The 57,352-nt window shown below is 63.5% G+C and carries 53 protein-coding genes and 1 pseudogene (1 of these 54 cut by a window edge); 28 read left to right on the forward strand and 26 right to left on the reverse strand.

The window, feature by feature from the left end:
* The 4 genes from MTR64_RS01250 to MTR64_RS01265 form a co-directional block, all read left to right on the forward strand.
* On the forward strand, positions 1-754 hold a 754-nt coding region (locus tag MTR64_RS01250; RefSeq protein ID WP_243989963.1), incomplete at its 5' end, for an amidohydrolase family protein.
* A 227-nt stretch (positions 755-981) separates the two neighbouring features.
* Positions 982-2,685 carry a toll/interleukin-1 receptor domain-containing protein gene (locus MTR64_RS01255; RefSeq protein WP_243989965.1) on the forward strand — a complete coding sequence of 568 codons (1,704 nt, stop codon included), beginning with the start codon at positions 982-984 and terminating at the stop codon, positions 2,683-2,685.
* Positions 2,686-3,276 (forward strand): hypothetical protein, encoded by a 591-nt coding sequence (locus MTR64_RS01260; protein ID WP_243989966.1) that lies wholly within the window; start codon positions 2,686-2,688, stop codon positions 3,274-3,276.
* A gap of 43 nt (positions 3,277-3,319) precedes the next feature.
* Complete coding sequence (locus tag MTR64_RS01265) at positions 3,320-4,813, forward strand: TRAFs-binding domain-containing protein (protein WP_243989968.1); 1,494 nt, start codon at positions 3,320-3,322, stop codon at positions 4,811-4,813.
* Here MTR64_RS01265 and MTR64_RS01270 read toward each other — a convergent pair.
* The 7 genes from MTR64_RS01270 to MTR64_RS01300 all read right to left on the reverse strand — a co-directional run bounded on the left by MTR64_RS01270 (position 4,790) and on the right by MTR64_RS01300 (position 13,565).
* Positions 4,790-5,443: a Crp/Fnr family transcriptional regulator gene (locus tag MTR64_RS01270; protein ID WP_243989969.1), complete on the reverse strand. Its 654-nt coding sequence runs from the start codon at positions 5,441-5,443 to the stop codon at positions 4,790-4,792. The genes MTR64_RS01265 and MTR64_RS01270 overlap by 24 nt on opposite strands.
* Before the next feature lie 318 nt (positions 5,444-5,761).
* Complete coding sequence (locus tag MTR64_RS01275) at positions 5,762-6,748, reverse strand: aspartyl/asparaginyl beta-hydroxylase domain-containing protein (RefSeq protein WP_243989971.1); 987 nt, start codon at positions 6,746-6,748, stop codon at positions 5,762-5,764.
* A gap of 3 nt (positions 6,749-6,751) precedes the next feature.
* Positions 6,752-8,668, reverse strand: a complete 1,917-nt coding sequence (locus MTR64_RS01280; protein WP_243989973.1) for a tetratricopeptide repeat-containing sulfotransferase family protein — start codon at positions 8,666-8,668, stop codon at positions 6,752-6,754.
* Positions 8,668-9,291 (reverse strand): aspartyl/asparaginyl beta-hydroxylase domain-containing protein, encoded by a 624-nt coding sequence (locus MTR64_RS01285; protein WP_243989975.1) that lies wholly within the window; start codon positions 9,289-9,291, stop codon positions 8,668-8,670. The genes MTR64_RS01280 and MTR64_RS01285 overlap by 1 nt, the downstream gene beginning before the upstream one ends.
* Complete coding sequence (locus tag MTR64_RS01290; RefSeq protein WP_243989978.1) at positions 9,288-9,926, reverse strand: sulfotransferase family 2 domain-containing protein; 639 nt, start codon at positions 9,924-9,926, stop codon at positions 9,288-9,290. The genes MTR64_RS01285 and MTR64_RS01290 overlap by 4 nt, the downstream gene beginning before the upstream one ends.
* Before the next feature lie 73 nt (positions 9,927-9,999).
* Entirely contained in the window at positions 10,000-12,750 is a 2,751-nt protein-coding gene (locus MTR64_RS01295) for a TonB-dependent receptor (RefSeq protein ID WP_243989979.1), read from the reverse strand.
* Between the two features lie 263 nt (positions 12,751-13,013).
* Positions 13,014-13,565 (reverse strand): HD domain-containing protein, encoded by a 552-nt coding sequence (locus tag MTR64_RS01300; protein WP_243989981.1) that lies wholly within the window; start codon positions 13,563-13,565, stop codon positions 13,014-13,016.
* A gap of 379 nt (positions 13,566-13,944) precedes the next feature.
* Between MTR64_RS01300 and MTR64_RS01305 the strand changes: the two genes are divergently transcribed.
* The 3 genes from MTR64_RS01305 to MTR64_RS01315 all read left to right on the forward strand — a co-directional run bounded on the left by MTR64_RS01305 (position 13,945) and on the right by MTR64_RS01315 (position 18,100).
* Positions 13,945-15,177 carry a cytochrome P450 gene (locus MTR64_RS01305; RefSeq protein WP_243989983.1) on the forward strand — a complete coding sequence of 411 codons (1,233 nt, stop codon included), beginning with the start codon at positions 13,945-13,947 and terminating at the stop codon, positions 15,175-15,177.
* Between the two features lie 215 nt (positions 15,178-15,392).
* Positions 15,393-17,660, forward strand: coding sequence for an NADP-dependent malic enzyme (locus tag MTR64_RS01310; RefSeq protein ID WP_243989985.1), 2,268 nt, complete (start codon positions 15,393-15,395; stop codon positions 17,658-17,660).
* Between the two features lie 170 nt (positions 17,661-17,830).
* Positions 17,831-18,100: a hypothetical protein gene (locus MTR64_RS01315; protein ID WP_243989987.1), complete on the forward strand. Its 270-nt coding sequence runs from the start codon at positions 17,831-17,833 to the stop codon at positions 18,098-18,100.
* A gap of 58 nt (positions 18,101-18,158) precedes the next feature.
* On the opposite strand, the gene MTR64_RS01320 is transcribed toward MTR64_RS01315, so the two are convergent.
* Positions 18,159-19,601 (reverse strand): globin-coupled sensor protein, encoded by a 1,443-nt coding sequence (locus tag MTR64_RS01320; RefSeq protein WP_243989990.1) that lies wholly within the window; start codon positions 19,599-19,601, stop codon positions 18,159-18,161.
* 46 nt (positions 19,602-19,647) lie between these two features.
* Positions 19,648-22,122 (reverse strand): putative bifunctional diguanylate cyclase/phosphodiesterase, encoded by a 2,475-nt coding sequence (locus MTR64_RS01325; protein WP_243990258.1) that lies wholly within the window; start codon positions 22,120-22,122, stop codon positions 19,648-19,650.
* Between MTR64_RS01325 and MTR64_RS01330 the strand changes: the two genes are divergently transcribed.
* Complete coding sequence (locus tag MTR64_RS01330) at positions 22,110-22,808, forward strand: Crp/Fnr family transcriptional regulator (protein WP_243989992.1); 699 nt, start codon at positions 22,110-22,112, stop codon at positions 22,806-22,808. The genes MTR64_RS01325 and MTR64_RS01330 overlap by 13 nt on opposite strands.
* 60 nt (positions 22,809-22,868) lie before the next feature.
* Here the strand turns inward: MTR64_RS01330 and ligD are convergent.
* A pseudogene (ligD, locus tag MTR64_RS01335) lies at positions 22,869-23,726 on the reverse strand (non-homologous end-joining DNA ligase); the annotation flags it as partial.
* A gap of 183 nt (positions 23,727-23,909) precedes the next feature.
* On the opposite strand from ligD, the gene MTR64_RS01340 reads away from it, so the two are divergent.
* The gene (locus MTR64_RS01340) at positions 23,910-24,524 is read left to right on the forward strand and encodes a TetR/AcrR family transcriptional regulator (RefSeq protein ID WP_243989993.1); all 615 of its coding nucleotides are present in this window, start codon (positions 23,910-23,912) and stop codon (positions 24,522-24,524) included.
* A gap of 338 nt (positions 24,525-24,862) precedes the next feature.
* The gene (locus MTR64_RS01345) at positions 24,863-25,270 is read left to right on the forward strand and encodes a hypothetical protein (protein WP_243989996.1); all 408 of its coding nucleotides are present in this window, start codon (positions 24,863-24,865) and stop codon (positions 25,268-25,270) included.
* A 9-nt stretch (positions 25,271-25,279) separates the two neighbouring features.
* Here MTR64_RS01345 and MTR64_RS01350 read toward each other — a convergent pair whose 3' ends face one another.
* The 5 genes from MTR64_RS01350 to MTR64_RS01370 all read right to left on the reverse strand — a co-directional run bounded on the left by MTR64_RS01350 (position 25,280) and on the right by MTR64_RS01370 (position 33,817).
* On the reverse strand, positions 25,280-26,029 hold the full coding sequence (locus MTR64_RS01350; protein ID WP_243989998.1) for an SDR family NAD(P)-dependent oxidoreductase: 750 nt from the start codon (positions 26,027-26,029) through the stop codon (positions 25,280-25,282).
* A 182-nt stretch (positions 26,030-26,211) separates the two neighbouring features.
* A complete protein-coding gene (locus MTR64_RS01355) occupies positions 26,212-28,098 on the reverse strand; it encodes a CocE/NonD family hydrolase (protein ID WP_243990000.1) in 1,887 nt (628 codons plus the stop codon).
* A 302-nt stretch (positions 28,099-28,400) separates the two neighbouring features.
* The gene (locus tag MTR64_RS01360) at positions 28,401-29,210 is read right to left on the reverse strand and encodes a DUF2189 domain-containing protein (RefSeq protein WP_243990002.1); all 810 of its coding nucleotides are present in this window, start codon (positions 29,208-29,210) and stop codon (positions 28,401-28,403) included.
* A gap of 140 nt (positions 29,211-29,350) precedes the next feature.
* On the reverse strand, positions 29,351-30,724 hold the full coding sequence (locus tag MTR64_RS01365) for a class II 3-deoxy-7-phosphoheptulonate synthase (protein WP_243990005.1): 1,374 nt from the start codon (positions 30,722-30,724) through the stop codon (positions 29,351-29,353).
* A gap of 165 nt (positions 30,725-30,889) precedes the next feature.
* The gene (locus tag MTR64_RS01370; RefSeq protein ID WP_243990007.1) at positions 30,890-33,817 is read right to left on the reverse strand and encodes a M16 family metallopeptidase; all 2,928 of its coding nucleotides are present in this window, start codon (positions 33,815-33,817) and stop codon (positions 30,890-30,892) included.
* A 90-nt stretch (positions 33,818-33,907) separates the two neighbouring features.
* Between MTR64_RS01370 and MTR64_RS01375 the strand changes: the two genes are divergently transcribed.
* From MTR64_RS01375 to MTR64_RS01400, 6 genes are all read left to right on the forward strand, one after another.
* Positions 33,908-34,486 carry a NifU family protein gene (locus MTR64_RS01375; RefSeq protein WP_243990009.1) on the forward strand — a complete coding sequence of 193 codons (579 nt, stop codon included), beginning with the start codon at positions 33,908-33,910 and terminating at the stop codon, positions 34,484-34,486.
* Between the two features lie 76 nt (positions 34,487-34,562).
* Positions 34,563-35,186: a tRNA (adenosine(37)-N6)-threonylcarbamoyltransferase complex dimerization subunit type 1 TsaB gene (gene tsaB / locus MTR64_RS01380; protein ID WP_243990011.1), complete on the forward strand. Its 624-nt coding sequence runs from the start codon at positions 34,563-34,565 to the stop codon at positions 35,184-35,186.
* Positions 35,183-35,641 (forward strand): GNAT family N-acetyltransferase, encoded by a 459-nt coding sequence (locus MTR64_RS01385; protein ID WP_243990013.1) that lies wholly within the window; start codon positions 35,183-35,185, stop codon positions 35,639-35,641. The genes tsaB and MTR64_RS01385 overlap by 4 nt, the downstream gene beginning before the upstream one ends.
* Positions 35,642-35,804: 163 nt before the next feature.
* Positions 35,805-36,254, forward strand: a complete 450-nt coding sequence (locus MTR64_RS01390; RefSeq protein WP_327194234.1) for a MucR family transcriptional regulator — start codon at positions 35,805-35,807, stop codon at positions 36,252-36,254.
* Positions 36,255-36,402: 148 nt separating this feature from the next.
* Positions 36,403-36,849, forward strand: a complete 447-nt coding sequence (locus tag MTR64_RS01395) for a Fur family transcriptional regulator (RefSeq protein ID WP_243990015.1) — start codon at positions 36,403-36,405, stop codon at positions 36,847-36,849.
* Positions 36,850-37,004: 155 nt separating this feature from the next.
* Positions 37,005-37,628, forward strand: coding sequence for a lysophospholipid acyltransferase family protein (locus tag MTR64_RS01400; RefSeq protein WP_243990016.1), 624 nt, complete (start codon positions 37,005-37,007; stop codon positions 37,626-37,628).
* Positions 37,629-37,631: 3 nt separating this feature from the next.
* Here MTR64_RS01400 and MTR64_RS01405 read toward each other — a convergent pair whose 3' ends face one another.
* Positions 37,632-38,294 (reverse strand): hypothetical protein, encoded by a 663-nt coding sequence (locus MTR64_RS01405; protein ID WP_243990018.1) that lies wholly within the window; start codon positions 38,292-38,294, stop codon positions 37,632-37,634.
* A 68-nt stretch (positions 38,295-38,362) separates the two neighbouring features.
* Here MTR64_RS01405 and ispH point away from each other — a divergent pair, with 68 nt between their 5' ends.
* The 4 genes from ispH (at position 38,363) to MTR64_RS01425 (ending at position 41,999) form a co-directional block, all read left to right on the forward strand.
* Positions 38,363-39,325 carry a 4-hydroxy-3-methylbut-2-enyl diphosphate reductase gene (gene ispH / locus MTR64_RS01410; RefSeq protein WP_243990019.1) on the forward strand — a complete coding sequence of 321 codons (963 nt, stop codon included), beginning with the start codon at positions 38,363-38,365 and terminating at the stop codon, positions 39,323-39,325.
* 13 nt (positions 39,326-39,338) lie between these two features.
* The gene (gene thrB / locus MTR64_RS01415; RefSeq protein WP_243990020.1) at positions 39,339-40,319 is read left to right on the forward strand and encodes a homoserine kinase; all 981 of its coding nucleotides are present in this window, start codon (positions 39,339-39,341) and stop codon (positions 40,317-40,319) included.
* Positions 40,316-40,750, forward strand: a complete 435-nt coding sequence (gene rnhA / locus MTR64_RS01420) for a ribonuclease HI (protein WP_243990021.1) — start codon at positions 40,316-40,318, stop codon at positions 40,748-40,750. Before thrB ends, rnhA begins: the two co-directional genes overlap by 4 nt.
* Positions 40,751-40,892: 142 nt before the next feature.
* A complete protein-coding gene (locus tag MTR64_RS01425) occupies positions 40,893-41,999 on the forward strand; it encodes an FUSC family protein (protein WP_243990022.1) in 1,107 nt (368 codons plus the stop codon).
* 5 nt (positions 42,000-42,004) lie between these two features.
* Here MTR64_RS01425 and MTR64_RS01430 read toward each other — a convergent pair whose 3' ends face one another.
* The 3 genes from MTR64_RS01430 to MTR64_RS01440 all read right to left on the reverse strand — a co-directional run bounded on the left by MTR64_RS01430 (position 42,005) and on the right by MTR64_RS01440 (position 44,257).
* Positions 42,005-42,187, reverse strand: a complete 183-nt coding sequence (locus MTR64_RS01430) for a YegP family protein (RefSeq protein WP_243990023.1) — start codon at positions 42,185-42,187, stop codon at positions 42,005-42,007.
* A gap of 85 nt (positions 42,188-42,272) precedes the next feature.
* The gene (locus MTR64_RS01435; RefSeq protein WP_243990025.1) at positions 42,273-43,358 is read right to left on the reverse strand and encodes an NAD(P)/FAD-dependent oxidoreductase; all 1,086 of its coding nucleotides are present in this window, start codon (positions 43,356-43,358) and stop codon (positions 42,273-42,275) included.
* Between the two features lie 5 nt (positions 43,359-43,363).
* A complete protein-coding gene (locus tag MTR64_RS01440) occupies positions 43,364-44,257 on the reverse strand; it encodes an alpha/beta fold hydrolase (protein ID WP_243990027.1) in 894 nt (297 codons plus the stop codon).
* 182 nt (positions 44,258-44,439) lie between these two features.
* Between MTR64_RS01440 and MTR64_RS01445 the strand changes: the two genes are divergently transcribed.
* From MTR64_RS01445 to MTR64_RS01480, 8 genes are all read left to right on the forward strand, one after another.
* Complete coding sequence (locus MTR64_RS01445) at positions 44,440-45,150, forward strand: A24 family peptidase (RefSeq protein ID WP_243990029.1); 711 nt, start codon at positions 44,440-44,442, stop codon at positions 45,148-45,150.
* A 69-nt stretch (positions 45,151-45,219) separates the two neighbouring features.
* Positions 45,220-46,224 (forward strand): Flp pilus assembly protein CpaB, encoded by a 1,005-nt coding sequence (gene cpaB, locus MTR64_RS01450; RefSeq protein ID WP_243990030.1) that lies wholly within the window; start codon positions 45,220-45,222, stop codon positions 46,222-46,224.
* A 56-nt stretch (positions 46,225-46,280) separates the two neighbouring features.
* Positions 46,281-47,846: a type II and III secretion system protein family protein gene (locus MTR64_RS01455; RefSeq protein WP_243990031.1), complete on the forward strand. Its 1,566-nt coding sequence runs from the start codon at positions 46,281-46,283 to the stop codon at positions 47,844-47,846.
* Between the two features lie 14 nt (positions 47,847-47,860).
* Entirely contained in the window at positions 47,861-48,520 is a 660-nt protein-coding gene (locus MTR64_RS01460) for a CpaD family pilus assembly protein (protein ID WP_243990032.1), read from the forward strand.
* A 3-nt stretch (positions 48,521-48,523) separates the two neighbouring features.
* Entirely contained in the window at positions 48,524-49,789 is a 1,266-nt protein-coding gene (locus MTR64_RS01465) for a pilus assembly protein CpaE (protein WP_243990033.1), read from the forward strand.
* Between the two features lie 65 nt (positions 49,790-49,854).
* The gene (locus tag MTR64_RS01470) at positions 49,855-50,826 is read left to right on the forward strand and encodes a type II secretion system F family protein (RefSeq protein WP_243990034.1); all 972 of its coding nucleotides are present in this window, start codon (positions 49,855-49,857) and stop codon (positions 50,824-50,826) included.
* A gap of 20 nt (positions 50,827-50,846) precedes the next feature.
* On the forward strand, positions 50,847-51,866 hold the full coding sequence (locus MTR64_RS01475; protein WP_243990036.1) for a type II secretion system F family protein: 1,020 nt from the start codon (positions 50,847-50,849) through the stop codon (positions 51,864-51,866).
* Positions 51,867-52,056: 190 nt separating this feature from the next.
* Positions 52,057-52,410, forward strand: coding sequence for a hypothetical protein (locus tag MTR64_RS01480; protein WP_243990037.1), 354 nt, complete (start codon positions 52,057-52,059; stop codon positions 52,408-52,410).
* A gap of 82 nt (positions 52,411-52,492) precedes the next feature.
* On the opposite strand, the gene MTR64_RS01485 is transcribed toward MTR64_RS01480, so the two are convergent.
* The 7 genes from MTR64_RS01485 to MTR64_RS01515 all read right to left on the reverse strand — a co-directional run.
* A complete protein-coding gene (locus MTR64_RS01485) occupies positions 52,493-52,762 on the reverse strand; it encodes a hypothetical protein (protein ID WP_243990039.1) in 270 nt (89 codons plus the stop codon).
* Between the two features lie 16 nt (positions 52,763-52,778).
* Positions 52,779-53,669, reverse strand: a complete 891-nt coding sequence (gene mtnP / locus MTR64_RS01490; protein WP_243990041.1) for an S-methyl-5'-thioadenosine phosphorylase — start codon at positions 53,667-53,669, stop codon at positions 52,779-52,781.
* Entirely contained in the window at positions 53,659-54,300 is a 642-nt protein-coding gene (locus tag MTR64_RS01495; protein WP_243990043.1) for a TetR family transcriptional regulator, read from the reverse strand. Before MTR64_RS01495 ends, mtnP begins: the two co-directional genes overlap by 11 nt.
* A gap of 15 nt (positions 54,301-54,315) precedes the next feature.
* Entirely contained in the window at positions 54,316-55,101 is a 786-nt protein-coding gene (locus MTR64_RS01500) for an SDR family oxidoreductase (protein ID WP_243990045.1), read from the reverse strand.
* A gap of 187 nt (positions 55,102-55,288) precedes the next feature.
* Positions 55,289-55,588, reverse strand: a complete 300-nt coding sequence (locus MTR64_RS01505) for a hypothetical protein (protein WP_243990047.1) — start codon at positions 55,586-55,588, stop codon at positions 55,289-55,291.
* Between the two features lie 83 nt (positions 55,589-55,671).
* Complete coding sequence (locus MTR64_RS21435) at positions 55,672-57,138, reverse strand: 2OG-Fe(II) oxygenase family protein (protein ID WP_243990049.1); 1,467 nt, start codon at positions 57,136-57,138, stop codon at positions 55,672-55,674.
* A 7-nt stretch (positions 57,139-57,145) separates the two neighbouring features.
* Positions 57,146-57,352: the 3' portion of an aspartyl/asparaginyl beta-hydroxylase domain-containing protein gene (locus MTR64_RS01515; protein WP_243990051.1), read on the reverse strand. Its footprint extends 957 nt past the window's final position; 207 of the gene's 1,164 nt are visible here — the last part of the coding sequence; the start codon falls outside the window, past its right edge; it ends in the stop codon at positions 57,146-57,148.

The following is a 57,352-nucleotide window of genomic DNA, read 5'->3' on the forward strand; positions in this document are numbered from 1 at the left end:
TCCGCAGGACGCAGGGCCGGACAAGCTCTTTGCCCTGCGCGATCACCTCGGCTTTTCGCGCAATGTCATCGTGCAGGCCAGCTGCCACGGCACCGACAACGCCGCCACGCTGAACGCCATCGCAAAGTCCGAAGGCAAGGCTCGCGGCGTTGCCGTGGTCGATCCCGACATTTCGGACGCAGAACTGTCCGCGCTCCATGAAGGCGGCATGCGCGGCATCCGCTTCAACTTCCTGAAGCGCCTCGTCGACAATGCTCCCAAGGACAAGTTCCTCGAAGTCTCGAAACGCCTGCCCGAGGGCTGGCACGTCGTCATCTACTTCGAAGCCGACATCCTCGAGGAACTGCGCCCGTTCATGGACGCCATCCCGGTCCCCCTCGTGATCGACCACATGGGTCGCCCCGACGTGCGGCAGGGTCCGGACGGCGAGGACATGAAGGCCTTCCGCCGCCTGCTCGATTCTCGTGAGGACATCTGGTTCAAGGCAACCTGCCCCGAGCGCCTCGATGCCATCAAGGAAGGCGGCATGGGCGATCCCTGGGACAACTTCGCCTCGGCCGTGGCCCCGCTCGTTGCCGACTATCAGGACCGCGTGATCTGGGGCACCGACTGGCCGCACCCCAACATGCAGGACGAGATCGCGGACGATGGCCACATCGTCGACATGATCCCGCGGATCGCGCCGACGGTGGAGCTGCAGCAAAAGCTCCTGATCACCAACCCGATGCGCCTCTACTGGCCCGAGGAACTGTAATCTTCAACGAACCCTGCCCCTCGAAAGGGGAAGCGTCATTACGGCACGGCCCCTTGCGGATCGCCCCCTTCGCCATTTGTTGGGGAACAGGCATTTTACAGAGCCGACACAGCTATCGAGGCGTCCTTTTGCGCAAGCGTTGCGATCGGCGATGGATGTGAGAGTCCAAACTTGCTAATCACCCGGCGTTCGAGCGGCCGGACCGTAAACAACCAGTGGAAGGGCGGATGGAGACCGAGGCGTCATATCTGGCCTTTCTCAGCTACAGTCACAAGGATGTTCGCAAGGCTCGCCGTCTGCAGCGGCGGCTGGAGACTTACAGGCTGCCCAAGGGCCTGGCCCTCGAGGATGGCTCCCGCCGCTTGGGGTCCGTCTTTCGCGATCAGGACGAACTCGCTGCAGCCAGTGATCTTTCCGAAAGCGTAAAGGAGGGAATTGCGCGTTCCGGCGCGATGATCGTTCTTTGCTCGCCTTCGGCTGCGATGTCTCTCTGGGTGGACAAGGAAATCCGGTTATTCCGGGAGGTCCACCCGACACGTCCGATCCTGGCTGCCGTCATCAAGGGCGATCCGGACGACGCCTTCCCCCCGGCGCTGACCGAGGACGCCGAACCGCTCGCCGCGGACTTGCGAACCGAAGGGGACGGCGAGAAGCTGGGCACCCTCAAACTGGTCGCGGGCCTCTCCGGGGTAAGGCTGGACCGGCTTGTCCAGCGCGACGCGCAAAGACGCGTGCGACGCGTGACGGCGATCACGATCATGTCGCTTATCATAGCGTTAGGCTTCGTCACGTTGTCGCTTTTCGCTTGGCAAGCCCAGCGCGAGGCGGAGCGGCAACGTGCCGAAGCCGAAGGGATGGTCGAGTTCATGCTGACCGATTTGCGCCAGCGCCTGCGCAGCGTAGGCCGCCTGGATGTACTGACGACCGTCAACAAGCGCGCGATGAACTATTATCGGGCGCAGGGCGAGCTCGACCGGCTGCCTGACGAAAGTCTCGAACGGCGCGCGCGCATTCTCCATGCCATGGGCGAGGACGACATCGCCCTTGGTGATCTTCCGGCGGCCCTGCAGAAATTCAAGGAAGCGCACCGAACGACCGAATCGATCCTGAAAAAGGCTCCCGGCGATCCCGAGCGCATCTTCAATCATGCGCAGAGCGAGTTCTGGGTTGGCCAGGTCGACCAGTTGCAGGGACAGGCCGAAGCCGCGCTGGGCCATTACCGGGCCTATCTGAGACTGGCCGAAAGGCTGGCGGAACTGGAACCCCGCAAATCGCGCAGCCTGATGGAAGTCGGCTATGCGCTCAGCAATATCGCTGCCATTCAGTACTTGTTCCAGAAAGACGATCCCGGCGCCATCATGCACTACCAGATGTCGCTCGATTGTTTCTTGCGGGCGCAGGCGCTGGATCCCGACTCTGTCCTCATCCGCAAGGAAGTTGCCGAACGTCATGCCCGGATTTCCGATGTGCAGTTCGATCACAGGGATCTGGATGCAGCGCGCTGGCACCGGGTTCGCCAGCTTGCCCTGCTCAAGCCGCTGAGGCGTGCCGATCCGGACAATGGCGATCTCGCCTATCAGACGCTCGTCGCCACGAGGGCGCTTGCCCGCATCGCTTTCAAGAGCGGCAAACTGACCGAAGCGGCGACACTGGTGAAGGACGCGGAAACGCAGGCCCTGCGCCTGCAGGAGCGCGACCCCCGGAACCAGTACTGGTTCGAACAGCACTTGCGCGTCCTCTCCGATGCCGCCGAGGTGGCGCAGGCGCTTCGACAGCCCGCTGAAGTCGCGCGGCTGACGAAAGAGGCCGGAGAGATGATCGGCAAGGTCCACAGCGGTTCGGCCGCTGTTCCGGCATTTCGCGCCGAGTCCATCCAACGGCTTGATGCCATCGCGCGTCTGGACGCCAACACTTCAGGAATGGGGAATTAAATGATTCACGGAGACAGTGTTCGAATTGCCGGTCCCGGCAACAAGATCTCGCACGTCATGCTTCTCTACATCGGCGTGACGGACGGCAAGTGGCTGGTCAGCCGGTGGTTCGCCCCTATCGGGGCAAACGGCCTCGAAGCAACCGAAGAAGGCCTGCTGAAGCTTGCCAGGGCAGACGATTCGTCCGCCCCGGAATTCCGGGGCTATACCTTCGAGAACATCAGCTTTGTCGAGTACATGTGCTATTTCACGGTCGTCCTCGATGCGCCCGGTTACAGCTTCCACGATGGCACCGGCACCGACCCGATGCTGTTTCTGGAAAAGAAGGACAACTCCTCACTGCCGCCGCCGCCGGCACCGGTCGCGCCCAACAAGAGCTTTTACGATCTTCAGGACGTCTCGGTCGGCGGGTTCCCTGCACTCCGCTGCCGCAACTATATGCGCAACGGCAACGGTGAGCCGCTCAAGGAAGGCGAGACCATCGGGTTCATCTTCAACCTCTATATTCGCGCGAACTATGTGCATGGTGACGGCTTCGGCGTAGTGCTCGCGATCGATCCCGACGGGACGAGTACCGGTCCACGCATGTAAAACTGTTGGCGTCTCTATGGCCCATATGGAACAAACAGCAAGCATGGACAGGGCACAGCTCAACAGCATTACCCGGCTGGCACGCGCGGGTGCGCTGGAACAGGCGTGGGCGCAGTTTCTGACAGCCGGGCTTGATACGCGTCTCGACGATCCCAATGCACTCACGGTCCACGGGCGACTGCTCAAGGACCGCGCCGCGCAAGCAGACGGAGAGACGCGGGACGCCCTGCTGAACGACGCGATTGCCGCGTACGAGCGTGCCTCCCATCTGTCCCGCGCAACCTACCCCTTGATCAACGCCGCCACGCTCGCCCTGCTTGCGGGGCGGCGTGATCGCGCGCAGGCCCTCGCGCTCGAAACGCTTGCTCTGATCGACAGCGACGACTGCGCTCCGGAAACCACCTACTGGCTGGATGCGACAAGGGCTGAGGCATGCCTCCTGCTTGGACGCAAGGGAGAGGCCGAGACCATTCTCGGACGGGCCGTGGAAAACCAGCCCGAGGCATGGGAGGATCATGCCTCGACACTGCGGCAATTCGCCATGATTGCGGCGGAAATGGGGTGGTCGGCCGACTGGCTGGACCGTTATCGCCCTCCCCCTTCACTGCACTTCGATGGCATACTGGGCATTGCCGAAGACGACGCGGAAGCGCGCGACGCGATTGCATCCGCGCTGCATACCATCCGTCCCGGCAATGTGGTGGGTGCACTCGCGGCTGGGGCGGACATCATGGTCGCCGAAGAGGCCCTGCGCCTTGGCGCGCATCTTCATGTGGTTTTGCCCTGCGCTCCGGAACTTTTCCTGCAGGCGTCCGTGCTGCCGTTGGAATCAGCATGGGAAGCGCGTTTTGCGCATCTCATGGACGAGGCCGTCTCGGTCCTGATCCTCGACGATTGGCAACCGCTCAGCCTAGCTTCCATCGCGATTGCACGACAGGCTGCCATGGGGCTTGCCATCCGCGATGCCCGCCGTCTGCAATCGTCAGCCATCGCCCTGCGCGTCCAGGAACCGGACCAGGAAGGGCCATCGCATGACGATGCCGACTGGATGCGACATGGCCTTGAGCTAAGGCGCGTCGTTATCGAGCGCAGCAACCTGAGCAGTGCGGCGCTGCCATCGACGTCACAGGCCACTGCCCTGCTAACGCTGCCGACCGCGCTGGCGCGGGAATTGCCTTCAGGGAGCAAACGGCTGGCCAGCCGCGAAGGCCTGGCCCTCCACTCGTTTTCCACGATCACCGAGGGTGCACGCGCTGCGCAACATCTCGTCGCGCAGCACCCCAATGCCCGACTCGGGCTGGACTATTGCGCGGTATCCGATGCAAGTCTGTCAGTCCATTTCGATCGCGGCCTTACCCTCTCGTCGACGGACATCAAGGGCGCAATCGCGCTTAGCGAGGCCGCTGCGCTTGCACTGACCCTGCAGATACCGGCCGCCAATGTCGAACCCATGGGAAGCATTCGTGGCGCGACCGGCGAGTTGTCGATCTACGGGCTCTTTCCCGATCGCGTATCAGGCAATCAGCTCGGCAAGTAGCCGGGGCGCCGTAATCTCAAGCACGGCATCGGTACGACGAACGATGCCGCGGCGGACCAGGTTGGCAATTGCCCGCGAAGCCGTCTCGCGCGTTGTGTGCACGGTCAACGCCAGCGCGGACAATACCGGCGGCGGTTCGATCCGGTTGGAATCGCCCGCAAGCCGCAACAATTCGGCATAGACACGGCCGGTGGCGCTGAGCGTGGTTCTGGCTGCCATCCTGTCCAGCAAGGTGTCGAGCTGTCTGGCAAGCAGCACGGAGAGCCCGTGACCCACATCTGCATTGCTGCGCGCGAGATCGGCAAGCACGGTAGTCTTGATGGAAAAGAGCGTCAGCGCCCCCATCGCCACAAAATCCGTGCGAAGCGCGGCCGGCCCAGGATAGCTACCGAAAAGCTCGCCCGGCCCATAAGAGGCCAGCAAAATAAGTTGCCCGTCGGGCCCGTTGATCTGCGCCTGAGCAACACCGTCAACGACCAGCCAGCAATGATGGGCAAGATCGCCCTGACGGGCAACCACGCCCTTGGCGGGAACGCTCAATTCCCGCACCGCGGCGCCGAGTGCGGCCGCAGCGTCATCACTGCAGGAAAATACCGACTGCATCACGGCCAGCCGTTCGGCGTCGAGCAAGCTGTTCATCCCCCGTGAAGAATTGCCGGTCCACCCAATAACCGGGGATGTGCTCTGACAACAGCCTTCTCGGACGGCATCGCCGAAAAAATGGCCCGGCGAACCTGAAGCCCGCCGGGCCAAAGTTTTATCGGAAATCAGACATAACATCTGAGTTCCTCGGGTCGCGCGGCAAGCTTAGAACGATGGGCGAATCTTACGCGTGATCACCGTCACGCATGACAATTTGCGCAGCAACGGGTTCGTGGCTCTGCACACGGCAACGGACCCGCATCCGGGCCGAGACCTGCCATCCACCATCACGGCTGCCTCATCCTTTCAGCAAACCCCGGACACTTCACCGGTGCGCCCTGCCTGCGCTCCGGCATCGTCCACGACCAGATGCTGCAGCACGCGCTTTTCGAGCACCAGCAACGCGCTGGCATTGTTGGTTCGCATGACCAGACCATCCGCAAGCGGCCTCGCAGCCTCGCGTACGGCACCGGCCAGGTGCCAAAAGTCCGCTTCCGCCGGTCCGCCGACGCCATGCAGGGCGCAGAGCTGACGCCAGTCGAACACGAAGTTCTTCATCAACAAACTGAAGCGCGCGGCGCGCTCCCTGGCTTCGGCAGTATCCGTCGCGACCGTCAGTTCCGCACACAGATCCTCGACCAGAAACTGCACCTCTGCCGCCGGCATCACCGGTGACCGCTGGTTGCTCTCGGTGAGCAGCCGGGGATTTGCCGCCGGGTTCCAGCTGGCCTTGCGCCATTGCTCGCGCGGCGGAACCGGCCCGCAGGCGAACTGCCAGAACGCTGCCGTACCTGATGTATCCGCGACGAGATGGATGCGCGCGGAGGCAGCCTTGTTCTCCACATGATGCCGCCGCCAGTTGTCGAACACCCAGGCTTCACCGGCAGCCATGTGCACGGCCTGCCCGTCACAGTGAAAGCGCACCTCCGGACGGGTGAAGACCGGGATGTGCAGCCGTACGCGCGTATGCCAGTGGTAATTGATGTCGGCGTGGTCAGGCACTCCCACGCCCGGTTCAAGGCGCATCAGCCGCGAGCGGCCCCAGACGACGCCAAAGCCAGCGAGGACCTGGCGCATGTAGGGCATGCCTGCAAGCCAGCGGGTCGGCAGCATCTGCCCGTGAACAGAGTCGGTCTCGCCACCGTCGGCGCTGATCAGCCGCGCGGCGCTGTTGCCGGGTACGCCGTCAGGATGCGGCACCCAGGCGTCGTCCGGCAGGGCCGCGATTTCGGCCTGCAGACGCTCAGCATCGAAAAGAACGGGAAGCTGGAAAAAAGGGCGCGACAGCCGCATGGGTCAGCTCCTGTAGTCCGTCAGGGCATCGCCCAGCCGGTCCCGTAACGGGGCAAGCCAGGGTGCGTAGTTTCGCCATTGGTCCAGCGCCTGCCGGTCGATGGGCTGGCGAACCTGTTCGGAACTGGGCGTGCGCACACTGCGCCGGGTCTCGTGGAACACAAGGCAGGCTCTCTCGAAAGGCAGGCCGCAGTGATTCAGCATGCGGTCGACACTGCACTCCAAATCCTCGACCACGTCTTCGTAATGAAGCCGCAGCACCCTTCCCGGCAGTACCGCATCCCAATGCCGCATGAGATCGAGGTAGGCGCGGTAGTAACGGGCGATATCATCAATGCCGTACGTGAATTCCTGATTGGTGGTGCCGAACAACTGCTTCAGATTGCTGAAACAGCAAGCCATCGGCTCGCGGCGCACATCGATGATGATTGCGCTCGGGAGGATCAAATGGATCAGCCCGACGTGCCAGAAGTTGTTGGGCATCTTGTCGATGAAGAACGGCCGCCCCTCGCGGCGGTAGACCCGGGTTTCGGAAAGGAAACGCTCGCCAAGCGCGCGTGCCTCGCGGGCTGACAGGCGATGCATCGCCCTGGGATCGATTGGCAGACCGCAAACCGGATCGGCACCGCACAGATCACTCACGTACCGGCCGATCTCGGTCAGTTCCTGCGTGCCTTCGACAAGCGAATGCGACGCCAGTATTTGTTCGATCAGAGTCGAACCCGAACGCGGCAGACCCACTATAAAGACGGGTGACGGATCGTTCACGCCCCAACCAGCGCGGGTCTCGAAGAATTCCGCGGTAAAGACATGCTTCAGCCGCAGGACGCAGGTCTCCGCGGCATCGGCGCTATAACCGCTAGTGCTGCTGCGAAGCGCATTGCCGCGCTCATAGTAGCGCCATGAAGAAGCGTAATCGCCCTGATCCTCCAGCGCCTTGCCAAGCGCGAAACAGAGATAGACGCGGTCCATGTCCTGCGTCTCGGGCCGGGCCTCGGCCGCCTGCATGTGCGCGATTTCCTCGGCGGTGAAACGGTAGGTCTTGAGATTGGCAAGACTGAACCAGGCTACGCCGTAGTCCCGGCGCGCGGCCAGCGCGGCGCGGTAGCCGGCAATGGCCTCCGGCTGCCTGCCCACGGTCTTCAACGCATTCGCCCGCCACAGGTACAGGTCGGCGGCCTCCGAGCCGGACCGGGGAGCGCCAGCCAGAAGCTTCTCGCACAGATCGATCACGGGCTCGTGGTCGCCCAGCCCCACACAGGCCGCGGCGTATTGCCTCAGATATTCGCGGTTGCCGGAATCCTGGTGGACAAGTTGCGCGGACTGCTCATGTGCCTGCCAGTGCTTCTGCTGACCCAGCAGCACCGCCGCATAGTCGAAGCGAGCCTCGTGATAGTCAGGCGCCAGATCGAGTACCGCTTCCAGCAGGCTCTGCGCGTCTTCGGGTGCCTCGCGGTCCTGACGGATGCGCGCAAGCAGGCGCAGTGCCCCCACATTGCCGCTGTCCTTGCGCAGATAGCCGCGAAGGACCTCTTCCGCTTCCGCCAGATCGCCATCGGCGCAGAGGCTGTTGGCCACCACAACTTCGGACGGCAGTTGCTGCAATATGGCCAGATGCTGCGCCGCCGCGGCAGCCTGCGCAGTATCGCCCAGCATACGGTACAGCTGCTCGAGCATGTCCCAGCTTGCGGGCAGCGTGGGATTGAGCTGCACCGCCTCGCGCAGCGCTTCGATCGCCGCCGGTCCGTCGCGCAGCAAGACAAGGCAGTGGCCGCGTTCCTGATAGAGACGGCTGAACCGGGGATGCAGCGCGCGTAGCCGGGCAAGAGCGAGCAGCGCTTCGGGCACCCGGCCGGAAGCGCGCAGGCTCTGGGCTTCGTGCAACAGGGCGTCCCGCTGGCTGGCGGTGGCGGCAAGCATCAGCGCGCCCTGTCCACATGCAGCAAGGGCTCCAGCCAGTCGGGCTCCGGCTGATCGGCGTCGTAGTATTCGAGGATAAGGTGGATGCGGTCCGTCGCGCCGCCATTGTGCACCCAGTGCGGCCCCAAATTGTTGACCTCGACCGCCTCCCCAATCGGGAAGAGGTGTTCGCCGCCGCCGAAGCATGACACCACCCCGGGATTGGTTGACAAAGGCACGTGAATCTTGTGCGGCCACTTCGCCGCGGGATTGGCATCGATGTGCGGATGGATCACCCCACCTGCAGGCAACCGGGCCAGCATCACCCGCGGGAACGTCCCGTGCGCATACCCATAAGCGCGCACCGCCTGTGCCAGCACCGGCTCCAGCAGGCCGCGCCATTGCGGCCAGGCCGGGCAGTCAAAATCACCGCGCCAGTCGAGCGGACTTTCGATGAAGCGGAACACGATATGCCGCGTCGTGCCCAGCACTTCGAACTTGTTGGGTTTGCGAGCGTTTTCGGCATCCCAGACCGCTTCGGGGATCGCCATCACGGCCGCCCGCAGCGCAGCGATATCGACGGCGCCGAGCTGGCGGACAGTCGTAGTCTTGCGCGGATTGGCCGTGGGAGGCGCGAGCGTCATCGCAGCCCCTCGAATGCATAGCCGAACAGCTCCAGATCCTGCGCATAGCGTGCGGCGACGCCCTCGATCAGCGTCCTGTCGTAATAGCGACGGTAATCGGCGTGGCGGGTACCGTTGACGCGGTCAAGCGGGCGCGAGGGAATACCGATGCACGCGCAGATCGCGTCGTAGGAGCCCTGCATGTCCTCGACGCGGCCGACCATGTCGGTCAGAAGGGTCCGGCCGTCCTCGCCCGTGAGCAGCGAGGCCTGCGGCTGAGCCAAAATGTGCTGTTCGGGCGGCTCCCGGAAAAGAAAATGGTACATCACGTCCTGCGGCTGGCGCTGAAAGACATCGCCGCCTCTCAGCATGAAGGCGCAGTACGAAACGAAACGGTCAAACGGATTACGGACGAAGGCGAATTTGAAATAGTTGCCGAACGCCTCCTCGCCGAGGCAGGGGCGCACTTGCCGCAGCGAGAGGTGGCCATGCCGCACCGCCGCCAGATCCTGCCAGGGGAAGCTCTTTTCCTCGAACAGGCGGACCTGCTCGACGTCTTCCTTGCCCAGCTGCTCGCGCAGGGCCTGCCGCACGGCATGGGTGCCGGTCTTGGGCACGGCAGCGAAGATGAAACGGTGGCGGTGGGAAACGATCATGCCGTGTCACTCAATGCGGCAAAGCGCCCCCTTCCCGAAGGAAGGAGGGCGCCGCCTCGAACAGGCGTTGGGATCAGAACTTGTAAGCGAACCCGGCCATGTAGGTCGTGCCGCTCTGGTTCTGGTTGTAGAGGTAGCGGTTCTGGCCCCAGAACTGCGTGTCCTTCTCGTTCGTCAGGTTTATCGCGTTGGCCGTGAGCTGGAACGCATCGGTGACGTTGTAGAAGAACGAGGCGTCGACATAAGTGGTGCCTTCGAAGCCACGCGTACTGGCGCTCATCAGGCTGTCGCTCTTGCCGGTGTACCAGCGCGAGCGATGGCTCAGTGAACCGCGTGCCCCCCAGCGTTCGGTTTCATAGTAGAGCGTGAAGTTGTAGCTGGTGTCGGAGATCCCGGTGATTTCCTCGTCAGCATCCACGTAGGTGAAATTCGCCACTGCGCCCAGGTTGTCGAACGGTGCCGGCAGGAACGAGAACTGGCCCTGTGCGGCGAGTTCGATACCGGTCAGCGACTTCGTGCCCGCAACGTTGACGGGCATCGTGAATTCCGTGACGATCGTACTGTCGGTTGCGCCCGGAATCGTGCTGGAGGGCACGCCAGTCTCGCTGAACGGCACGTTCTCAAGCGTCTCGGAACCGATGAAGTTCTTGATCCACTTGTGGAACACGCCCACCGAGATGAGGCCTTCCTTGCCGAAATAGTATTCCAGCGACAGGTCCAGCGTGGTGTCCTTGAAGGGCTTGAGGTTGGGATTGCCGCGCGAGGCGGTGATCACGCTGTTGTCCCCCTCGAACGCGGAACCCTGCGCAGCCATCGAACCAAGGCTCGGACGATTGATGTTCTGCGTGGCGGCAAAGCGCACCAAAGCGTCCGGCGTCACTTCCAGCACGGCATTCATGGCCGGCAGCACACCCGAATAGTCGCCTTCGACGTCCGCCGTACCGAGGTAGGCGTAGTTATCTCCCTGGATCCAGCCGGTGCTGCTGGTCTTGGTCGTATAAGCGCGCGCACCGACGTTGCCGCGGAAGCGCTTGCCGAACAGTTCGCCGTCCCAGTCCGCCTGCAGGTAGCCGGAGATCGTCCGCTCAGTGACCTTGTAGACGTTCTCGATATCCTGGATCACGCCGCCCGAACCATCGGTGTTCGGTTCGAGGCGATGGTACTCGTTGTACTTCGCGAAACCGTCGCTGTAGTTGCCGATCAGCCAGGAACCCCAGCTGTTCGAGAACACATCGGTGATGCCGTCGACCGACGTGCCGCGTGTCTTGTCGCGGGTCCCGTTGACGTTGCCGTCATAGAAATAGCTGGCGCCGTCCTGCTCGAAGCGGTGATAAGCCGCACCCGCGCGGATCGTCCACACGCCGCTCGCCTTGTAATGCAGGTTCAGCACGCCTTCCTGCAGTTCCGACTGGTTGTAGAATGAACGGTAGTAGAAATCGTCCATCGCGTAGTTGGACGGGTCGGTCGGGTCCCAGTCGGGATAGCTGAACGTGGCAGAACGGCCGTCGGTGCCGTAATCCGCGATCAGATTGCCCTTCGCGCGCATGTAGAACTTGTCGTCGTAGGGCGTTTCGTACTTCGACTTCTCGTAGCCGATGTGGCCGTCGATCGTGAGGCTGTCCGACGCTTCCCAGTCGCCGGTCAGGGCAATCTGGTTGAAGCGGTTCTTGTTCAATTCGCGGCGATGCTCGCTGCCGAAAGTGGTGCCGGTCACGTCGAGGTAAGTCACGTAGCCGCTGTCGTCCCAGGCGATGTCATTGATCACCGACGAGGTCTGGAACTGCGCCGGCCAGACACCGCCAGCGGCCGTATCGAACGCGATCGAACCGCGCGAATTGAGCGGGCGGGTGGCAAGGTGCAATTCGTCGCGGTGCGTGGTGAAGCGGCCATGCAGCGCGTCGAGCGTCAGCAGCAGATTGTCTGCGGGGCGCCACTGCACGGCCGCGGTCAGGCCAAGGCGTTCCATCTTCGCATTCCACGAGGAGATGCGGTTGCCGTCCGCAAAGTAGAACGTGTTGTTCGTATCGGTAAGCGCGGCCTGCTGTGCTGCGCTCAGGTTGGAGATGTCCAGGCCCTTCGCGATCAGGTCCTGCATCTGTGTGCCGCTCACCGTGGTGTAGTTGTAGGTGTTATGGCCCTGCTCGGTGGTCTCGCGCCGGGAGTAGGCGACCGACAGTGTCACGCCGAACGTATTGTCCCAGTTCTGGCTATACATCGCGGCAATGCGCGGCTGGGCGTCCTTGGTGTACTGGTTGGTGCCCAGCTTGCCGGTGATGGCGCCCTTGGTGCCGGGCTCGTAATCGAACGGCTTGGCCGTGAACAGGCCCACGGTGCCCGCCATGCCGCCTTCGTTCTGCGCAGCCTGGAAGGTCTTTTCGACTTCCACCTTCGAGAAAAGTTCCGAAGCGAAGATATTGAAGTCGAACGCACGGTCGCGCGAGCGCTGGCCGCGGCTGTCCTGCGCCGAGTCAACGTTGCCGAGCACTTCCATGCCGTTGAGCTGCACGCGCGCGAAGTCCGAACCAAGACCACGCAGCGAAATGCGGCGCCCCTCGCCCGCTTCACGGGTGATCTGCACGCCCGGCAGACGCTGCAGCGATTCTGCCAGGTTCAGTTCCGGGAACTTCGCCATGTCCTCGGCGACGATCACATCCTTCTGGATGACCGCCTGCTTCTTGATGTCGCGGGCAATGCTCAGCGATTCCCGGTAACCGGACACGACAATGGCATCGGCTGAAACGTCAGGAGCCTGCTGGGCCAGTGCGGCTTCCGGGCGGGCGCCCGCAACCACCATCGCGACGCCGGCCAGCAAAAAGCTCTTCAAGTTCGGGTGCATGCCCCGAACGCAATCTCGACTCATCATGGAAGCTCCCCACTAATTTGGTATGGACCAATACCCCTTAAGCAGCTTCCAGAGACTCCTCTGTGACAGTTCTTGCCAAAATGAGATCATCCCAAACAGCGCGGCAAATGGGCCACAGACGCCCGTTGCAACCGCTTTACGGGGCTGGGTGCCTGCCTTTAGGCACGCATGAAAAAGGGCGCGGTCCTGCAAGAGAATCGCGCCCTTCGTCGGGGGGAACAGTATCAGGATGCGCGCTGCAATGACTGCAACATGGCGCGGTAAGTATCGAGCCCGGGCACCTGCCAGTCTGGCCGCTTGCCTGCATCGTCGAAGCTGCGCAGCAGCAGCGCCGCCTTCGCATAGCGGTTGGCCAGAAACGATTCCGCCTCTTCGTCGCTCATCGTCCCGCCCTGCAATTCGAGGCTCAGCTGTGATGCCCCGCTCAGTCCATCCCGATAATCCGGCTGCATCGTGCAAAGGTAGCGCTTGGCATCGACATGCAACCGGACCGGTTCCGTCACCTCCGGCCCGAAAACCGCAGAAAGATAGGATGCTCCGGTAGTTTCATGTTGGCCATCGGTGTGCAGCTTCACGGCAGCGTTACCCGCATCATCCAGAAACTGGCCAATGTCATGCAGCAGCGAAGCCGCGATCAGACTGTCGCTGCAACCATGCTGCCGGGCAAGCTGCGCGCACTGCAACGCGTGCTGGAGTTGCGAAGCATCCTCGCCGTAGTGTTCCGACCCGAATTTGTCGAACAGGGCGAAGACAGAATCGATGAATGTACTCGTCATGCAGCACTAAGCTCCCTGCCGGCTGGCGCACCGATCCAGCGGCCCCGGACCGTCCGAGGCATTGTTACAATTTGGTCTTATTGGACTATACCAATATCCATGACGGCCGCCCTAGCCGACAGGCGCGGTAAAGGCAAAGCGGTTTCGGAGCGGCAAGGGAGAATTCAGCTGAATGGCACGGGCTGATGCACAGACCCAAACCGACCGCCCCCAGCTGCCCGTGCACAGGTTTGCCCGCCCCGCCTTGCGGGATGTGAAGGCGCATCACGTCGCGTCTCCACGCTCCGCCATTGCCGGTTGACGACCGCGAACAGAAAAGTACTCTGTATTGCAAAGTTAAGGTGCGGCGCGAGTCCGTGCACACATGGAGAGATGACGGATGGCTACCAGCGCACAATCCTCGTTCATACCCGCACATGTCCCCGCAAACCTCGCGTGGGACCATTCGCTGGCACAATTCAACAACGAGCTGGACGATCCCTTCATGGCCGCGAGCCGGTTGCTGGATGGCCCGCCCCTGATCTGGGCGCGTGATGCCGTGCAGGGGCGCCCCGGATGGGTGATCGCGCGCCACGCGCTGCTGAAGGAAGCCTTCATCGACTGGGAGCACTTCTCCAGCGAAGGCGGCATGGACCTGACGATGCTGCTGGGCGTCGACTGGAACCTCAATCCGGTCAACATCGATCCACCGATGCACACGAAGTACCGCAAGGTGCTCACGCCGTTCTTCACGCCCAAGGCGGTAAGCCACATGGAACAGGGCGTGCATGATACGGTGCACCAGCTGATCGCCCCGTTCGAGGACAAGGGCGGCTGCGACTTCGTGAAGGACTTCGCGATCCCCTTCCCCAGCCTGATCTTCCTGAAGCTGATGGGAATGCCAGCGGACATGATGCACCAGTTCTTCGGCTGGGAGCAGAGCCTGCTGCACGGCGCGACGATGGAAGAGCGGATCGGCGCGGGACGAGAGATCCTCGAATATCTGAAATACCACCTCGAACAGCAGCGCAAGCAGCCCATGACGCCGCTGATGGAGAGCATCGTCAACGCAGAGATCGACGGCCGCAAGCTGAACGACGGCGAGATCCTGGGCATGTTCTACACGTTCTATGTCGGCGGTCTCGACACCGTCTACGCCACGCTGAGCTGGTCGATGCGCCACATCGCGACGCATCCCGAATTCCAGCAGTTCCTGCGCGACAATCCGGACAAGATGGACAAGATGGACAAGGCGGTACTCGAGCTTCTGCGTATGTTCAGCGTGGTTTCCAGCCAGCGCCGGGTGACGCAGGACTTCGTCTGGCACGGGGTGCAGATGAAGGAAAATGATCTCGTCGTGATGCCGATCTTCATCGCCTGCCGCGATCCCGAAGCCTATCCGGCCCCGCATGCGATCAACCTCGACCGGTCGGAACAGACGCTTTCCTTCGCGAGCGGCCCGCACCTGTGCCTCGGCATGCACCTTGCCCGGCGCGAACTGAAGATCGCGATCCAGAGCTTCCTCGACCGCTTCGACGACATTCACATCCCCGAAGGCAAGCACTACACGTACCACGCGGGCCCAACATTCAACGTCGACAGCCTTCCGCTGGCCTGGACACGCAAGGCCTGAACGCAGGCCCGGTCGCTGCATCCGGACAAGAGCGTCCGCGATACCCTGTTCGGCGCGGCGCAATAAGCCTGCAACGGCGAAGCGAAGATTTCCGGCACCCGACGACGGCATGACTGCATTAGATTGTGCGCACCTGTGTGAGTGCCTGTAATTCTCCCTCGGCTGCTGGTAAGGGCGTGCCCTCCGATCGCTCGAATCCGGAAATCAGGAAACTCATGGACGATACGCTTCGCCGCGCGGCACTCGACTATCACCGCCTTCCCCGCCCCGGCAAGATCACCGTCGAACCGACGAAACGCATGGTCAACCAGCGCGATCTGGCGCTGGCCTATTCGCCCGGCGTAGCGGCACCTTGCGAGGAAATTGCTGCTGATCCCGGCAAGGCGAACGACTACACCGCACGCGGCAATCTCGTGGCCGTCATCACCAACGGCACCGCCGTCCTCGGCCTCGGCGCAATCGGTGCGCTGGCATCCAAGCCGGTGATGGAAGGCAAGGGCGTACTGTTCAAGAAGTTCGCCGATATCGACGTCTTTGACATTGAGGTGGACACCACCGACCCCGAGAAGTTCGTCGAAGCCGTGGCACTGCTGGAACCGACTTTCGGCGGCATCAACCTCGAAGACATCAAGGCACCCGAATGCTTCGCGATCGAAGCGGCCCTGCGCGAGCGGATGGGCATTCCGGTCTTCCACGACGACCAGCACGGCACCGCGATCGTGGTGGCAGCCGCGGTGCGCAACGCGCTCGTGCTGCAGGGCAAGACGCTGGCCGAAGCAAAGCTCGTCACTTCAGGCGCGGGGGCGGCGGCTCTGGCTTGCGTCGATCTGCTGGTATCGATGGGCCTTAAGGTCGAAAACGTCACGCTGACCGACAAGGACGGCGTGATCCACGCCGGGCGCGAGGGCATGCTGCCCAACATGGCGCGCTATGCCCGCACCACCAATGCGCGCACCCTGCCCGACGTGCTGCCCGGCGCCAACGTCTTCCTCGGCCTGTCGGCACCCGGCGTGCTCAAGCCCGAATGGCTGCCGCTGCTGGCCGGGAACCCGCTGATCTTCGCACTGGCCAATCCCGAGCCCGAGATTCTTCCTGACGTCGCGCGCGCAGCGCGGCCCGACGCCATCGTTGCCACCGGCCGTTCGGATTTTCCGAACCAGGTCAACAACGTGTTGTGCTTCCCCTACATCTTCCGCGGCGCCCTCGACGTGGGGGCCACCGCGATCAACGAGGCAATGAAGGTGGCTGCAGCCGAGGCGATCGCGTCGCTGGCCCGGCTGCCCGCGCACGAGAGTGTCTCGCAAGCCTATGGCGGAAGCAAGCTGGTGTTCGGCCCCGAATACATCATCCCCACGCCCTTCGATCCGCGCCTGATCGTCGAGATCGCGCCCGCCGTCGCCAAAGCGGCGATGGACACGGGCGTTGCCACCCGCCCGATCGATATCGAGACGTATCGCCGCTCGCTGGAGCAGAAGAACAGCCGCTCGGCGCAAGTCATGCTGCCGGTCTTCCAGGGCGCGCGTGGCACCCGCACGCGCATCGCTTACGGAGAAGGCGAGGACGAGCGGGTGCTGCGCGCAATCCAGGACGCGCTTGATGACGGCATCGCCAGCCCCGTGATCGTCGCGCGCCGCCGCATCCTCAAGGAACGGCTACCCGCGCTGGGCCTGCGCTTCGAGCTCGACCGGGACGTCGAAGTGGTCGATCCGGAAACGGACGAAGCCCTGATGGACGAACTGCTGGAGACCTATCGCAGCGTTGCAGGACGCAAGGGCGTGCCTGCCCCCGAGGCCGTTCGCCACATCCGCCGCCGCCCCACCGTCACCGCCGCGATGCTTCTGCGCACGGGCCGCGTCGATGCGGCGCTGGTCGGCGGTAACTCGGAATACTGGGGACAGGTCAAGCATGTGCTGCGCGTCATCGACCGCCAGCCCGGCGTCGAACGCGTTTATGCGCTGTCCGGCCTGATCCTCGACGCGGGAGCACTGTTCCTCACCGACACGCACATGGTCACCGAGCCCACACCGGAACAGGTCGCAGAAATGACCTTGCTGGCCAGTCAGGAGCTGCGCCATTTCGGCCTCGATCCGCGTGTGGCACTGCTCTCGCATTCGAATTTCGGCGCGTCCCACAGCCCCAGCGCGCGCAAGATGCGCGCTGCTCTCGCAATCCTGCGCAACACCGCTCCGGACCTTGCCGTTGACGGTGAAATGCACGCCGATGCCGCCCTGGCTCAGCCGTTGCGAGAGCGTCTGGTCAGCGATGCCCGTTTCGACGGATCGGCCAACCTGCTGGTCATGCCCAACCTCGATGCTGCCAACATCACGCTGACCGCGCTTGCGGCCTCTTCGAATGCCGCGACCATCGGACCGATGCTGATGGGGCTTTCCCAGCCGATCCATGTCCTGACACCAAGTGCAACCTCGCGCACGATCCTCAATCTCAGCGCGATTGCCGCCTCCGAGGTGTTGACGAAAACCTAGGCGCGTAACTCGGGCATTCTCCGACAGACGAGCAGCACGATAAAATAATGCGCAAGTGCTTCGCAATAACCGATTATATAGTTTCCGAAGCTATGGCCAGATGCCATATCCTCAACTGGTTTGATTCGAGGACGTCACGAAGCGCAAAGGCGGGGTTTGGATAAAGCTGGATGCCGATCCATATCAGAGACAGTGGCGATAGCGCCGGCGAAGGCCATGAGCTCAAGCTGGCTTATTTCGACGACGGCAACGTCATTTTGCACTCGCACAACCCTGACACCGGCGAGGGGCAGCGCATTGTCATCATGGAAGATCAATGGAGGTCTCTCCTGCGATCTCTTCTTGATGTCTACGGCAAGGAAAAGTGCTGCTTCTACAATGGGAAAGGTCTCTGTCTGGACGAATGCCCGGACGAACCACCTGCCCCTGCACGCCAATAGCAGGACCAGTACGCTCTGGCGCTGAGCCCCTCCCCGGAAGCACAGCGCCTCCTGGGGCTTACGCAACAAGCCTGTGGTCAGTAGCGGCTCCAACCTGTGCCCGGCCGATGTTGAAGCGGCTGACCAGCACGGACACGCGATCGGCCTGATCCTGCAGACTGCGGGCAGCTGCCGAGGTTTGCTCCACCATCGCCGCATTCTGCTGGGTCATTTCATCCATGCCGGACACCGCAGCATTGACCTGCGCTATACTGTTCGCCTGGAACTGGGCCTTGTCGGCGATCTCCTGGACCTGCTCCACCACCTGTCCGACCTGCACGACGATTTGCTCGAACGCATTGCCGGTCTGCCCCACCAGATCCACGCCTGCACGCACTTGCGATGTACTCTGGCCGATCAGGGCCTTGATGTCCTTTGCAGCTTCTGCCGCCCGCTGCGCCAGCCCGCGCACTTCGGTCGCGACGACCGCGAAGCCCTTTCCAGCCTCACCGGCTCGCGCTGCCTCAACGCCCGCATTGAGCGCGAGCAGGTTCGTCTGAAAGGCAATGCCGTCGATGAGCTCGACGATCTGCCCGATCTCGCCCGAGCTCCTGTCGATGCCGGTCATGGCATCGACGGCGCCCACCACGATGCGCCCGCCCTCGCTGGCATCGTGATTGGCTTTGACCGTTGCATCCCGGGCTGAGTGGGCCGTCGCCGCCGTTTGCTGAACCGAACCGGTGAGCTCGCGCACAGCCGCTGCGGTTTCCTCGATGGAGGCAGCCTGCTGTTCGGTGCGGTTGGCCAGATCTGCGGACGCAGCGTTGATTTCCGCCGCGCCGGTGCGGATCGTGTCGAACGTCTCGGACACGGTAGCCAGCATTTCCCGCAAGGCAGCGATCGCTTCGGAGAAATCCTTGCCCACTTGCTCGTAGTCCTTGGGCAGTTCACCGATTTCCGCGCAGAGATCACCCTGGGCCACCCGCCGCAGCGCCTCGCCCAGTTGCTGGATCACGGCGCGCTGCTCACGCTCCTTGGTGGCGAAAATCGTCGTCACCGCAATATCCATATCCAGTAGCGCGATCTTGACGAACCTGCTGACGATGCCGGCAATACTTCGGATGCCGGGAAACGCCCCCCACCGCGACCCGGCGATGGCCTTGTATGTCAGCGTTCCCAATATCTGGGCATAAGCCCCAAAATAGAGGCTGGCATCAAGCCCGATGCGGGCGTGCACCTGCCCGATCTTCTCGGCCCGGCCGACATAATCGCCATCCAGCGCATTTTCGAAAATGCCGTTCCAGTGCGCCAGCTGCTTTTCACCGGCATGATCCATCATCGACCGCGACTTGAAAAACCGCTTCGCCTCAGGTGTCGTCTCCACCTTGTCGTAGAAAGCGCTGATAGCTTGAGGCGCGTGAACGCGCAGCAGCTCACTGATGAATTGAAACTCTCGGTCGCTTCGGCTTTCGAGCCCGTAAAAATCGAGCCGTTGTGCGATCGTGGCAGATGCTGTGGTCATGGCTGATCCTTCGCTGATAGAGAGAAGCAGTGGTTTCGGAAGTGGTTCAGATTGGCAGCTCGGGACTGCCGTGGTCACGGTGCAGAGAAGGCCAGCTCCCCTGCTGCTCGGCGAGATATTCGCGCGCGGAGGCCTCGTTCATAGGCTGGGCAAGCAGGTAGCCCTGAACGAAATCACACCCCAGATTGGACAGTTCGCGGTATTGAGCCGGGGTTTCCACGCCCTCGGCCACAACCGTGAATCCAAGGCTGTGGGCCAGCGAAATGATGGTTCGCACAATGATCCCATCGTTCTTTCCATCCAGCATTCCGGTGATGAACGAGCGGTCTATTTTCAATCGGTCGATGGGAAACCGCTTGAGGTGGATGAGTGAGGCGTAGCCGGTTCCGAAATCATCCAGCGCAACGGAAATTCCGGCAGCGTGAAGTTCCCGCAAGGACAGCGCGATACCGTCGGCAGACCGGTCCAGAATGACGTTTTCGGTAACTTCGATCTCGACATCGACACCTTCGACGCCGTGCCTGTGCATGAGTTCGAGAAGACGTCCTGCAAACTCCGGCTGCAGCAGCTGCGCGCTCGAGACGTTGAAAGCTATGGTTCCAGGCTGCAGGTTGTCCCGTTTCAGGCAGGCAAGTGCGGCAAGCCCCTTGTCGATCACCTGATAGCCTACCTCGCAGATCAGCCCCGCCTCTTCTGCAACCGAAATCAGCTCCGGGGGTGGGATATCCCGCCGCCCTGATTTCCAGCGCACAAGCGCCTCAAAACCGTGATGCCTGCCGAACCGGACATCGTTTTGCGGCTGCAGGGCGACTGTCAGTCCGTCGCTGGAAATGGCTTCGCGCAGCTTTTCCACAAGACGTTCGCGCCGCTGACGCTCCCGCCGCATGGAGCTGCTGTAAACGGTGCAGCGGTTCCGCCCGGCCGACTTCGCCTGATAAAGGGCAAGGTCGGCGTTCTTGAGCAATTCCTTCGGGGACTCCCCGTCACGCGGGAACAGCGATGCGCCGATGCTGCCCGAAGGCACCACGGTTCGCCGCCCGAGCCGGGCGGGCTGCCCAAGGGACTCCAGCAGCCCCTTGGCAACCTCGCTCACATCGCGCTGATGCTCCACGTCGCGCAGAAGAATGGCAAACTCGTCGCCGCCAAGGCGGGCAACCATATCGGTCTTTCTTACGGAGGACCGGATACGCTGGGCCACTATCTGCAGGAGCGTGTCGCCTCCATCGTGCCCATGACGATCGTTGACTGCCTTGAAATCATCCAGATCGACAAGCATCAGCGCGAATTTCCTGTCCTTTCCGGACCGGGACTGCGCATACCGCTTGAGGCGGCGAAGCAGCGCACTGCGGTTCGACAACCCTGTCAGGGCGTCCTTCTCGGCCTGATACTTGATCTGCAGCTCAGCGCGCTTCAGACCCGAAATATCGGTCTGTACCGATACGAAATTGCCCGATGTCGATCGCCGGTTGCTGATCTGGACCCACTGGTCGGCTCCCAGTTGCCGGATGTAGGGCTTTGTCACCCGCCGGCTGTCCTCCTTGCGCAGGCTCGGCCACATATCGTCCAGTTCGGGCAGCCGCTCGATCGGAACCGAAAGCAATCCGCGGTGGGGGGCATGCCCCTTCCCCTTTGGCGCACTCCCGTAAAACTCATGGAAGGCCCGGTTGCTGAACTGGAAATTGCCATCCGGACCGAATGTGACGATGCCCGACGGTACCGCTTCGACGATGTCCCGCAAAAGGTCTTCAGCCACTTCGCGCCGCCCGAGCTCCTTGACCAGTTCGGCCTCGGCCAGCTTGCGGTCGGTCACGTCGAAACGGATCGACAGGTAGCCCGACATTCGCCCTTCCGGCTCCCGCAAGGGAACAATGGTCGTGTCGACCCAGTAGTGACGTCCCGACTTTGCCCGATTGCAAATATCCCCGCGCCAGATTGCCCCTGCGGAAATCACCGCCCATAGATTTCGGAAGAATTCCCGGCTGTGGAACCCACTATTCACCACGCTATGCGGTCTGCCGATAAGTTCTTCGGGGTCATATTCACTGATCAGGCAGAATTGCCGGTTAACATCGACAATACGCCCGCGAAGATCCGTCTTTGCAACGATCGCAGCGTTGCTCAGCGCTTCCTTGTAGGCCCGGAACTCATCGCCACCGGTCTGCTCGTCGCCCGTATGCGGACGACCCGACACTGGCGTTGCAGCGCCTGTTTCCAGCCCATACACCGGCTCATGATCACGCCCCCGCGTCATTCGCACTTCTCCAAGCCCAACAAACCGGTTATCTCTGCGAGATGACCGGGCAGCAGCAAGCAGGCGCGCGAATGCACACTGCCAAACCGCTTCTCCTTTTTTCCGGCTGGTGATTTGCGCATGAGAGTGCCTGAAACGACACCGTTCTAACAAAAATCCCGCACCAGTATTTTGTATGTACGGTACCGTATATATGAATGGTGAATTTTTAGTTACCGAATTGCAGTAATTACGATTTCCGCCAAAGTCGGATAATGATGACCGCCACACCTTCTCCAACACAGCGCAGCAACGCGATCCTCAATGCTTTTCCTCCCGAGGCTCGCAGTTTCCTTGCGTCCCGGTTGCTGACGAAGGCGGTGATGTCGGGCGAAGTTCTTCACGAACCAGGTGCCCCCCTGATCCACGTCATCTTCCCCCACAGCGGGATCATTTCGCTTCAGGGGATACTCAGTGATGGCCGGACTGTAGAGTGCGTGTCCGTCGGCAACGACAGCCTTCTCGGGATCGAGCACTTTCTGGGAGAAAATATCTTCCTGCACCATGCGACGGTGGCCATCTCCGGATCGGCATCATGGCTGCCAGTTACTGACCTCGGGACCGCGTTGTCGCAGTTCGCGCCGGTTGCCGAAGCCATGCAGCGCTGCTCCCTCAACCGGATGCGGGATTCCATGCAGACGGCGATCTGTGCCAGCGTCCATTCGGCCAGCCAGCGGCTGGCGACATGGCTGCTGCGCGCGCGGGACCGCACCGGCGCGGACCAGTTCGAGTTGACACAGCGGACGCTGGCCAACGTCTTCGGGCTCAGGCTCGCGACCGTCAGCGATGCCTGCGGCCGCCTCAACGGCGCGGGGGCTATCGACCAGGGCAGAGGCACGCTGACGATCGTAGACGGAGGCAAACTCCTCGAAATGTCCTGCGAATGCTATGAACACCGCATGATGGCGGGCCTCTGACAGCTGCACCTTCGGCTCGGTGCCTGATGTTCAGACCATGCGGCAGGACAACCATTCCTGTTACAAGTCAGGCAGAGCCTGATCCGCCATGCCCCATCCCTGCAAGCCCAAGTTCTGGCCCCTCTCGATCAGTCCCTGCACGTCAGACATCGAATAGCTATTCGCCGCGCTAAGGCCGGCCAGTTCCGCCCATGCCACAGGTGCCGCAACCGGCGCGCCAGTCCGGGCCCGTACGGAATAGGGCGCGACGGCGGTCGCCCCACGCTGGTTGCGCAACCAGTCGATGAAGATCTTCCCCTTCCTCCGCGCCTTGGCCATCGTGGCGACGAAACGGTCCGGCTCGGCGCGGCTCAGCGCCTCTGCAAAGCCCCGGGCAAAGTCGCGGTGCGCATCCCAGCCATGCCCCTTGCGCAAGGGCACCACTACATGGACTCCTTTGCCGCCTGTGAGCATGGGAAAGCTGACAAGCCCCTTGTCGTCGAGACATCGGCGCAGATGGGCGGCCGCGCGCGCGACCTCCGCGAAGTTAAGCCCGTCATCCGGGTCGAGGTCGAAGATCAGACGGTCGGGCTGTTCGAGACGGTCTGCACGACAAGCCCACACATGGAATTCGATCGCACCCATCTGCACGCAATCGAGCACGCCTTCCCCGCTATCGAGGTAAATATAGGGCTTGGGTCCGCCAGCCTTCTCGCGAATTAGGACATGGTGCACATGCTGACCGAAGCTGCCGTTATCGTGCTTCTGGAAGAAGCACTTGCCGGCCAGCCCCTGCGGGCAGCGCAACAGGCTTGCAGGGCGTTCCGAAAGATGCGGGAGCATCAACGGCGCGATCCGGGCATAATACTCGGCCAGATCGCCCTTTGTCTGTCCGGTCTCCGGAAACACCACGCGTTCGCGGTGAGAAATGGAGGCCGCTCCCGGCGCATTGCCCTCCCCGGAGGGACCTGCCGGAACTCCGTCAGCCGTCCGATTGGTCAAGGAACGTCCCCTGTTTTGAGTCTCGGGCCAACTCCGGCAGGCTCGCCGGCCTGCCCGCCCAGGTCAATTCCCGCCACAATACTGGACGACGCAGGCGCCGCAAACTATATACCACGTGGTATGAAATGCTCCGACAACAGCACCAAGGCCCGTGGCCGCCCGCGGGAATTCGATCCCGACACGGCTCTGGCCAGCGCCCTGCGCGTGTTCTGGGAGCACGGCTACGAAAGCGCTTCGATGGCCGAACTGACCGAAGCCATGGGCATCACCAAGCCCAGCCTCTACGCCTGCTTCGGCAACAAGGAAGCGCTCTTCAAGAAGGCCCTCGACCTCTACGAGCGGGAGAAGCTCTCCTACGTCAAGACCGCGCTGGAAGCGCCAACGGCCAGGGCGGTCGCCGAGCGCCTGCTGAACGGGGCCCTCGAAACGCACTGCGGCTCCAAGGATCCGCAGGGCTGTCTGAACGTCATCGGCATGGTCAGCTGCACGGCTGAGGCTCCTGCGCTGCGCGAGCATCTCGTCACCCGCCGCGCTTCGTCGGAAGCGGCCGTCGTCGAACGACTCGTCCAGGCCAGGACAGACGGAGATCTGCCGGAGAGCATCGATCCCAAGGCACTCGCCCAGTGCCTCATGACCGTACTGCAAGGGCTCGCTGTCAAATCTCGGGGCGGCGCAAGCCGGGAAGACCTGCAGGACGTCGTCAACACTTTCCTGATCCTGTGGCCGGGACACTGAGCGACTCTTGAAATTGGCCGCGGAGCGCTAAATTACCACTCGGTACATAAATACGCTTGACGCAAGCGCGCACAGCAATATATACCACTTAGTACACAAATCTGACCCCCGTCCGGCATGGAATACCCGAAGCCCGCATTAGCTGCCCAGGTTCCCGCCACGATCACGGACGGAACCGAAGATGAACTGCCATCTGCCGCGACACGGGCTTCGCCATGTCAATGCGGCCCCAACAAATTGCTTTCCGGTGTCCCTTGCGCCGGAAAACGCTCCGGCGCGCGCCTCGTCCCCCCACCCCGCCCCGGGGCGCGCGCCGGGCACTTGAGAAAGCACGAATTATGTCCTTCATCGATTTCAGCGATGCAGCGCATATGGCGCTGCCTGTTCCTCACGCCGATCTTCCGGTGGATATCCGAACCATCGGGTTTGCCGAAGCGCTGACCGTGCAGGAGCACCGCATCGTCGAACTGGCCCGCCATGACGGCCTTGAGACCCTGCGAACGCCACGCAAGCGTGGCTGGCTCGCACGCCTGATACTGGGCCCGCAGCCTGCTTCTGCCATGCTGGCTAACGAACGGCTGGAGGCACTGCGGCGCCTGGCGGTTCAGGCATGGCACAAAGGCTACCGGTTGCCCGTATCCGCGCTGAAGGAGGCACATACCGCCGGCTTCAGCGAGGACCAGATCGGCGCTGTTATCGACACCATCGGACGGGCGCGCCCGCCCTTCCGCAAGGCTGCCGCTTAACGAACCCGTTCAGGTCACCGTAAAGCCACCGTCCACCGCCAGCACCTGATTGGTCACCAGCCGTGCCATGGGCGTGGCGAAGTAGAGCACTGCAGAGCCGACGTCACGTGGCGAGCAATAGCCCAAAGGCGGCGTGCGATTGCCCGGACCGACCGGCGGCGGCCCCTCTGCCCCGATCGCACCCGGCGTGCCGACGCCGCCGGGCAGCACTGTGTTCACGGTGATGCCATGCTCGGCCAGTTCGAAGGCCGCGCTCGTCGTCAACGCCGCCAGCGCGCCCTTGCTTGCCAGGTAGGCCGCCAGCCCCTGCACGAATTGCCCGACAAGGCCGCACGAGGCACAGTTGACGATACGGCCGCCATTGCCCTTCGCAATCATCGCCTGCGCCACTTCGCGGATCATCAGAAACGGCGCGCGGGCATTCACATCATTGATCCGCTGCCAGTGCGCGCTGGTGCCGTCGAGCAGCAGTTCGCGGTGCTGCAGCCCTGCATTGTTGACCAGAAGCCAGGGCGCGCCGTGGCGCATGACCGCTTCGGCGCATGCGCCGACAATCGACGCTTCATCGGTGAGGTCGACTGCGACGAAATCCGCGGCAACCCCGGCCTCGATCTGTTTCCTTGCCCCCGCTTCATCACGGTCGGCAATTACAACCGCAGCCCCCGCCTCGGTCAGCATTTCGCAAATGCCCACACCGATGCCGCTGGCCCCGCCGGTCACCAGCGCCACGCGCCCCGTCAGATCGAATGGTCCGCTCATGTCTGGAAAATTGCCTCCCGATATCATGCCGCAATGGTGCGGATTGCCTCTCCGCACCCACCTGCCGCGAACCTTGCCCGTTCTGTTCGACGTTGTCTTCCGCCCACGCGATTACGGCCCATGGCGGGTTCCGGCAAAGGCTCATGCCCTGCCCCACAGATGGGGGCAGGCGGACGATCCCTTCAATCCTTGGCAATCGGCAGCCAGACAGCGCTGGCCGCGTCCCCGCCATAGTGCACTGTTTCCGTCGCCTTCACGTAGTCTTTCGGCATTGCTTCCATGATCGATGGCACCCAGCTTTGCGGGTTGCGGTCATAGAGCGGAAACAGGCTGGATTGCACCTGCACCATGATCTTGTGCCCCGGCAGGAACACATGGTCGACATTGGGCAGCGCCCACTGGAAGGCATAGGTCTTGCCCGGCTCCAGCGGTGCGGGGGTAGCGAACCCATGCACATAGCGGCCCCGGAAGATCTCGATACCCAGGGCGAGCTGATAGCCCGCCATCACCGGATCGGCAGTGTTCTCCTCCGGATAGACATCGATCAGCTTGACCACGTAGTCGCTGTCCTGCCCGGTGGTGGAAGCACGAAGATCAACCTTCGGCGCGCCCTTGATGTGCACCGGCTTGTCGAGAGCACCGGTGGTATAGGTCATCACGTCCGGGCGACCATCAACGAAACGCTGGTCATGCACCAGCCAATGCCGCCACTCGTCGCCCGACATGCGGACCGGGCGCGGCAGCATCGGCACCGGCTTGGCCGGATCGGAGACATAGCTGTCACCGCCCGGCTCGGGCTTGGTGAACGACAGCCCTGCGTTCGTCCCCAGATAGAGCGGCGTATAAGCTCCGTCTGGCCACTTCTGTGAGACTTCCCAGCGATCCGCACCCGTGGCGTAGGTCAGCACCGGCGGCGTCTGGCACTTGGGCGGGTTGGTCTTGAGGTGGCAGTCGAAGAACGGCTTCATGTAGCGCGTGCGGAACTGCAGCGCCGTATCGCCCTCGAACTTGAGCGGCCCGAGTTCACGGCCTTCGTAGTTCACGCCCGAATGGCGCCAGGGACCGATCACCAGGCTGACCATGTCGTTTGCCTTGTCCTGCGGTTCCAGCGCCTTGTAGACCGCCGGAGCGCCATAACTGTCTTCCTGGTCCCACTGGCCGACGACGAGCATGGTCGGCACCGTCAGCTTGCGCGATGCCAGCAGCTTGTCGACCGCCTGCCCCTGCCACCATGCATCATAGGCGGGATGCTCCAGCACCTTGCGCACGGCGGGCAGGTCCAGCAGGCCATAGGCCTTTGCATATTCCATCGCCGAGCCGGCATTGAGGTATGCGGTATATTCGTCGCCCGTGCCCTTCGGCACCGCGCCGCCGCCCTTGTCCACCGTCTGGCCCAGATCATAGTCGAACCCGAAAGTGCGATAGGCCCCGTTGTGGAACCAGTCGTCGCCCATCCAGCCATCGACCATCGGGCTTTGCGGCACCGCGGCCTTGAGCGCGGGGTGCGGATCGATGAGTGCCATCAGCGACGTGAAACCGAGATAGGACGACCCGGTGATGCCTACCTTGCCATTACTTTCCGGCACATTCTTCACCAGCCAGTCAATCGTGTCGTAGGCGTCGGTCGCGTGATCGATCCTGGTGTTGTTCAGCGGACCGCGCAGCGGCCGGTTCATCACGTAGTCGCCTTCCGACCGGCCGAGCCCGCGCACGTCCTGATAGACGCGGATATAACCGTCATCAACGAATTCCCTGTCCATCACCGGCAGGATCTCGTCGATCTTCTGGCTGCGGTTGCGGGTGGTCGCCCGCTGCGCATCATAGGGCGTGCGGCTCAGCAGGATCGGCCCGCCCTTCGTGCTCTTGCGAAAGACGATGACGGTGTAGAGCTTGGTCCCGTCACGCATCGGGATCATCACTTCCCGCCGTACGAAATCGGCCTGCGGACGAACCCAGTCGTAGGATTCGACCTTCTCGTTCATCATGGTGTCGGTGGGAGCCGCAGCGTGAAGGACAGCGGTGGTGGAAAGAGCGAGGACAAGGCTCGCAGCGATCAGGGGGCGTGTCATGCCCCATGGGTGGCGCGGGCACGCGAACGGGTCAAGCCGCGCACGAAAAATGGCGTGAACGGCACCGCAAGGTGACACTCCGGTTGACACGTTTGACACTATCCAGAGCAAAAGGTGTCACCTTGGCCCTCAAGTGTCACCTTGCACCCTGCGGGTGTCACGCCGCCCCGGCGCAGGCACACGAAATGCCAATGCCGTACGGCAGCAGGATCAGAGGCCATTCACCATTTCAAGGAGCGCGGACGGACAGTCCCGCACGCAGGATGACAGGCACCTCTGCAGTAGGAAACCCTGTTCCTGCGCTATGCGGCCTGTACGCCCGCCCCATGTGCAATCTGCCCGCCCGGCACTGCCCGGCGATAGAGATGCCAGGTCGCGTGGCCAAAGACCGGCAGAGCCGCCAGCAATCCCAGGAACAGCGGCACCATCGCGATGAACAGTGCGATCGCGATCCACACGGCCCATGTCATCAGCACGAAGCGGTTCGACCGCACCGCGCCGAGACTGACGATGATGGCCGTCAGGAAATCCACCTCGCGGTCGACCAGCATCGGCAGGCTCATGACGGTGACCGCATAGAACGCCAGCGCCATCACCGCGCCAACGATCGTGCCCACGGCCAGCATCACCATCCCTGCAGGCGTCGTGAACAGTGCCAGCGATTCCGAACCGATCCCCGATTCCGCCATGAACACGGCGAAAATGCCATGCGCGATCATCAGCCAGAACCCGAAGGCGACGAACACGATCACGCCCATGCACAGGATCTGCTCGTCCCCACGCCCGCGCAATGCGCCAAGCACCGCAGGCCATGACATCGGCAAACCGAGTTCGCGCCGCCGGCTGACTTCGTAGAGCCCCACGGCGACGAACGGCGCGAGCAGCGGAAAACCCGCCGCCGCTGGAATCAGCCAGGCGACCGCCCCCCATTGGAACAGCGCAAAATAGAGAAACACCCCCGCGCCCACGTAGATCGCACCGAAGAACAGCCCGAACACCGGACATGCCCTGAAATCGCTCCACCCCGCCGCGAGCGCTGCCCACAGGTCCCGAACCCCGAGATCGCTGGCAACCGTGACGGGCGCGAGTTGTACCTGTTCGCCCACCTGCATGACTCCTCTCCCAAGAAGCGTGAAGGAGAAGGTGCCTCAGGTTCCCCGAACGGGCAAGCTTCGGGAAGATATCCGAGCCAAAAACGAAAAGGGCGCGGAAGCCGCAGCCGCCGCGCCCCTATATCCCGCAAGCTCTGAAATCAGGCGGCCTGCTTGTGCCGCTCGTTCGCTTCGAGGTTGAGCAGGTCTGCCATCTCGAAGGCCAGTTCGATCGACTGCGCGCCATTGAGGCGCGGATCGCAATGGGTGTGGTAGCGGTCGGCCAGCGTCGCATCGGTGATGGCGATCGCGCCGCCGGTGCATTCGGTCACGTCCTGCCCGGTCATCTCGATGTGGATGCCGCCAGCATGCGTGCCTTCCGCGCGGTGGACCGCGAAGAAGCCGCGCACTTCGGCGAGGATGCGCTCGAACGGACGCGTCTTGAAACCACTTTCCGACTTGATGACGTTGCCGTGCATCGGGTCGCAGGACCAGACCACCGGATGCCCCTCGGCCTTCACCGCGCGCACCAGCTTGGGCAGACCGGCTTCGACCTTGTCATGCCCGAAACGGCTGATCAGGGTCATGCGGCCCGGCTCGCGGCCAGGGTTGAGCGTGTCGAGCATCCGCAGCAGCGCGTCCGGCTCGAGGCTGGGGCCGCACTTCATGCCAATCGGGTTGCCGACGCCGCGCAGGAACTCGACATGGGCCGAACCTTCGAAGCGGGTACGGTCGCCGATCCACAGCATGTGGGCCGAACAGTCGTACCAGTCGCCCGTCAGCGAATCCCGGCGGGTCAGCGCCTGCTCGTAAGGCAGCAGGAGCGCTTCATGGCTGGTGTAGAAGCTGGTGCCCTGAAGCTGCGGCACGGTCTCCGGATCGACACCGCAGGCAGCCATGAATTCCAGCGCCTCCCCGATGCGGTCGGCCATCTGCGCGAACTTCTCACCCCAGGGGCTACGGCCGATGTGGTCCATCGTCCACTGGTGCACCTGACGCAGGTTGGCATAGCCGCCGCCCGCGAAAGCGCGCAGCAAGTTCAACGTCGCCGAAGACTGCGTGTAAGCGCGCAGCATGCGCTCGGGATCGTTGCGGCGCGATTCCTCGCCGAATTCGATGCCGTTGATGATGTCGCCGAAGTAGCTGGGCACTTCCAGATCGCCCTGCTTCTCGGTCGGAGCCGAGCGCGGCTTGGCGAATTGCCCGGCCATGCGGCCGACCTTCACCACCGGCTGCTTGCTGGCGAAAGTGAGCACCACCGCCATCTGCAGCAGCACGCGGAAGGTATCGCGGATGTTGTCGGCGCTGAATTCGGCGAAGCTCTCGGCGCAGTCACCACCCTGCAGCAGGAAACCGCGCCCGGCCGCCACTTCGGCCAGATCGTGCTTCAGAGCACGCGCCTCGCCGGCAAAGACCAGCGGCGGAAACTTTGCCAGCGTGGCCTCAACCTCGCCCAGCTTCTCCGCATCGCCATAAACCGGAAGGTGGCGGGCTTCCTGTGCCTTCCAGCCGTCCGGGGTCCAATTGCTAGCCACGTTTCATACTCCTAGGTCCCGGCACACCATGCGCCGGACAAAAGACAAGAGGCGCCCCTTAGCGCCCGCGGGCAATTTTTGCAAAGCCGCTTTGCCCGATGACCGTGATCGGTTGCGCGAACCGGTCCTGCAAGGGGTCCGGAAACCCGCTCCGGAACCTTCAGATCACCGCGTGGCGACGCTGGTCTTGGTACCTTCCGGCACGACTTCGAGACGCCAGGAACTGTTCTGGCCCAGATAGCGCGCGGCAAGTTGCTGCATCTTCTCAGGCGTGGTCACCGTGTAATCGCTGAGCACCGAACGCACGCTGCCTATCCGCGAGGGGTCGCTGGTCGCGCCTTCGAGCTGGCTCATGAAGAACGAGGTGCTCGAAGCCGCGCGCGTCACCTGCTGACGCAGCGGTTCAGTCACACGCTCCAGTTCGTCGGCCGACGGCGGATTGGCGATCAGATCCTGCGCGATTTCTTCGGCGGTCTGGAAGAACACCGGCACCGACTTGGGATCGACCTGCGCCATAGCGGTAATCGCCCCGCCCTCCTGAAGATCCACCGGCCAGGTCGAGAATACATAGGGCGCGTAGGACACGCCCAGCTTCTCGCGCACGGCATCGAGCAGGCGGTTGGTGAAAAGCTGCGTCAGAATTTCGAGCTGGCGCGATTCCTGGATGCCTACAGAACCGCCACCCGTCGGCCAGGAGATCACTGCGGCAGCCTGGTCCGGATCGCCATGATGGTGCAGTACTACCGGCGTGTTCGAAGGCTTGGGCACCGTGACTTCGGTAAGTTCGGACGTCGAAGGCGCAGGGATACGCGGCTTGAGCGCACCGAAAGTCTTCTCCAGCGCCTTGATCGCCGCCGCCTTGTCGAAATCGCCGAAGATCTGCACTTCGATCGGACCTTGCGAGAGCGCCTGGCTCCAGACCCGCTTGAAGCCTTCGGGCGTGGTCTTCTCGATCTCTGCCGGTGACGGGGTCGCAAAGCGCTCGTCCTTGCCGCGCTGGTAGAACTGCAGGTCGCGGTTGAGCACGCCTTGCGGCGAGGTGGCAAAGGTATCGTACTGGATCTTGGCCGCGGCCTTCGCGCGGAGGAACGGGTTCACATCCCACTTGGGCAGATCGAGCTTGGCTGCAAAGAGATAGAGCTGATCGGCAAGATCCTGCGGGCGCGTCTCCGCAGACAGCTCGAAGTTCGCGTCCTGCACGTCGAAGTTGAAGCCCATCTTGCGGCCGGTGGCGACGCGGTCGAGGTCTTCCTGCCCCAGTGTCGCAAGGCCCGAGCCGACAAGCGCATACTGGCCAAGCGCAATGTAGGACGCATCCTTGGGATCGATCGAACGGTAGCCGCCGCCGAAACGAACCTTGACCATGACGCGGCCCGGCTCTTCCTGAACCGGCCAGAGCAGGACCTTGACGCCGTTCGCAAAGGCCAGTTCCTCAATGTCGAGCAAGCCGGTCGGGAGATCGGCGACCGGTTCGGCGGGCTTGCCGATCGCAGGCAGCTTGTCGAACGAGACCGGCGGCGCTTCGGCGGCCATGCGGATACTCTGGTCAGGCTTGACCGGCGCTGCCAGCGCCAGACGCAGTTCCTCATCCGTCGCCTTGCCCGCCGTCTGGACCGTGAACAGCGCACGCTCCACCGTGCCGGAGAACAACTTGCGCGTGTGTTCAAGCACCGCCTGCGGCGTGAACAGCGGCTTGGAGCTGCGGAATATCTTCAGAACGTCGTCCGGTGCGGCCACGGTCTCGCGGATGTCGAGCGCGTTGACCAGATCGTCGGCCAGTTTGGAGCCCGGCAGAATGCGCTGTTGCTCCACGGGGACCTGAAAGGCCACGTCGAGTTCGGCCGCCTCGCGGTCGATCTCTTCCTGCGTCGGCGGGTTGGTCAGCGCATCGGCAATCACCGCGCGCACATCGTGCAGCGCCGCCTTCCAGTCATCGCCCAGCGGCGTCACCGAGATGAAGGTAGCATCGGCCGAGCGCGAAACATCGTTCTGATTGACCGAGGCCGACAGGAAGCTGCCCCCTGCCCGCGCCTTGGTCTCCAGACGACGGTTGATGACGGCCTGCGCGATCGAGTCAATCATCAGCCCCTGATTGTAGACGATTGTGTCGTTCACTTCCCGCCAGGGGCGCAGCGTCGCAACCATCAGCGACGGCGGCAGGTCCGGCTCCACCAGTACGCGCGTCTCGCCAACCGGGTTCCTGGGATCGGCGCCCCTGGGCGCGACCGGATCACCGAAGCTGGGAGCCTGCGGCTTCGGGCCGGCAGCCTGCCAGTCGCCGAACCACTTGCGCACATAGGATTCAAGCATCGCCGGATCGGCATCGCCTGCAACGATCACGGCGACATTGTCCGGGCGGTACCAACGCGAATAGAACGCGCGCACCGACTGCGGGGTTGCCGATGTCAGACTGGCGACAGTACCGATCGGCTCACGCTCCGACAGCGGCTGCCCGGCGTAGAAGACCTGCTGCATCGCGTTCTGCACGCGCTTGGCCGCTCCCCCGCGCTCGCGCATTTCGGCGAGCACGATAGGCAGGTCCTTCTTGAGGTTTGACGCCGACAGCGTGGGCGCCGTCACCATGCCCGACATCAGCTTGAACGTCTCGTCCAGCGAGGCCGGGGTGGCATTGGGCAGATCGAGCTGGAACACCGTCTGGGTGGTCGTCGTCTGCGCATTGGTGTCGCTGCCGAATGTCGCGCCGAGGCGCTGGAACGAAGCAATCGCAGTGCCTTCGGCCAGATACTTCGACTGGCGGAACAGCATGTGCTCCAGCAAGTGCGCATAGCCGCGCTCGGCATCGGTCTCGTAGAGCGAACCGGCATCAACGCGAATTCGGATCGACACCTGCCCCGGCGGCACACCGTTCTTGCGCACGGCATACTTCAGGCCGTTGGGCAGTTCGCCGAAATGCCATGCCTTGTCATGCGGCACGTCGCTGTTCTTGTAGAGCCAGGGCTCCTGTGTATCGGCCAGCAATGTGGAAGGTGCATCGGGCGCATCGGCGTCCTGCGCAAGAACGGGCCGGACCGGCGTCTGGGCGAGAAGAACAAGGCATGCAAGCGAGCAAGCGGCGCGCGTAAATTTTGTCATCGCGCAATCTATAGGATGCGCCTGCCTTAAGGGCCAGTGAATACCACCAAGACTTGACCGGCCGCCCACTTCACCTAAATCGCAAGTGTCATGTTCATCGAAACCGAAACCACGCCCAATCCCGCGACGCTCAAGTTCCTGCCCGGCCGGGAGGTCATGGCCGCAGGCACGCGCGAGTTCACCACGCCCGAAGATGCCTCGGCCTCGCCGCTTGCCGAAGCCTTGTTCGATCTGGGCGATGTGACCGGTGTATTCTTCGGCCAGAGCTTCGTTTCGGTAACCGCCGCGCCGGGCGTCGAATGGCCCGGCCTCAAGCCGCAGGTCGTCTCGATCCTGCTCGATCACTTCGTGTCCGAAGCCCCGCTCTTCGCCGGTGGCGACGCGAGCGGCTTTTCGGTACCAGCGGAAGACGAGGAAGATTTCGGCGACGATCCGGCTGATGCGGATATCGTCGCGCAGATCCGCGAACTGATCGAAACCCGCGTGCGCCCCGCGGTCGCCAACGACGGCGGCGACATCGTCTACCGGGGCTTTCGTGAAGGCGTGGTCTTCCTGACGATGCAAGGCGCCTGTTCGGGCTGCCCCTCCTCGACCGCTACGCTCAAGCACGGGATCGAAAGTCTGCTGAAGCACTACGTTCCGGAAGTGACCGAAGTCCGGGCTGCCTGACGTCCGGCGGGCTGAGCGGATCGTGACGACACCGGCAACCGCACCAATTTCCACCCGTCACGAGGGGCGCACCCTCGTGATCGACTCCGCCACCGATGCCTGTTCAGTCGCGTTGTTCGACGACGGCGCGATGATCGCCGGTGCGTTCCGCCTGCTGGGGCGCGGTCACGCAGAAGCGCTGGTGCCGATGATCGCCGCGCTGCCCGGACGCGGGAAGGCAGAGCACATCGTCGTCTCCCTCGGCCCCGGAAGCTTTACCGGCGTGCGGGTCGGGCTCGCTGCCGCCCGCGCCCTCGCGCTTGCCTGGGGCGCGAGCCTTGCGGGATATTCCAGCCTTGCACTGGTCGCCGCAATGGCCCGCGAGAAGCACGGGAACGTGCCCGTCGGCGTGACCATGACAGGCGGGCACGGCGAGTGGTTCGTGCAAGGTTTCGACGCGCAGGGCCTTTCTTCTCGCGACCTCGCCTCGCTGCGCCCGGACGCGGCCAGCGAAGAGACACGCGAAGATCTTGTCGCGGGCAACCAGTCCGAAGCGCTCGTGGCCGCGCGCGGCCACGGCACGGCAATGCCTGCCTGGCCGGACGCGCGCGCGTTCCATCGACTGCCACCTGGTGCCCTGATCGCCGATGTCCGTCCGCTCTACGGGCGCGCACCGGACGCCAGGCTACCGGGAGGTACTGCTCCTGCGAGCGCGGCATGACCGACGACATCGACCGGATCATGACGGTCATGGCCGCCGCTTTCGACCCGGAATTCCGCGAAGCCTGGAACAGACGCCAGGTCGAAGACGCGATGCAGTTCGGAAATTGCCACTACGCGCTCGCAGTCGACGGCTGCAAGGCTCCGGCAGAAGAGCAACCGGCAGCGGGGTTTTTCTTGTCGCGCAGCGGCTTTGAAGAAGAAGAACTACTGTTACTTGGTGTCCTGCCCGCATTTCGCCATCGGGGTCTTGGCCGGTATCTTCTGGATCAGTTGCATAAGGGGGCCTCGGAACGCGGGGCAAAGCGCCTGTTACTTGAAATGCGCCGCGGCAACCCGGCCGAGTCGCTTTATAGAAGCTGCGGCTTCTATCCTATCGGTGAACGCCGCGAATATTATCGCACTCAAAGCGGTGAGAGAATCGACGCCATTACGTTCGCCTGTGACATTGGGTGATACAAACACAGGCAATACAGACAAAATTGTTCACTCTATCTGAAGACTTGTGTGAAAATCGCCAATTAAACTTGCCTTACAGCACAAAATCGGCCAATGGCCTTTCTCACAGACCCTAACAGGTCTGAACTATCCCAAATGGTCGCACATAAGGAAAAATATCGTGGAAGATATTCAGACGGATATGAACGAAACGCTGATCACCCTCGCCTCCGACATTGTCGCCGCACATGTGAGCAATAACAGCGTTTCCGTCGAAGACCTGCCTGCACTGATCACCAACGTCTACGGCGCGCTTGCCGGACTTGGCGGTCCGGTCGTGGTCGAAGAAGAAAAGCCGGAACCGGCCGTGTCGGTTCGCGCTTCGGTGAAGCCTGATTACATCGTGTGTCTTGAAGACGGCAAGAAGCTGAAGATGCTCAAGCGCCACCTCATGACCCACTACAACATGACCCCGGAAGAGTACCGCGCGCGCTGGAACCTGCCCGCCGACTATCCGATGGTCGCCCCCAACTACGCCGAAAAGCGCCGCGAACTGGCCAAGAAGATCGGCCTGGGCCGCAAGCCCAACGCACGCCGTGGCCGCAAACCCAAGGCTGTCGCCGCCGCCTGACACAAAGCGCAACAGGAACAGACCGAAAGCGGTTTTTCCTGTGCAAACCATTGCGTTCGGCATGATGCGCGGATGCCATGGTGGTTGAGATTGCAGGCGCACCGGCCTAACATGACCGGTGCGCCGCATTCATTTGACAGGTTACCCCGTGCATCAGCCCATCGACATCGAAGCCCTCTGCGCCGAACGCGGCCTTCGCATCACCGAACAGCGCCGGGTGATTGCACGAGTGCTGTCGGACAGCACCGACCACCCGGATGTCGAAAAGCTGCATGAGCGCGCGACGGCCATCGACCCTGGCATTTCGATCGCGACGGTCTACCGCACCGTCCGCCTGTTCGAAGAGGCCGGCATACTGGACCGCCACGACTTCGGCGATGGCCGCGCCCGTTACGAGGCCGCCCCCGAAGCGCACCACGACCACATGATCGATGTCGAGACCGGCACGGTCATCGAATTCGTCGACCCCGAACTGGAAGCCCTGCAGCGCCAGATCGCGGAACGGCTGGGCTTTCGCCTCGTCGACCACCGCATGGAACTGTTCGGCGTGAAGATCGAGCGCGAGGACGGCGAAAGCTCCAGCAGCCGCAAGTGAACGGGGCGACACCTCCCCTGGCGAGTGCCCGGGGCCGGATCGTCGCTCTCTGGGCCTGGCCGCTCGTGGTCCTGCGATTGGCGGCTATGTTGGCTGTACTGATCGCCTGTGCACCGCTTTACTATTTGCTAAGCCCCTTTGTTTCACGAAATCCGGTGCCGCGCTGGTTCCTGCGCGCCCTTGCCACGATAGCCGGCGTGCGCATCCGCACACGCGGCATCCATCCGGCAGCACGTTCTTTCTTCATCGCAAACCACGTGAGCTGGCTGGACATACCGGCCCTTGCCGGCGCAACGGGCACCGCCTTCGTGGCACATGATGGCCTTGCCGCGATCGGCCCGCTGCGCTGGCTATGCGAATTGAATGACACGGTCTTCGTTGCACGCCACGACCGCCGCAGCGTAGCCGCACAGATCGAACGGGTCCGCAGAGCGCTAAGCGAAACAGGCGCGCTGACCGTCTTCCCCGAAGGCACGACCTCCGACGGCACCGGACTGCTGCCGTTCAAATCCTCGCTGTTGTCCGCGCTCGATACCGGGGCAGATCATATCCCCATCCAGCCGGTCTGGCTCGACTATGGCAAGGTGACGCGCGACATCGCATGGGTCGGCACGGAACCCGGCCTCGACAACGCCCTGCGCATTCTGGCTCGCTGGCGTCCGGTGAACCTTACAATCACGTTCCTGCCCCCGCTCACCGAAAGCGAGCGGGCGAACCGCAAGGCGATGGCGCACACTGCCCGCCACGCGATAGCCTCGGCCATGGCCGAGGCCCGCTGACGGTCAGCGCGTAGCGTTGTAGGCGAGCTGGGCTTCGTCGAGCTGGAAACCGACGAGGACTTCGAACGAGGAACGAGCCACCGCGGCCTTGACCTGCGGATCGGACAGCGGATCAACTGCGGCATCGGCATCGCCGGCCTTGCGCTTGCGCGTGATACGCTCGCGAATGTCTTCGGGAAGCGTTGCGGCCGCGCGATCGATGTGGACACTGCCCGATCCGGCAGCCTGCGCGCGCGCCTCGCCGTTGGCGAAGTTAAGCGTGACGCTGCCAACACGCTTGCTGATTACCGCGGAGCCCCCCTGCAATACCGTCACGAAATAGGGCAGCGTCACCTGGCGCGCGCCGCTCGTCTCGTTGCGACGGGCCTGAATCTGGAAGGAAACCTGCGCGAAGACCTTGTCCCCCGCGTCCTGATTGCACTGGGTCCGCACGTCAGTCATCGACGCAACGACGTCGATATTCGGAGCAGTCTTGTCGCCGGGCGCGCGGAAGAGAGTGACGTCTCCGGTATAGTCCGGGATGCCCACCGCCGGGCACTTGCTGCGGACAGCCGTGATGCCGACGCCGGAATCGACCACGATCTCGCCCTTCTTGGCACAGCCGCTCAGCGCGGTCATCGCAACGGCGGAACAGAGAACAGTGGCAGTCAGGCGGCGAGCATTCATTATCACTTCCTCAGAATGGCGTGCGCTTGCCCTAGCGGCGCAAGCGGCAAAGCGCTAGAGGCCCGTTTATGAACGCGCCCTTTCCGTCTTCTGCGAAACAGCCCCTTCGTCTTTTTATTGCCGCGCCGCGCGGTTTTTGCGCCGGTGTTGACCGTGCCATCGAGATCGTCGAGCGCGCCATCACGATCTATGGCCCGCCCGTCTACGTGCGTCATGAAATCGTGCACAACAAGTTCGTGGTCGATTCCCTCAAGGCCAAGGGTGCGGTGTTCGTCGAGGAACTGGATCAGGTTCCCGATGGCGTTCCGGTAATCTTCAGCGCGCACGGTGTTCCGAAATCGGTGCCGGCAGAAGCCACGTCACGCGGGCTCGAATGGCTGGACGCCACTTGCCCGCTGGTGAGCAAGGTCCACCGTCAGGCCGAACGCCAGATCGAGGCGGGCCGGCACATCCTGTTCATCGGCCATGCCGGGCACCCGGAGGTGATCGGCACGTTCGGGCAGGTTCCCGAAGGTACGATGACTCTGATCGAGACGCTGGAAGACGTCGCGTCATTGCCTTTCCCCGCGGATACTGAACTGGCCTATCTGTCGCAGACAACGCTTTCGGTGGATGATACGGCTGCGATCATCGCGGCCATCGAGGCGCGCTATCCGCAGGTCATCGCGCCCAAGGCCGATGACATCTGCTACGCCACCTCCAATCGCCAGGCCGCCGTCAAGCAGGTCGCGCCGGAATGCCAGCTGGTCTTCGTCATCGGTGCACCCAACAGCTCGAACTCGCTGCGGCTCGTCGAAGTCGCCCAGCGCGCGGGCGCTTGCGCCGAGCTCATCCAGCGCGCGACCGACATCGATCCGGCCTGGCTGAACGGCGTGGATACTGTCGGCGTCACCGCTGGCGCATCGGCGCCGGAGCAGCTGGTCAACGAAGTCGTCGACCGCCTGAAGGAGCTGCGCGAAGTCACCGCCGAAGAAATCGTGACAGCGACCGAGCGCATGACGTTCAAGCTGCCGCGCCAGCTCATCGGCTGAAAGGCGATACGGCATGGCAGTCTATACCCGGCTCGGCGCGGAAGAGATGGGCGCGATCATCGCGACCTTCGACGTGGGCAGCCTCGTTTCAGCCAAAGGCATCGCCGAGGGCGTGTCCAACAGCAACTGGCTGATCGAGACGCAGGACGAGCAAGATATCGCGCACCGCTTCATCCTGACGATGTACGAGAGCCGGACCGACATCTCGGACCTGCCTTTCTTCCTCGACCTGCTCGATCATCTGGCCGCCAACGGTTGTCCGGTACCACGCACGATCCACGACCGCGATGGCGCCAGCCACCGCTTTCATCAGGGAAAGGCACTGGCGCTGATCGAGTTCCTGCCTGGCGTCTCGGTCTCCGATCCCACGCCCGGCCAGGCCCGCGCCGTCGGCGCGGCGCTGGCGCAAGTCCATCTCTCCGCCGCCGGTTTCGGCGACACGCGCGCCAATTCGATGGGGCTGAAAGCCTGGCAGCAGTTGCTAGGCGATTGCGGTCATGAGGGTCTTGCCTCGATCCACCCCGAACTCGCCCGCATCGTCGATCGTGAACTGGCCGCGCTCGAGGCCGGATGGCCCACCGACCTGCCGCGCGGCGTGATCCATGCCGACCTGTTTCCTGACAATGTCCTGATGCTCGGCGACAGGGTTACCGGCCTCATCGACTTCTACTTCGCCTGTACTGACATAACAGCCTACGATGTGGCCGTTACCCATGCGGCATGGTGCTTCAGCGCGGATGGCACGCAGTTCATTCCCGCCCTGTCCACCGCACTTCTCGAGGGGTACGAAAGCGTGCGTGTCCTTTCGCCGGAAGAACACGCCGCCCTGCCATTGCTGGCACGCGGCGCGGCAATGCGATTTCTGGCAACGCGTGCCTATGACTGGCTGAACACCCCGGCCGATGCGCTGGTCACGCCCAAGGACCCGATGGCATTCGCGCGCAGGCTCAAATTCTATGCCGATCCGGGCAATGCGGGAGTCTTCGCAGCATGAAACAGATCGACATCTTCACAGACGGCGCCTGCAAGGGCAATCCCGGCCCCGGCGGCTGGGGCGTGCTGCTGCGCATGGGGCCGCACGAAAAGGAAATGTCCGGCGGCGATCCCGAAACCACCAACAACCGCATGGAAATGACTGCCGTCATCAAGGCGCTCAACGCCCTGACAGAGCCCTGCGACGTGACCCTGCACACCGACAGCCGCTATGTGATCGACGGGATCACCAAATGGGTTCACGGCTGGAAGAAGAAAGGCTGGGTCAATTCCAGCAAGCAGCCCGTGCGCAATGCCGACTTGTGGCACGACCTGATCGAAGCCGCCGCACGGCACAAGATCCACTGGGAATGGGTGCGCGGCCATGCGGGGCACGTCGAAAACGAGCGGGTCGACAAGCTCGCAAGCGACGCCGCGATCGCAGTGGGTTGAGAGCAGCGCGAACACTGCGCGCATTTTCATGCTGCGCACGCGAACAAAAATGCTGCAATTGCGAAACAATTGACGGTCATTGCTCTATTTGCAATCGCGTTGTCTCTTCAAACAACCGCAGACCGTCGCCATAGGCGCTGCCATGATCGAAGCGGCAAGGAACAGGATTACGCAGGAACTGCGCGCGCTGGCCACGCCGGGGCCGCGCATGGCCGATCAGGCCGCCTGCGTCGTGTCGGTCCTGCTGGCAATCGTCCTGGCGCAGATGGCAGGTGCCCGCATGGTGTCCTGGGCAGCCGTTTCCGCGCTGGTCCTGCTCAAGAGCGATACGCTCGAAACCCTGACCCGCGGCGTGATGCGCCTTATCGGTACGGCCATGGGCGCAGGTCTTGCGCTGCTCATCGTGCCCATCGCGGTGCACTCGATGCTGATCGCAAGTCTCAGCGCGGCAGTGGTCGGCGCTCTCGGCCTCTACGGTATGCTGACCGCCCGCAGGGCCTATGCCTGGCTGCTGTTCGGGCTGACGTTCGAGATCGTATTGTTCGACAAGCTGTCCTACCCGCATCTCGACACGCTGGAACTCGCCCGCACCCGGCTGATCGAAGTCGGTGCAGGGACCATCGCCTGCGTTCTCGTCAGCCTTGGTGCGGCGCTGCTGTCGGGCAGTGGCTGGATGCTCAATCGCAAGCCCCGCCCGGACCGCATGCGCTGGAACGCGCAGGCGGCCCGCCACTCTGCACAGGCTGGTCTGGCCCTTGCCCTACTTCCGCCAATCTACGCGACGACGCGTCTGCCCGAATTGTCCGGCACGGCAATCACGATCCTGGCTGTGATGATCGTGCCGGTTGCAGGCCTCGGCCAGAGCGGGTTGATACCGGTCAGCCGCAGGCTTCTCCACCGAGCAATCGGATGCATCGCGGGTGGCCTGCTGGCCATTGCCGTGCTGCTGCTGTCAGATGGCAGCCCGGTCATAATCGTCCTTGGAACCTGTCTGGGATTGGTGATCGGCCGCCATCTCGAAACCGGTGGCAGCGCGACCGCCTATATTGGCCTGCAGTTCTCGATTGCCCTGCTGATGGCGCTGGTGCCGGACAGCTACCGCCAGATGGACCCCGGCCTTGCCGTCGACCGGTTGATCGGCATTCTACTCGGCATGGCACTGCTGGAGCCGGTACTGCTCGCCTGGCACTTCATCGCCGCGCGCCTGCCGCATAGCGGCGGGCACGACGGGCCCGCCGCGGCAGCCTAAACCGCCTATTCGACGGTCTTGTCGACCACTTCGGCATCGGGGCCGTTCTTCTTGATGGAATCGATGGCGTTCTGAGCGGAAGCCTTGCTCGAATAGCCTTCGGTCCAGAACATCGTTTCGGCGTTGTAGCAGAAGTAGGCGACGAACTCGCCAGCCTTGTTTTTGCGGATTTCGAAACGATGCGCCATTGTGAGTCTCCTTTGAATGGTCCGGTGACACCTGAGCAATTAGCGTTAGCCAATGCAACCGCAGTGCCTCAGTTTCATGACTGCCTCAGGAAAACCGGGCAGGAGAGTACGGCGCGGGATCAATCTCACCACCGGCATCGCCCAGTAGCACGCGGGCGGCAAGTTCGGCGGCGGCGGGAGCGGTCTGGATGCCGAAGCCACCCTGCCCGGCAAACCAGAAGAACGCCGGGTCTTCGGGTGCGAAGCCGTAGACCGGCAACCGGTCCGGCGCGAAGGAGCGCAAACCGGCCCAGCGGTGTTCCAGCCGGCCGATCCGCCAGTCGACCACCTGCCCGAACCGGTCGATGGCCACGGCAACATCCATTTCCTCGGGCGCCGCATCGCAGGGCGGGCTCGGCGTCTCATCATGCGGACTGAGCCAGACGCGGCCATTCTCGGGCTTGAAATAGAAGGTCTCGGAGATGTCTAGCACCAACGGCAGGTCGTCGGATGCTGCAGGTGAAACGGCCAGTTGCGCAATCGTGCGGCGATAAGGCGTAATATCCATCTCGCGCACGCCTGCCATCCGCGCCACAGGATCGGCCCAGGCACCGGCCGCATTCACAACAATGCTCGCGGCCACCCGGCGCCCGTCGGTCAGAGACAGAGTCCATCCCCCGCTGGTACGCTCCGAACCGGCAAGGCCAGCCCGGCACCACAGACCGGCGCCCGCCTTGTGCGCCTGCGCCAGATAGTACTGATGCAGGCCGGCGACATCGATATCGCAACAGCTCGGTTCGTAGGCCGCGCATATCCAGTCCGGGCGAAGTCCCGGCACACGCCTTTCTATCCCGGACCGGTCGAACCATTCGACCTCGAGCCCGACCGCACTGTATTTCTCTATGAAAGCGGCAACCTGAGCTTCCTCCCCCGCGCGCCCAAGCGTGAGCGCGCGGCGCGGCGCCAGCAGCCCGAGTTCGTGCAAAACAGGACCGGACGCGGTCGTCAGCGGCTGCACACCCGGGCCGCCGTAGCTTTCAGACCAGAAGGCTGCAGAGCGGCCAGTGGTATGATAGCCGGGCCGCTCCTCGGCCTCGACCACCAGCACACGGGCGCGCGCACCGATCGCAGCAGCAAGCGAGGCACCAGCCATGCCGGCGCCAACAATGACGATATCGTAACGGGCATCCATCTCGATCAGCCCCTAGCCGGAACCACCCGGTCAAGAAACTCCCGGATTGCATCCATCGCGCGGTCGCGCACAGGATCAGCCTCGCGCAGGATCTCGTGGCGGCATTCCTTGCCGAAAGTGACGAGTTCGCCTTTCGGCAGACGCCGCACCGCCCGGCGGATCGCGGGCCAGGAAACCAGAGTATCGGCACGCGTGGCCAGCAACAGGACCGGCACCCGCACGGCTTCGAGCATGCCTGGCCGCTCGAGCAGCCGGATCGACGCCAGCGCACGTTCAACCCAGCCCCAGCTCGCCGCGCCCATCTCGATCGCGGGATGCTGGCGCCGCCACCAGAGCTCGTCCTCGTACCGCGACTTGTCGTGTGTCAGCAGCGCACTGCGGGCATGGGCGACGAGCTCGGGCTTTTCATTTCCTTTCCACGCCGGCCGCCGACGGTCACCCAGCGCCGTCATGCCCTTCGCCGCAAAGTGCAGAAGCCGGCTCGGCATCCAGGCCGGGTGGAGACCCAGCATGGGCGCAGAAAGCACCATGGCGTCTGGGCGTACCCGCCCTTCCGCGACCGCGCGCAACACGATGTGCCCGCCCATCGAATGCCCGATAGCCACACGCGGTCCAGCTGTGCGCGCGGACCAATCGGCCCAGAGCGCAGCGTAGTCCGCCACCCAGGTGCCGAAATCGCCAATGTGACCCGTCAGCGCGTCGCTGCCCAGCCGCCCGCTGTAGGCCTGTCCACGCCAGTCGGCAGAAGTGATCTGCCAGCCCTCGTCATGCCACTGGTCGAGTGCTTCCAGCCATTTTTCGTAAGCGTCGCCCCGCCCCGGCATGAACAGAATGGCTCCGCGCCGCAAGCCTGCCGGCGCCGCCCAATCCATCCGCCGCACGCCCCAGCCGTCCGGCATGCGCCAGTTGTTCTCCCGTGCGTCGGCCGGGATCGCCCTGCGCGCTGCGGACAGCGGTCGGCTGAAAACGGGAGATGTCAAACGGGAGATATCACTTGGCTAATTCCGTGCTCAGCCCACTGGTTACTTTTTAGTAAGCGATACCCGCTAGATCTCAACCCCGACTGAGGGGACACAATCACATGTCGGGCGGTATTTTTTCGTACCCACTGCTGGCAGCGTTGGCAATTGCGCTGCTTGTTGCCGCCTTTACCGACCTCAGGCGGCGCGAAATCGACAACTGGCTCAATGCCGCGATTGTGCTCGCAGCCCCCCTGTGGTGGCTGGCCATGGGCTTCGGCTGGCTCGATATGGGCTTCCAGATCGGCCTGGCCACCGTGACCTTCGTTTTTGCCTGCATCCTCTTCGCCACCGGCCAGATGGGCGGTGGTGACGTCAAGCTGCTCAGCGCGCTGGCCCTGTGGTTCACACCGCTCAGCTTTGCGCAGCTGGTCGTGCTGATGGCCGTGCTGGGCGGCGGAGCTTCAGTAGCGATGGCCGCCTTCAACATGAAGCGTGTCCCCGGCGAAATGCTACGCGACGGGCTGGCAGCGGTTGTCGCGCTCGCCTGGGTGTGGGGAGCCTTCGCCATCGTCTATTCACTGGCGACCCATCGCCCGCTGATCGACGACGGGACCGTTACGGCGATCACGGCCCTGCTCCAGCACGCATGGGCCTTCGCTCTCGCAGGTCTGATGCTGGTCCTAATTTTCACCTTCGGGTTCTTCCATATCATGAAGCGCCAGAAATCGCGACTTCCGATTCCCTATGGCATCGCGATCGCCGCTGCAGGCCTTTGGGTACTGGGCGAACAGACGCTTTCGGCCGCCCGTTTGGCCGCGCAATCGGGATGAACTCGATTTTAACCAATTTGCCCGATGGTTCACGCTCCATCGAGGGATTCTCAGGGGGCTTATCAAGCCATGGATAAGAAGAAGCTGGTGCTGCTGGTCGTAGCTCTGCTGGTCGCAGCGGGCACTGCATTCGCAGCCCGTTCGCTGTTTACGGGTGCTTCCGCACCTCAGGCGGAAGCCGTGCCCGTCCAGCCCAAGGGCCCCAAGGTCCTCGTCGCTCAGCGCGCACTTCCGGTCGGCACGATCATCACCGCTGACGCCGTGTCCTTCCAGGACTGGCCGCAGGAACTGGTCAAGGACGCCTACTTCATTGACGGCGAAGCCGACATGACCAAACTGCTCGGCACGGTCGTGCGTTATCCGATCACCGCCGGCCAGCCGCTGACCCAGGGCGGGCTCGTCTCTCCCGGTGACCGCGGCTTTCTCGCCGCCGCGCTCGGGCCGGGCATGCGCGCTGTCACCATCCCCGTTTCCGCCAAGACCGGCGTCGGCGGCTTCGTCTTCCCGGGCGACCACGTCGACCTGGTGCTGACGCAGTCGATCAGCGGCGACGGAGAACCGCTGCGCACGGCCGAAACCGTCCTGCGCAACCTGCGGGTCCTCGCAACCGACCACACCACCGACAACGACGTTGTCGATGGCAAGACCGTGGTTCGCGCCTTCAGCACTGTCACGCTCGAGGTTACCCCGCGCATCGCGGAAAAGGTCGCTGTCTCGCAGGACATCGGCACGATCAGCCTCTCGCTGCGTTCGATCGCCGACAATCAGGCCGATTTCGAACGTGCTCTTGCCAGCGGTGATATCAAGGTTCCCGAAGGCGCTACCAAGGAGCAGGAAGAACAGCTCATGCGCCAGGCCATGACGAAGCCGATCGAAGGCAACACGACCTATGTGACCGGCGGCGACGTTTCGCGCTTCCAGCGCTCCAGCCGTCCGGCGTTGTCGGGCCGGCAGAGCGGCATGGGAGCCGGTTCAGGCGGCGTCACGGCCGCCGGCCTGCCGGTACGCACCGGACCCGTCGTCCGCGTGACCCGCGGCAAGAACACCACTGAAGAAGTCGTGGGGAGCAAGTGATGGCAAACTCCCGGCGACACTCCACCACCCGTTTCAACGCCTTTGAGGGCATCTCCATGAAACCGCGCCTTATCAAGTCCGTACTGGCCACTGCCTGCGCGCTTTCGCCGCTCGCAGCGACGGTTTCGGCCCCGGTCACGGCCCAATCCGTGGTCCGCCCGGCCCAGAGCATCGACCTGTCGATCGGCAACGGCCAGTTGGTCAATGTGCCCGGCTCGATGACCGACGTCTTCGTCGCCAACGACCAGGTCGCCGATGTCCAGGTCAAGTCCCGCAGCCAGTTCTATGTCTTTGGCAAGGCAGGCGGCACCACCACGGTCTATGCCAGCGACGGTTCGGGCAAGGTGGTCTGGTCGGGCACGATCCGGGTCGGCTCCAACATCGACAGCGTCGACTCGATGCTGCGCCTGGCGATGCCGGAAGCCAAGATCGGGGTTTCGACCATGGGATCGGACACCTTCCTCCTGACCGGCACCGTCAAGACGCCGGAAGACGTCTCGGAAGCCCAGCGCCTCGTTCAGGCCTATGTGGGCGAGAAGGCGAACGTGATCAGCCGTCTGCGCATGGCGACGCCACTGCAGGTGAACCTGCAGGTCCGCATCGCCGAAGTCAGCCGCTCGCTGGTCAAGTCGCTGGGAGTCAACCTGACCACGATGGATGCGACCAGTGGATTCAAGTTCGGCATCGGACAGGGTTCCCCGATCGCTTCGAACGGCGTTTTCACTCCGGGGCGCGTTCTCGGGGTCGGCAACATCCCCTATCAGTACGCGATCGACCCGATCACGGGTGAACTGACGAAGGTGGCAGGCACCAGCGTCGCGCAGACAACCACCGGCACCACACTCGGCATGGCTGGCCATTTGCTCGGCCTAGACATCCTTGGCGCCCTCGACGCGGGCGAGACCGTCGGCCTCGTCTCCACGCTGGCGCAGCCCAACCTGACCACGCTGTCGGGCGAAACCGCTGATTTCCTGGCCGGTGGCGAATATCCGATCCCGATCAGCCAGGGCCTCGGCTCGACTTCGGTCGAATACAAGAAATACGGCGTCAGCCTCTCCTACACGCCGACGGTGCTGGCGAACGGTCGCATCTCGATGCGGGTACGCCCGGAAGTCTCGGAACTTTCGAGCCAAGGTTCGGTCAGTCTCAACGGCTACGAAGTGCCCGCCCTCACCGTGCGCCGCACGGAAACCACGATCGAACTCGGCTCGGGCCAGAGCTTCATGATCGCCGGCCTGCTGAGCAACAACACGGCCAACACGATCCAGAAGATGCCCGGCGCCGGCGACCTGCCGATCCTGGGCTCGCTGTTCCGTTCGACCAGCTACAAGCGCGGCGAGACGGAGCTGGTGATCGTCGTCACGCCCTACCTGGTCAATCCGGTCAATGCCTCGCAGATCGCGCTGCCGACCGACGGCTTCAGTTCGCCTAACGAATTGCAGCGTCTGCTCGGCAACATGGAAAACGACGGCGTCACCGGCGGCAAGCGCCCCGGCCCGTCACAGGCGCCGGCAGCCACGGACGGTCCGGGCATCGGTGCGGCGGACCTGCCCGCGAAGGGCAAGAAGGTCAAGCGCACCGCATCCGATGACAGCGCCAAGCCCGGCTTCAGCCTGAAGTGAGAAAGGTGAACACCATGCGTTCTTCCCAACCGGCCCGGACTGCCCGCTTCAGCGGCGCCGCGCTCGCTCTCTCGCTGGGCCTCGCCCTTGCTGGATGTGGCGGCATTCCGACCAACCGCTCGATGTATTCGGTGCATCAGCCCGTGGTCGAAAAGGTCAACTATACGCTCGACCTCACCACCGGTGGCTCGGGCCTCGCCTATGGCGAACAGGGCCGCCTTGCCGGCTGGTTCGACGCGATGGGCCTGAAATACGGCGACAAGGTCTACGTCGATGATCCGGCTGGCAACGCCGCAGCACACAGTGCGATCGAGGCCGTGGCTTCACGGTACGGGATCCTGATTGGCGACGACGCGCCCGCGACGGCCGGATACGTAACCCCCGGCACCGCGCGGGTGGTGATCGTGCGCAGCAAGGCCTCGGTGCCGGGCTGCCCGGACTGGTCATCCAAGAGCGACTTCAATCCGAACAACGGCCTGTCCAGCAACTTCGGCTGCGCCACCAACAGCAACCTCGCGGCGATGGTCGCCAATCCCGAGGATTTGCTGCGCGGCGCCGACAGCACCGGATCCACCGTCACGATGAGCTCCAACAAGGCCATCGACGCTTATCGCGAAGCCAAGCCTACCGGCAATGGCAACACCGTGTCCGCAACCAACAGCAAGAGCAACTGAGCCATGAACGCACCGTGGAAATCCGGCAGCCCCAACGGGCGTGACCAGTTCGCCGCCTACCTCTGCGACGAAGCCTCGCTCGACGTCCTGCGCCCGGTGGCCATGGAATTGGGCTGGCAGCCGGAGAAATGCAACAAGGGCGGCCTGCGCAATGCGGTGCAGTCGCTGTCCATCACCGCCTCGCCCAACATCTTGCTGGTCGATCTGTCGGAAAGCGGCGACCCGCTCAACGACATCAACGCACTGGCCGAAGTCTGCGAGCCAGGTACGATCGTGGTCGCCGTGGGCCAGGTCAACGACGTGCGCCTTTATCGCGACCTCGTTGCCAGCGGCATCCACGATTACCTGCTCAAGCCGCTTTCGCCCGGTCAGCTCCGCGACGCACTGGCACAAGCCCAGGCCGTGTTCTCGGCTCCCAAGCATGCTGATTCAGGCTCGGCCAAGGAACACATCGCAACAGCCGTGATCGGCACGCGCGGCGGTACCGGAGCCTCGACCATCGCCACCTCGCTCGCCTGGCTGTTCAGCGCCGACAACAAGATGCCGACAGCACTGCTCGATCTCGACATTCACTTCGGCACCGGTGCGTTGTGCCTCGACCTCGAGCCCGGACGCGGCCTCACTGATGCGATCGAAAACCCGAGCCGCATCGATGGCCTGTTCATCGAACGCGCGATGATCCGCGCCAACGACAATCTCGCGATCCTCTCGGCCGAGGCACCGATCGGTTCGCCACTAATGACCGACGGCACCGCTTTCCTCCAGCTCGAGGAAGAGTTCCGGCAGGCATTCGAGATGTCGGTGATCGACATGCCGCGCAACATGCTGATCAACTTCCCGCAGCTCGTCGCGAGCGTGAACGTGGTGGTTCTGGCCGCCGAAATGACGCTGGCTTCGGCGCGCGATACGATCCGCCTCCTGTCCTGGCTCAAGGCCAATGCTGCGCATGCACGGGTGATCGTGGTGGCAAACAAGGTACAGCCCAATCTCGCCGAAATCAGCAAGGCCGATTTCGAGGCTTCGATCGAAAGCAAGATTCAGCTGTCGATCCCCTACGACATCAAGGGCGCTTCGATGGCTGCCAAGCTTGGCCAGACGTTCGCGGATGCCAACCGTTCGAGCAAGGCGGGCGGCGCGATCCGCGAGCTTGCAGCCATGATTGCCGACGGGAGCGCCGACGACGGCGCATCGGCCAAGAAGTCGCTGCTGAGCAAGCTGGATATCAAGTCCATGATTCCCAAGGCTAAGAAGGCGGAAGCGGCGCAATGACGGCAGGCGCCGGGACCACCCCGGTGCAGGGTCTGCCCGCAAGGACGTAGAGGCACGACAGGCACATGAACATTCTTCCGGCGATTCTGGTGGCAGTGGGCCTGCTGAGCGTCCTGGCACTCGTCTGGGCGGCGCTATCCGGTCCATCTCCTGCGAAGGAATCAACGCGCCGCCTGCGCGCCGTTCGCTTCCGGCATTCGAACAATGCCGTTGACCGTGTCGAGGCGCAGATGCGCAGGGCAGTCGCGGCGCGCAAGCCCAGGACGCACAAGGTCGCCGGGTCCGGTTCACGCGTCGATGCCCTGGCACTGCGCCTCCACCGTACCGGCAAGCCCTGGACGGTTTCTCAGTATCTCTATGCCTCGCTCGGTCTGGGCGTTGCCATGGCCCTGATCGTCTTTCTCAAGTCCGGCGCTCTGTTCCTGTCGCTGGCAGTGGGCCTTTTCGCCGGTGCGGGTATTCCCCACATGGTCGTGGGCTTCTTCATCAAGAAGCGCTCCAACAACTTCACCGTAAAATTTGCCGATGCCATCGATTTGCTGGTACGCGGATTGCGCTCGGGCCTTCCGGTCACCGAGACGCTCGGTGTCGTCGCGCAGGAAGTGCCCGGCCCGGTCGGCGAGGAATTCAAGCTCGTCACAGACCGCATCAAGGTCGGCAAGACCATGGAGGACGCGCTCCAGGAAACCGCCGACCGTCTGGCGATGCCGGAATTCAACTTCTTCTGCATCACGCTCGCCATCCAGCGCGAAACCGGCGGCAACCTTGCCGAGACGCTGGCCAACCTGGCCGATGTGCTGCGCAAGCGTGCCCAGATGAAACTCAAGATCCGCGCCATGAGCTCGGAGTCGAAGGCCTCGGCCTACATCGTGGGCGCCTTGCCCTTCATCGTGTTCGCCATGATCTGGTGGATCAGCCCGAAATACATCGGCCAGTTCTTTGTCGATGAACGCCTGATCGTCGCCGGTCTGGGCGGTCTTGTCTGGATGGCCATCGGTGGCTTCATCATGGCCAAGATGGTCAGCTTCGAAATCTGATCGGGGGAACGTCAGGAACCATGCTCGAACAATCCACCGGTCCGACTCTCCTCGGCTTCAACGTCTTCTTCGTCGCCACCATCCTGGCGCTGGTCGCGGCCGGCGCCGTGATAACCGCGATCTATGCGGCCGTGACGGTGACCGACCCGATGGCCAAGCGCGTCAAGGCGCTCAACCAGCGCCGCGAAGCCCTCAAGGCCGGTATCACCACGAGCGCGCGCAAGCGCCAGAGCGTGGTCCGCCGCAATGACACCACCGACAAGATCGGCGACTTCCTCGGCAAGTTCAAAATGCTGCAGGACAGCCAGGTCAAGACTATTGAGCAGAAGCTCGCGCAGGCCGGCATCCGCAACAAGGAATGGGCCGTCGCGGTGGTCTTCGCGCGCCTCGTCCTGCCGATCGCGCTGGGCGCTATCGCCGGTATCGTGATCTACTGGATCGACTATTTCCCCGAGTGGAGCAGCTTAAAGAAATTCATGGGCTTCGCATTGATGGTCGGCGCCGGTTACAAGGGGCCGGACATCTACATCCAGAACATGGTGGACAAGCGTACCGACGCAATCCGCAAGGGTTTGCCCGATGCGCTCGACCTGCTCGTGATCTGTGCCGAAGCGGGCCTGACGGTCGATGCCGCCTTCGAGCGCGTCGCCCGCGAACTGGGCCGCGCATACCCCGAACTGGGCGACGAGTTCTCGCTCACCTCGATCGAGCTGTCGTTCCTCACCGAACGCCGGCAAGCGTTCGAGAACCTCGCCTGGCGCGTCAATCTGGACGCGGTGAAGGGCGTCGTCACCACCATGGTGCAGACCGAACGGTACGGCACCCCGCTGGCATCCGCGCTGCGCGTGCTCTCCGCCGAATTCCGCAACGAGCGCATGATGCGCGCCGAGGAAAAGGCCGCCCGCCTGCCCGCTATCATGACCGTGCCGCTGATCCTGTTCATCCTGCCGGTGCTGTTCATCGCCATTCTCGGCCCGGCCGCCTGCTCGATCTCCGATGCCTTCTCCGGGGGCGACCCGAAGCCGCCGCCGTCGCACTGATCCGATCGCCGCACCAGCCTTTCGGCCCCGCCCCGGACACCGGGAGCGGGGCCGAATGCCTTTTGACGCGACGAAACGATGCCCGCAAGCTTTCGCCCGAAACGCTCGTCAGGTTCCTGTCAGGCCTGCCCAGCACAGAAGTCGTCACAGGGAACACTGTCGGGGGCGATGACAGAGGAGTTTGAAAGTTATGTTCAAGATCTCGCCGAAAACGAGCTGCCTTGCCGGTGCAACCCTTGCTCTGGCGCTGACCGCAAGCCCGGCTCTCGCCGGGCCCGGCGGTGGAATGGGCGGCGGCATGGGCGGCGGCATGGGGGGAGGATCCATGGGCGGGTCCATGATGATGGGCTCATCGTCCGGCCTGGGGTCGATGGACCGCATGCGCATGCAGGACCGCGTGCGTGACCGGGACCAGGCCCGCGAGATGAAGCAGGAGCACATCCGCACGCAATCGCAAACGCAGAGCCGCGATCAGGCGCGGACCATGACGCAAACCCAGACCCAGGACATGGGCGCCAGCGCTGCCGCAACCCCCGGCAACTGACAGGACCCCTTCGGGTCGCAACCTTCACCCCTCCCCGGCCCTGCCGCGGGAGGGTTTTCTTTCACCACCTGCATCCGATCGCTCAGGCGGGCGTCTCGGTCAGTTCCGCGATCTCGAAGCGGTAGTCCTTCCAGCCACGCATTCGGACGCCATCTTCGGCAGCCGTCCGTAATTTCCTCGCTTCGGCCAGAGACCGGGTATGGCCCCAGAAGACCTCGGTCTTCCCGTTCTCCAGTTCTGCAACGATGCGCCAGTAGTGAGTAAAGGAATCGGCCGTCGGGCCGATTGTCTTCACATAACCGTCGGGCATCGTGGCGGTAAGGTAGCGTTTCCGGCTGGACCTGCGCGCCATGAAACGGTCCGGTCCCTCAATCCTGCTCGCCGAACACCCGGCAGGCCACCGCGTCCAGCCGTGCGATCACGGCAGGATCGCGCGCTTCGGGCGCTGTGATGAAAGCGTGTTCCAGCGCCTTGTCGATGGGGCTGGGTTCGCGCATTTGCGGCAGGGAACCTGCAAGTGCGGCCACGGTCGCACGGGCGGTGCGGGCATTGGCGTGGAGTACGGCCAGAACGTCCGTTACCTCGACACCCGCTTCCTCCTCGCGCCAGCAGTCGTAGTCGGTGACCATCGCAAGGATCGCGTAGGGCAGTTCGGCTTCCCGGGCGAGACGGGCCTCGGGCATCGCCGTCATGCCGATCACGTCCGCGCCCCACGACTGGTACATGCGGCTTTCGGCGCGGGTAGAGAACTGCGGCCCTTCGATCGCGACATAGCAGCCGCCATTATGCACCTCGCCCCCGGCCCGGCGCGCCGATCCGGCCAACATAGTCGAAAGCCGGGCGCAGACCGGATCGGCCAGGCTGACATGGGCCACGAGACCAGGTCCGAAGAAACTGTTGGCACGCGCGGTGGTGCGATCGATAAACTGGTCCACCGCCACGAACTGGCCCGGTGCCATGTCTTCGCGCAGCGAGCCCACCGCCGAAAGCGAGATGACGTCTGTCACCCCGCAGCGCTTGAGTACGTCTATATTGGCCCGATAGTTCACTTGCGCGGGCGGGATGCAGTGCCCTGCCCCGTGTCGCGCCAGGAAGGTGAAGCGCACGCCGCCCAGCCGTCCGGTGACGACCGGCCCGGAAGGCTCGCCGAACGGGCTGGACACCGCGATTTCCTGCGCGTCCTCCAGATCGATTCCGGCAGCGAGGCCTGACCCGCCGATAACGCCTATGTGCCAGAAACTGCTTTTCTCAGCGCGCAAGGATACCTGCCATGATGATGTCGATGGTGTGCTCGCGATAGCGGTCGCGCAGTTCCTCGGTCAACGTATCCTGATCGAAACAGTGCTTGAGAATCAACCGCGTCGAGAAGAAGCGGTCCACCGCGCCGGTGACCGTGATATAGAAAAGCTGCGGGTCGATCTCGCGGAACACACCCGCCTTGACGCCGTCTCCGATCAGCTGCTCGTAGGCGCGGTAGATCGGCGAGAGGTAACAATCGGCAATCCGGCGCGCCTCGGCATCGTCGCTTTCGCGGATCACGCGCATCGTCAGACGGTTAAGGTATGGCACTTCGTAGAAGGTATCGACCACCTTCCACAGATGCCGCCGCAGCTTGGCCTCGGGCGACCAGCCATCCTTCGCCACCAGCGCGTCGACGCTGGTGACGATGGCCTGCCAGTCCCGGTCGAGCAGCGCCTTGAGCAGCCCGGCCTTGTTGCCGAAGTAATATTTGACCAGTGCCGAATTGAGGCCCGAGCGCAAACTCAGCTCGGACAACGAGATGTCGATCACGTCGCCTTCGCGCATGATCGCGCTGGCCGTATCGAGCAACAGGTCGCGCGCGCCCGGAGGCGCCGCGAGGCCTGATGCCGTTTCCGGTGTGCCTCTCACCGGCACAGCCAGCCCTTACTTGGGGCCCATGCGGATCGCCCCGTCGAGGCGGACCGATTCACCGTTGATATAATCGTGCTCGACCATGAACAGCGCCAGCTTGGCGTATTCCTCTGCCTTGCCCAGGCGCTTGGGGAACGGCACCATCGACGCCAGCGCATCCTGCACCTGCTGCGGCATGCCAGCCATCATCGGCGTCTCGAAGATGCCCGGCAGGATGGTGTTTACGCGAATGCCGTCGTTCATCAGGTCGCGCGCAACCGGCAGGGTCATCGCCAGCACGCCGCCCTTCGAGGCGCCATAGGCGGCCTGCCCGATCTGGCCGTCCTGCGCCGCGACCGACGCGGTGTTGACGATGGCACCGCGCGAACCCTGCGCGTCGACCGGATCGAGGGTGACCATGCCCGCGGCCGACTTGCTGATGCAGCGGAATGTGCCGACGAGATTGATGGCGATGGCCCGCTCGAACAGCGCCATGTCGTGGGCGCGCGGTTCACCGGTCTCACGGTTCTTGCCCACGGTCTTGGCGGCAGGCGCGATACCTGCGCAGTTCACGAGAACGCGTTCCTGGCCATTGGCCGCGCGGGCCTTGGCGAAGCCGGCATCCACGCTGGCATCGTCAGTCACGTTGACTTCGCAGAACACGCCGCCGATTTCGCTCGCAATCGCCTCGCCCGCTTCGCCATTGAGATCGAAGATCGCAACCTTCACGCCTTGCGCGGCAAGCGCCCGCGCGGTGGCGGCGCCGAGACCCGAGGCACCACCGGTAACGACGGCGGCAACGCTGCTATCAAGCTTCATCTTTGGCATTCCTTTCCTGAGCGCACCGCTTGCTCCCACCGCGAGTTCAGCAACGGGAAACGGCCGACGATTTAATCAGTCGGTTAAACAGCAGCTTCGGACAGGTCAATCGCGAGAGACGAAATCCCGCCGTGGCGTGGTCAGCCCGATCGGGAAGCCAGTTTGCGAAAGCGCGGAACCGTTCCTCTCAACCCGCGGGTTGCAGGCCGCGCTGGACCTGCGAACGTTCGATGTTGGCGCGATCGCTGCGGCGCTGCTCGTCCCACTCACTCTTGTGCATGCAGACCTTCTTGGACCGCAGCAGCGAACCGATTTGCTGGATCCGCTCGCAGACAATCGGATCGGCCTTCTTCGCGGCATCCGCGCCGTCTACGACGGCCGTGTTGGTCCTGGGCTCTTCCTGCGCAGTCTCGGAAGCCGGCTCCGCGCCAGCCGTAAAGGCCGTCAGAGCAGCAACAGAAACAAGAATACGCGAAACAATGTGCATAGCACCTCCGTGGTGCGAACCAATCGCTCAAGCACCCGTCATTTGGGGGGATGAAACGAGCCTATGGGTATTTGAAAATTTGTTCAAGTCCGGGCGATATCGAACGCGATGGTCATACGTTCACCGGCGCGGAAAGGGCGTGTGCCGTGCCACATCCAGCTCGGGAACAGGACCAGCCGGGCCTCGGCTGGCATAATGGTTGTCCGCGGCGGAAGGTCGATCCCCAGACCGGCGGGTGCACCACCCAGTTCCAGATGCCCTTCCCCGCCTTCCAGACCATCGGGGACGGAAACATAGAGCGCCGAACTGATCCAGCCTTGCGGATGGTGGTGAGCTGCATGGAAACCCGAGTCCGTCAGCCGCACCGACCAGCTTCCGGCAAAGCGTGGACGGGGGAAGCGCTTCTGGGACAGCATCGGGTGTTCGGGATCGGCGTCGGGCAGCGCGGCGGCGAAGCTGGCCACTTCCCGGCGCAGCACTTCGCGCACGCGCGCGATTTCCGGTTCAGTGCGGGCCAGCAGCGCCCCTTCAGTCTGTGTTCCCTCACGCACCGACTGGTCAAGGAACCGCCCGGAGCTCTCATGCAACCGCTGCAAAAGCGCACGCAGCGAGACCAGCCCGATCTCATTCGGGTCGAGATCGACGACCTTCCACAACCCGGCCGCCCCATCGAGCCAGTCAGCCCGGGGATCGCCAGCAAGCCGCCAGGCAAGTGCGGCGTAGGGCCAGACGCTCTCGGCGCCCGCCTGTCCCAGCCAGGGCTCGATGACAGCCGCTGCCTGCTCTGGGTTTCCCCTGCGCAACCAGTGGCGGGCCAGCCATACGGCATGGCCGTTGTCAGCCGGAGCCCCGAGCGCCTCGAACAGGCTTGCGGCTTCCTCGCTCCGCCCGGTTTCATCGAGCGCGGCAGCCCGCGGCAGGACGTAGGGCGCCAGCGCGCCGCGCAAGGCGATGGCCCTATCCGCGCGCTCCAGTGCCTCTGCATAGCGCTCACCCTCCAACGGCAAGGCAATGCCCATGCGGTGCAGGTCGTCTCCTTGCGGAAACCGCGCCAGCGCCCGGTCGATGCTGGCCAGAACCCTGTCGCCCTTGCCCAGCAGCGCTGCCATCTGGGCATATTGCCGGTGCCCTTCCATCCAGCCGGGATTGGCCGCGAGCATCGCATCGAGTTCGGCGAAACCGCGCTCACCTTGCCCTTCGGCAAACCGGGCCGAGGCCAGGCCGAGCCGGATTTCAGCCTTGGCGGGCGCCATCCGGATCGCCTGCTCAAACAGCGCCGAAGCGGGGCGCCCGGCTTCCAGCGTGACATGGGCCAGCGCATGCGCCAGGCCGGAACTGTCCGGTGCATAGTGGCGCGCCTGCTCCAGCGCCGCGATCGCCTCGCTACGCCGGTCGAGCGCACGGCGCAGCATCGCCGCCCAGTGCAACAGCGTTACATCGCCGGGATGGTCTTCCAGATAGACGGAAAGCCGGGCTTCGGCCTCAACCTCGGTGCCGTTGGCCAATGCCTGTTCCGCCAGTGCCGCAAGCGTGTCCGCATCGTCGCCCACAGGCACCTCAGCCTTGCCCCGCCGGAGCGCCTTCGGACGCGATCATCGCCGCGACCGCCTGCCGTTCCACCTCCGACAGACCGGGATGCCAGGCATCGAAAATGAGCACGACGCGCAAGGCATCACTGGGATTCAACGCTTCGTGCTCCATGGTATCGTCGAAGGCAAAGGCCTCGCCTTCGCGCCACATCCGGGTTTCAGCGCCGACGCGGAA

Origin of the sequence: Novosphingobium album (ex Hu et al. 2023) (assembly GCF_022832385.1) — a bacterium.
In the GTDB taxonomy this organism is placed as follows: Bacteria; Pseudomonadota; Alphaproteobacteria; order Sphingomonadales; family Sphingomonadaceae; genus Novosphingobium; species Novosphingobium album.

Coding starts and splice junctions, on each gene's coding strand:
- MTR64_RS01255 (WP_243989965.1), top strand. CDS start 982: ATGGAGACCGAGGCGTCATATCTGGCCTTTCTCAGCTACAGTCACAAG.
- MTR64_RS01260 (WP_243989966.1), top strand. CDS start 2,686: ATGATTCACGGAGACAGTGTTCGAATTGCCGGTCCCGGCAACAAGATC.
- MTR64_RS01265 (WP_243989968.1), top strand. CDS start 3,320: ATGGACAGGGCACAGCTCAACAGCATTACCCGGCTGGCACGCGCGGGT.
- MTR64_RS01275 (WP_243989971.1), bottom strand. CDS start 6,748: ATGCGGCTGTCGCGCCCTTTTTTCCAGCTTCCCGTTCTTTTCGATGCT.
- MTR64_RS01280 (WP_243989973.1), bottom strand. CDS start 8,668: ATGCTTGCCGCCACCGCCAGCCAGCGGGACGCCCTGTTGCACGAAGCC.
- MTR64_RS01285 (WP_243989975.1), bottom strand. CDS start 9,291: ATGACGCTCGCGCCTCCCACGGCCAATCCGCGCAAGACTACGACTGTC.
- MTR64_RS01290 (WP_243989978.1), bottom strand. CDS start 9,926: ATGATCGTTTCCCACCGCCACCGTTTCATCTTCGCTGCCGTGCCCAAG.
- MTR64_RS01300 (WP_243989981.1), bottom strand. CDS start 13,565: ATGACGAGTACATTCATCGATTCTGTCTTCGCCCTGTTCGACAAATTC.
- MTR64_RS01305 (WP_243989983.1), top strand. CDS start 13,945: ATGGCTACCAGCGCACAATCCTCGTTCATACCCGCACATGTCCCCGCA.
- MTR64_RS01310 (WP_243989985.1), top strand. CDS start 15,393: ATGGACGATACGCTTCGCCGCGCGGCACTCGACTATCACCGCCTTCCC.
- MTR64_RS01315 (WP_243989987.1), top strand. CDS start 17,831: ATGCCGATCCATATCAGAGACAGTGGCGATAGCGCCGGCGAAGGCCAT.
- MTR64_RS01320 (WP_243989990.1), bottom strand. CDS start 19,601: ATGACCACAGCATCTGCCACGATCGCACAACGGCTCGATTTTTACGGG.
- MTR64_RS01330 (WP_243989992.1), top strand. CDS start 22,110: ATGACCGCCACACCTTCTCCAACACAGCGCAGCAACGCGATCCTCAAT.
- MTR64_RS01340 (WP_243989993.1), top strand. CDS start 23,910: ATGAAATGCTCCGACAACAGCACCAAGGCCCGTGGCCGCCCGCGGGAA.
- MTR64_RS01345 (WP_243989996.1), top strand. CDS start 24,863: ATGTCCTTCATCGATTTCAGCGATGCAGCGCATATGGCGCTGCCTGTT.
- MTR64_RS01350 (WP_243989998.1), bottom strand. CDS start 26,029: ATGAGCGGACCATTCGATCTGACGGGGCGCGTGGCGCTGGTGACCGGC.
- MTR64_RS01355 (WP_243990000.1), bottom strand. CDS start 28,098: ATGACACGCCCCCTGATCGCTGCGAGCCTTGTCCTCGCTCTTTCCACC.
- MTR64_RS01360 (WP_243990002.1), bottom strand. CDS start 29,210: ATGCAGGTGGGCGAACAGGTACAACTCGCGCCCGTCACGGTTGCCAGC.
- MTR64_RS01370 (WP_243990007.1), bottom strand. CDS start 33,817: ATGACAAAATTTACGCGCGCCGCTTGCTCGCTTGCATGCCTTGTTCTT.
- MTR64_RS01375 (WP_243990009.1), top strand. CDS start 33,908: ATGTTCATCGAAACCGAAACCACGCCCAATCCCGCGACGCTCAAGTTC.
- MTR64_RS01385 (WP_243990013.1), top strand. CDS start 35,183: ATGACCGACGACATCGACCGGATCATGACGGTCATGGCCGCCGCTTTC.
- MTR64_RS01405 (WP_243990018.1), bottom strand. CDS start 38,294: ATGAATGCTCGCCGCCTGACTGCCACTGTTCTCTGTTCCGCCGTTGCG.
- ispH (WP_243990019.1), top strand. CDS start 38,363: ATGAACGCGCCCTTTCCGTCTTCTGCGAAACAGCCCCTTCGTCTTTTT.
- thrB (WP_243990020.1), top strand. CDS start 39,339: ATGGCAGTCTATACCCGGCTCGGCGCGGAAGAGATGGGCGCGATCATC.
- rnhA (WP_243990021.1), top strand. CDS start 40,316: ATGAAACAGATCGACATCTTCACAGACGGCGCCTGCAAGGGCAATCCC.
- MTR64_RS01425 (WP_243990022.1), top strand. CDS start 40,893: ATGATCGAAGCGGCAAGGAACAGGATTACGCAGGAACTGCGCGCGCTG.
- MTR64_RS01430 (WP_243990023.1), bottom strand. CDS start 42,187: ATGGCGCATCGTTTCGAAATCCGCAAAAACAAGGCTGGCGAGTTCGTC.
- MTR64_RS01435 (WP_243990025.1), bottom strand. CDS start 43,358: ATGGATGCCCGTTACGATATCGTCATTGTTGGCGCCGGCATGGCTGGT.
- MTR64_RS01440 (WP_243990027.1), bottom strand. CDS start 44,257: ATGCCGGACGGCTGGGGCGTGCGGCGGATGGATTGGGCGGCGCCGGCA.
- MTR64_RS01445 (WP_243990029.1), top strand. CDS start 44,440: ATGTCGGGCGGTATTTTTTCGTACCCACTGCTGGCAGCGTTGGCAATT.
- cpaB (WP_243990030.1), top strand. CDS start 45,220: ATGGATAAGAAGAAGCTGGTGCTGCTGGTCGTAGCTCTGCTGGTCGCA.
- MTR64_RS01455 (WP_243990031.1), top strand. CDS start 46,281: ATGAAACCGCGCCTTATCAAGTCCGTACTGGCCACTGCCTGCGCGCTT.
- MTR64_RS01460 (WP_243990032.1), top strand. CDS start 47,861: ATGCGTTCTTCCCAACCGGCCCGGACTGCCCGCTTCAGCGGCGCCGCG.
- MTR64_RS01465 (WP_243990033.1), top strand. CDS start 48,524: ATGAACGCACCGTGGAAATCCGGCAGCCCCAACGGGCGTGACCAGTTC.
- MTR64_RS01470 (WP_243990034.1), top strand. CDS start 49,855: ATGAACATTCTTCCGGCGATTCTGGTGGCAGTGGGCCTGCTGAGCGTC.
- MTR64_RS01475 (WP_243990036.1), top strand. CDS start 50,847: ATGCTCGAACAATCCACCGGTCCGACTCTCCTCGGCTTCAACGTCTTC.
- MTR64_RS01480 (WP_243990037.1), top strand. CDS start 52,057: ATGTTCAAGATCTCGCCGAAAACGAGCTGCCTTGCCGGTGCAACCCTT.
- MTR64_RS01485 (WP_243990039.1), bottom strand. CDS start 52,762: ATGGCGCGCAGGTCCAGCCGGAAACGCTACCTTACCGCCACGATGCCC.
- MTR64_RS01500 (WP_243990045.1), bottom strand. CDS start 55,101: ATGAAGCTTGATAGCAGCGTTGCCGCCGTCGTTACCGGTGGTGCCTCG.
- MTR64_RS01505 (WP_243990047.1), bottom strand. CDS start 55,588: ATGCACATTGTTTCGCGTATTCTTGTTTCTGTTGCTGCTCTGACGGCC.